The sequence below is a fragment of the Segniliparus rugosus ATCC BAA-974 genome, from assembly GCF_000185725.2.
GTDB classification, from domain to species: Bacteria; Actinomycetota; Actinomycetes; order Mycobacteriales; family Mycobacteriaceae; genus Segniliparus; species Segniliparus rugosus.
This window is the reverse complement of the sequence record NZ_KI391954.1, coordinates 1-56973: the sequence shown is the minus strand read 5'-3', so window position 1 is coordinate 56973 and position 56973 is coordinate 1. Positions and strand designations below refer to the sequence as shown.

The following is a 56973-nucleotide window of genomic DNA, read 5'->3' as shown; positions in this document are numbered from 1 at the left end:
CCGTGCCCTGCCATGCCGCTTCGAGGAAAGAAAGGACGGAAACGAATTCCGCGCTCATCTCTTCGAGCTCTTGGCCCATTTCCAGCCAGGCCATGCTCGCCGCCATCATCGGCATGCTTTTCACATAGCTGCCGTCGAACAAAGCCCGCAGCCATTCCGGCAACGCGCCGGTCGCGTCCATGAGCATTTACGTCACCTCCTCGCTTTCCGATACCCGAATTCCACCATTGCGCTTAGACGCCGAAGGTCGCCGCGTTGCCAGCGTCCTGCGCGGTGTACTGCATGGCGTGCTCGTTCAGGGCGATGATCAGTCGCTGCAGCTCCAAGATGGACTGCTCGGCCATCATGAGGAAGTTGTCCGAGTTGAACATGTGCTGGGCGGAGGCGAAGATAGAGACATCCTCGAAACCTGCGGGAGCGATGTCCTGCAGCGGCCCCGACGCGGCGGCGACCATAGCCTGGAGCTTCATGCTGAGGCCCTCAAGGGTGGCGGCTGCGGCGGTAATCGCCTCGGGTTCGACGTTCACGAACATAAGTTAGGTGCCTTTCCAATGGTTGCGGCGGTCCGCGCCTGGTTTGGCGCAAAAAGCCTGTTGTTGCCTAGCGCTTTCGCGGTGACACCATTGTCGCTCGCTCTGTGTCCAACTGTCAGCACAGGTCTCGTTCGAGCGATCTCTCGCCCTCACTCGACCAGGTCTCGTTGCTCACGAGCGTCTTTATGCTGATCGCCGCTCCGATCGGCCTTCGGCCTCGCTTCCTGGCGTTCTGCTTACTTAGACGCACCCACTGCCTCGTAGGTTCCCTATCGCTCAAAAAATTTTGAACTTTTTCGAGCCCCTCGGTTCGCTCGCCCTTCCCTGGCTTGAACTGGGAATACTCACTGAAGAGCACCCCCATGAACTGTACAGTTGTTCTCGAGCCGAAGCGAACCCCGGCCACAGAGATGATCTTACCATTTTTGGTCAGCCGTGCACGGATTCGCCTTCGCCCTCGTGCGGAGCGCCGAGCACCGACGGGGCGACCTGCGGGATGTCCCCGAGCTGGCTCTGGCCCAGGACCGAGCCCTTGAGGTAGTCCGGAACTTTGGAGCCGCTCTTGCTCTCGCCCGCGCCGTGATGCTGGGGCATCATACCCATGCCGCCACCGCCGCCCATGCCCGCAGGCCGAGTGCTGAGCGAAGAGCTGCCAGCGCTCGACGCTCCGCCGCCGATGCCGCCAGGGCCGCCGCCAGAACTGGAGCCGCCCCCCATATTGGCGCTCCCGCCGGCGGCGGAGAGCGCGCGCTCGTGGCCTCCGCCGCCACCGCCGCCGATGCCGCCAAGCCCACCGCCGCCGAGCCCGCCGATATTCGCGGTCGAGTCGATGGTGCCGTCCAGCTTGCCGCCGTCCTTGAGGCTGTCATCCAGCCCCTCCGCGGCGGGATTGCCCGCGCCGCCTTTGCCCGCCGCCTGCATCAGCCCCTGCATCGCCTGCATACCGCCCTGCATCATCTGCTGCGGCATCTGCATCAGCCCTTGGAGCATCTGCGGAGCCTGCTGCAGCATCTGCATCGGCATCTGCATCATGCTCTGCAACGGCCCCATGAGCTTGCTGATGTCCGGCGGCTGCTTCGGCATAGCCTTCTCCGAAGCTTTCCCCGCGAGCTCGGACATCTCACCGGCGTGTTGCGTTGCGTTTGCGACAGCCTTGCCTGTCGCTCCGTTGACCTTCGCCACACCAGCGCTGATCTGGGCTGGGTTCATGCTTTGCGTGCCTTGCTGGGCTTGCTGGTTTCCCTCCTGGCCCTCCTGCATAGCGTCTTCCTGCTTCTTGGCCGCCTGCTCGCCCTTCTCTCCAGCCTCTTTCGCGGTGCTGAGCAGCTCCCCCATGTCCTGACTGTTCGATTCAGCGGTGTCGCCCATTTGCCCCATATGCCCCATGGCGGAGTCGGAAGCGGAGCCTTGCCAGCCGCCGCTGCCGCCGCCCCCCTGGGTCTGCCCCATGAGCGATTGCATCTGCTGCGGCATCTGCTGCATCATCTGCTGCAGCGGCTGCATCATCTGCTGCGGCATCTGCATCATCTGCTGCGGAGCTTGGCCGAAGAGCTGTCCGAGCTGCATGAGCGGCTGCAAGAGGCCCATCGGGTCGAAGTTCGACGCCGGGGGAGCTCCGACCGCGTTGTTGATGTCTGAGACCGGGGCGTCGGCGTCCTTCTTGTCGTCCTTGCCGTCGCCCAGTTCCAGCGAGTCGTCTTTCTTGTCCTTCTTATGGTCGTCGTCATGCAGGCCGCTCATGACGTCCCCGACCTTCTCAGCCGGCTCGGGAGCCTTTGCCCCAAGGTCTCCGGTCGCCCCGAGGTCCACCGAATTCGAGGCGGCCTCGGTGCTCTGCTGATCCGCTCCGATCACATCCGGGATGGCGGCAGACGTAGGGGCGGGGGACGCATTCGCGCCCGTGTCGTCCCAGAGGTTGTAGTCCTCGCCTCCGAGCAGGTCGTCTGGCCCGGAGCCAATGACCCCACCGTCGAAGAAAGGAGAGTTCGCGTTCGCCATCGGGTCAAGCCTCAGATCAAGCTCTTGAAGCCGTCCGAGCTGCTGCTCTCGGTGTCGGAGTACGCCTGCGAGGAAGCTTGAACGGCGGCGCTGTGCGCCTCCATGCAGGCGATCAGCTCAGCCGTGCTCGCCATGTGGTTCGTCGTTGCCGCCATGTACGCGGCGACGAAAGGCGCGCCGATCGGGCCGAGGCCGGCCATCATCGGAGCTTGGAACATGCTCGGGTCGAACGCGCTCGCGCCGGCGAGCTGCGCGGCCATCGCCTGCGTCTGCGCCGCGTGCTGGAGCATGGCATCCGCGCTCGAACTCATTTTTCCTGACATGAGGAATACCCCCTTCGTGCTCGTCGGCCCGATCCCTCATTCCCGTTCGAGAAAAGATCGGCCGAAGTCGTTGCTGCCGTCAGCCTTGACAATCTCTATTATGACTCACGCTGGCCAGACGACCGGCTGAGCAACACTGTATACGGTTCCCTTCTGACGCGCAACCAATACCGAGAAGAATTTTTATGGTCGGCCGCTCAGCCTCGTGCGGCACTTGTGACATGCTACGATCCCCCGAAAGGAGCATGGAATCCGACGCTCGCCGACTTGCGGAGCGACAGGATCGCGCCTGGGCGTAGTCCGATGAGGGAGAAGCAGCATGAACGCATCGCGGACGGACGGGCCGCTTGCCCGGCCCCCGCCGAGGGCGGGGCCGTTCTCATCGACCTCACCGAGAGCGTGGTGCGGTCCGTCCACGGCGGAGCCGTGGTCGAGTGGCCGACGACGATCGGCTATCTCGACCCGCAGAGCACCGATCCGAACCAGATCGTCGCGGGCGAGCCGATCATGCGTGCGCTCGGGACGAATCCGCTCGCAGGTGTGCGATTGCTCCCGACGCTCGTCGACGTGTCCCATGTTCTGCTCAACAACCGCCCGCACGCGGTCGGCGACTTGCTGACGAGGCTGCTAGCTCCCGCCCTCCCGGCCAAAGCCGCCGCAGACGACCCCGAAATCGTGGTCGCCCACCCGAGCACGTGGGGCCGCCCGCGTGCCGAAGTGCTCCGGATGGCCGCCGCCAAGCTCGGGGCGCGGTGCTCGGTGCTCCCCCGCGCCCTGGCGCTCGCCCAAGCCCTGGCCGCCCCTGCCGCGCGCGTGGTCGCAGTCATCGAAGCGCAGGCGAGCTCGGTCGACATCTCGCTGCTCACGAGCAGCGACGGAGCTTGGACGCAAGTGGAGAGCCGCCGCCTCTGCCCTCAGTTGGGGATCTCCTTGTCGGAGATGGGAGGCGACGTCGCGGGCGAACTCTCCGACATGCTCCAAGAGAAGATCGGCAAGAACGACTGCTCGAAAACTCTGGACCGGCTTATCGTCGACGCGCCGCCCCGGCTCGCGGAGGCTATCGTCGCGCAGATTCATCAGAACGACCCCGGCTTCGACCGAATCGTCGCCGCGCCGCGCGACGGAGCCCTGCGCGGGCTTGCCGGTCCCGCCGCACGCCAGGCAGAAGCGCCCGAGCCAAAGACCGTCTCGCAGCAGTCGCCCATCGCGTCGAAGCCGACCGCCGCGCAGCCCTCGTCTCCCCCGCTGCCTCTTCCCGGCATGCCCGCCGCGACGGCTCGGGGCGACGCGGCCGCCCCATCGCATCCGCAGCCCCACTCCCCGCAAGGCGTTCCCCCGTACCAACCCGAGCGGCAGGCTCCGCAGACCGCGCAGCCGCGGTACGGCAGGGCCCCGTATATTCCGCAGCAGCTCGCCTCCGCCGAACAGCGGAGCCCGGAACCTGACCTTCCGCAGGCCGGAGCGGCCTCGTTGGCTTCAGCGGCGTTCAGCTCGTCGATTGAAGCCTCGTTCCCCGAGCCCAAGAGATCGCCCTCCCCTGCTGTCTTGATCGGTATTGCGATGACGCTGGTGGTCGTTCTCGGAGGCGGCGCGATTGCCTGGTTCGCGACGAGGAGCGACGGTGTCGCCGCTCCACCCGCGCACATCACGACCGACCCCGGAGCCACGACGAAGCAAGTGGAAGTGCAAGACCCCGATTCGAACGGCGCGGTGCTGTTTCATTTCCAGTTGCCTGCGCACTGGGAGCAGACGAATTCCAGCGCTTGCCCGTCGTCGAAGCCAGGATCTTCCGAAGGGCATTCCTTCCGGTCCGCCCCGCATTTCTTCCACGATCCGAACGATTCCTGCACAGAGATCGCCGTCAGCTACGAAGGCATCGACGCACAAGCCACCCTGCAATCTGTGGGCGAAAGCTTCCGTCAGCAGATGGACGAGAGTTCTGGCCACTTCACGAATCTGCAATTCGGGGTCCAGCATGGCGCGAATTCGTTCAACTCGTACGACCAGCCAGACCGCAACGCGAGCTGGTTCCTCTACGTGGCCCCGCACAAGGACAGCAAATTGCTGATCTCGATCGGCTGCCGCAACAACGCCCGAGGCGCAGCGTGCGAGAAGGCGCTCCAGACCCTCAAGGCCATGCCGTAAGACATCACGTGCCGCTCAATCGAGTAATCGCTGATTCTCGGGGAGCCTGCTGGGCTTCTCCCGTTTGCGAGAGGACGAGCCCAGGGCGCGGCGAGCTGACGAGGGGACGCCCCCGCGAGTTCTGCGAGCGGGGAAGAACCTCAATACTGAGAGCGCTGTTGGCGGGACATCGCCATGGGGAAATCGTCGGCGATCAGAGCCGCGAGCTCGACAAAGGACCGGCGCGTGCTCCGGTGCAGCTGGTCGAGCTCGATTTCGGCCCCCTCGGAGAGGTGGTCGTCGAACGGAATGATCTGCACCGCGCGGCAACGCACCAAGAAGTGCTGGCGAAGCTGGTTGAGATCCAACGTCGGGGACCCCGGCCGCGACGAGCTCACGACGACAACCGTGCGCGCGACGAGCTGGTCGTACCCATGGTGCAGCAGCCAGTCCAACGTCGCCCCGGCGCTCCGCGCTCCGTCGAGAGCTGGCGAGGTGACCAGCACGAGGGCATGGGCGAGGTCCAAAACGCCTTTCATCGCCGAATGCATCAAACCCGTGCCGCAGTCGGTCAAGATGACGTTGTAGAAGCGCTGCAGGATCTTGATCACGCCGCGGTAATCCCGCTCGCTGAACGCCTCGGAAATCGCCGGGTCCCGCTCGCTCGCCAGCACCTCCAACCGGCTGGACGACTGCGAAGTGTGCGCCCTGACGTCGGAGTACCGGTAGATCGAAGTGTCGACCAACAGGTCGCGCACTGTCGAGTTGCTCTGCCGAGGAATACGCGAGCCCAAGGTGCCGAGGTCGGGGTTCGCGTCGACGGCGATGACGCGGTCGCCTCGGAGCGAGGCGAACGTGGAGCCGAGCCCCACCGTGGTGGTCGTCTTGCCGACTCCGCCCTTCAACGACAAGATCGCGATCCGGTAGTCGCCCTGGATCGGCTGGTTGATCCGGTTGACCAACGTGCGGTACTGCAGATCGTCGCGCGGGCCCTGCCTGCCGAATGCGTCCCGAAGCCGTCGCCCGATCCCAGGCCCCCGGTTTCCCGGCGAGCTGATCAGGTTGAGATTGTCGACAGAGGGCGACATCGGGTCGAAGTCGTCATGCTGCCACACGCCGGTGTTGAACTCCGGGCCGAAACCCCCGCTCTGGTCGAAGCCCTGGAACTCGCCGCCCCTCGGAGCTTCCGGCTGCTGGTCCCAACCGCCTTGCTGGCTGGGGTCGTAGCCTTGCTGCTGGTCCCAACCGCCCTGGTGGACAGGGTCGTGTCCCTGCTGGTGGTAGGCCTGATTCGGGTCGTACGCCTGCTGCTGGTCCCAACCGCCCTGCTGCGGATACCCCTGGCTCGGATCGTACCCCTGCTGAGGGTACGCATGGCTCGGGTCTTGGGCTGGCTGCGGCTGTCCGGGGAACGCGTAGGGCGACGGCTGCGGAACCTGCCCCGTGCGGCCCTGCTGCCCGGCCGCGTCCTGGTCCCACGCGGGCTGGTGCCCTCCGTGGGCCGCGCGCGGATCCTGCTGCCCTTGCGGTTGCGCCGACCACGCCCCAGGCGCTCCGGGCCAGCCCTGCGGACCTTGAGCCTGATGTTCAACGCCCTGCCCCGGCTGTTCTTGATTCGGATCCGGCCACGCGGGTTGCCCCGCTTGCGGCCAAGCAGACTGACCAGGGTCCGGCCACGCGGCTTGCCCGTCTTGCGGCCAAGCCGAAGCACCAGGCCACTGCTGACCGCCTTGGTCCGGTTTGCTCTCAGTCAACTGCAAGCCCCCAAACGCTTCTCGAGTGCACGAGGAGAGATGCTACGCCGCACGACCAAATCGCGCTTGGCAGCGCATGCCGCTTCGCAAGGCGATCCGTCCGGAACGGCGAGCTAGCCGGAGTTCCCGCGAGAAGCATTCCGTTTCCATCCTCTATATACGTCCTCAACCGTCCGCCCCTGGGGGCGGCGGTGCCTTCCCCGCCGCAGTCGGACCGGGCGAGGGACAAGCCGTGCCTCATCTTACCCGCCCCGCGCAGCGCGACTGCGGCAGGAGCGCGGTTCCTGGAGGAATGATCGCTCCCCGGCGCTTCACCCGGAGGGCCGACCGCGCTACTCCAAGGCGCGGACCTGCCCCGGCAAGCGCCAGCGCCCCGCAAAAGAGCTCTTTCACTTGGTGTTATGCTCACGTGAGTAAGAAAGTTTACCGCGACGACGCGAAGCCTCAGCGCACAACACGAAGAGGGACGTGAACACTATCGTCAGACAACGAGGAAGGAGGGCGTGTTGTCCTTAGCTTCATCATTGAACGGGTCCATCTCGGTCAAATCCTCGGTGTCCGGGCTGCCGCTTGCCGTGCACATCGAGACCAGCGAAGTGCGCAGGCTCAGTCCGGAAGCTTTGGCCCAGGAGATCATGCGTTTGAACCATCTCGCCACTCGGCGCGCGCAACACCAGTATCGTACGATTCTCGAAGCGGATAAATCGAGCGTTTGGTCCAAGCGCGACCTGGACGAACTCGGCTATCCGACGAAAGAGCAGCTCGCCCGCGAGGAAGCGATCCTCAGCTTCGACGAGGAGGAGGTGCCGGAGACGTGGCTGAGAAAAGTATGACCGAACCGCAGCAGCGGTCCGCCTCGCCCCCGCCGAGGAAGCTGGCGACGCCGGAAGATTTCATGCCGCAGTTCGGCGTCGACGTCAAAGAGGTGATCCGCCTCGCGAAGGCTCGCCTTGAGAAGATGTACGCGACCGAGGAAGCCCTGAAAAAGATCCGCGTGCGGCATACCTCCGAAGACGAGGCGTGCACCGTGGAGGTGGACGGGATGGGCAAGCTCCTTTCCCTCTCGCTGAACCATCGGATCTCCAACTTGTCCGGGCCCGAAGTCGGGGCGCTTGTCGCGAAGACCTGCGCCGACGCGGCACGTTCCGCGCTGATCCAGTTCAACGACATCGTGGACGAGTTCAACGACACCATCCACGACGACGCGAACTTCTCCCGCGAGAAGTATCCGGACGTTTATTAGAGCCTCTGGCCTTCATTCTGGCGGCGGGACCAACGGTGCTCTCGTGTCGCGGGTGCGCAGGTTCCTCGCGGCCCACTCCGATTCCGGCGGGTAGTCCACTCCGGTGAGGCAAAGCCCGTGCCCTGGCGCGACAGCGATCTCGCTGGAGCGCGACGGAGCCGTGAGCAGAGCTGCGGCCCAGCCGGGCTCGCGCCTTCCTTCGGCCACGGCGGTCACCGCTCCGATCAAAGAGCGGCACATCGACCAGCAGAACGCGTCAGCGCTGATCCTCGCGGTGAGCAGCGGTCCATCCTCGGTCCAGTCGAACCGCTGAAGTTCTCGAATCGTTGTGGACCCTGGGCGGGGGCGGCAGAACGCGGCGAAGTCGTGCAATCCCACAAGGGCGGCCGAGGCGGCGTTCAACAAGCCGAGGTCGAGCGGCCTCCCCCACGGCACGACCTCTCGCGCCCGCAACGGGTCCGCGCCGTGCGGGGCCCTGGTGATCTGATAACGATAATGCCTGCGCAGCGCCGAGAACCTCGCGTCGAACTGCTTCGACACCTCGCGCGCGGCCAGCACCCGCACATCCGAGGGGAGCATTCTGGCGAGTTTGCGCACGAGCTTGTCCGGCGGCAGTCGGCCCGACACGAGTTCGGCGCTCACATCCACATGGGCGACTTGCCCAGTGGCATGGACTCCGGAGTCGGTCCTGCCAGCCACTGTGAGCTGGGCGGGAGCCTGGAACAGCCTGCCCAAGGCCGCTTCGATCGTCCCCGCGACTGTGCGCCTGCCCGGCTGGCGCGCCCATCCGGAGAACTCGGTCCCGTCGTACGCGATGTCCAGGCGCAACCGGACAGTGTTGGGATCGGCGCTGTCAACAGAAAAATCCCGTTGCCCGCCGCGAACGGCGTGCAACGGGACTTCTCGTGGGAAACTCCCCAGGTCAGTCAGCCTGCTCTGCTTCGGCAGCTGCGGCCTCGACGACCGGCTCCTCAGTCTTCGGCTCCTCAGCCTTCACGGCCTTCGGCTCCTCGGCCTTCGCCTTCGAGGCGGAAACGCGACGAGCCCGGTCGGCCTCGTCCGTCGCCGTCTTCTCGCGAAGCAGCTCGATCACGGCCATCGGGGCGTTGTCGCCCTTGCGCGGCTCGGTCTTCACGATCCGCGTGTAGCCGCCGTCCCGGTCGCTGTAGAACGGGCCGATCTCCGCGAAGAGCTGATGAACAACGCTCTTGTCGCGAATGACCTTGAGCACCTCGCGACGGTCGGCCAGCGTGCCCGCCTTCGCTTTGGTGACAAGCTTCTCGGCGTACGGGCGCAACCGCCGCGCCCGAGCCTCGGTCGTCTTGATCCGACCGTGCTCGAAGAGCGAGGTGGCGAGATTCGCCAAGATAGATTTCTCGTGTGAGGCGGACCCGCCAAGGCGCGGGCCGCGAGCTGGTTTTGGCATGGTGTGCCGTCCTTTACAGGGTAGCCGTCTTACAGGTCTTCTGTCTCGGCGAAGTCTTCTCCGTCGAGATCGTCGGTGTCTTCCTCATCTTCCCCGTCCCACGCCGTGTCCTCATCGAAGTCGATGTTGGAGGGGTCGAAGTTCGCGGGGCTGTCCTTCAGCGCGAGCCCGAGGGTGTAGAGCTTGAGCTTGACCTCGTCGATGGACTTCTGGCCGAAGTTGCGGATGTCCAAGAGGTCGGACTCGGAGCGGGCCACAAGCTCGCCGATCGTGTGCACGCCCTCACGCTTCAAGCAGTTGTAGGAGCGCACAGTCAGGTGCAGGTCCTCGATCGGCAGGGCGAGCGAGGCGATGTTGTTCGTGGAAGCGGCCACCGCGCCAATCTCGATGCCCTCTGCGGCGAGGTTCAGCTCCCTGGCGAGGCCGAAAAGCTCCACCAAGGTCTTGCCCGCAGAAGCGACGGCGTCGCGCGGGGTGATCGAGCTCTTGCTCTCCACGTCCAGGATCAGCCGGTCGAAGTCGGTGCGCTGCTCGACGCGGGTGGCCTCCACCTGGTAGGTCACCTTGAGCACCGGAGAGTAGATCGAGTCCACCGGAATCCGGCCGATCTCCGCGCCAGAGTCCTTGTTCTGCACAGCCGGCACGTAGCCTCGGCCGCGCTCGACGACGAGCTCCATCTCCAGCTTGCCCTTGTCGTTCAGCGTGGCGATGTGGGTGTCGGGCTTGGTGATCGTGACGCCGGAGGGCGCGACGATGTCGGCCGCAGTCACCGGGCCGGGGCCCTGCTTGCGCAGGTACAGCGTCGCGGGCTCGTCCTCGACGGAAGAGACTTCAAGGCCCTTCACGTTCAAGACGATCTCGGTGACGTCCTCTTTCACACCGGCGATGGTGGTGAACTCGTGCAGCACGCCGTCAATCCGGATGCTGGTCACCGCCGCGCCGGGGATCGACGACAGCAGAGTCCGCCGCAGCGAGTTGCCGAGCGTGTAGCCGAAGCCGGGCTCGAGCGGCTCGATGACGAACCGGGAGCGGTATTCGCTCACCACTTCCTCGGTGAGCACGGGGCGCTGAGAAATCAGCATAGGAAATTTCCTCCTTCATGACGCCCGCTATATGACGCCAAGTGGGGTCGCATGTGGACAGTACTGTCTGTGGATTACTTCGAGTAGAACTCGACGATGAGCTGCTCCTGCAGCGGCACGTCGATCTGCTCGCGGACGGGCTCTGCGTGCACGAAGATCCGCAGGGTGTCCGGGACGACCTGCAACCAGCCCGGGACCGGACGGTCGCCGAAGAGCTCGCGGGCGATCTCGAAGGGGTCCGCGTGGGTGGACTGCTCGCGCACGTCGATGATGTCGTACTGGCTCACCCGGTAGCTGGGCACGTCCACCCGCTTCTGGTTGACCAGGAAGTGCCCGTGGGTGACGAGCTGGCGGGCGTGGCGGCGCGTGCGGGCGAGGCCGGCGCGGTAGATCACGTTGTCCAGGCGGGTCTCGAGGATGCGCAGCAGGTTCTCACCGGTCTTGCCGGTGCGGCGGTGCGCCTCTTCGTAGTAGTTCCGGAACTGGCGCTCCATGACGCCGTAGGTGAACCGCGCCTTCTGCTTCTCCTGCAGCTGGGTGAGGTATTCGCTCTCCTTGACGCGGGAGCGGCCGTGCTGGCCGGGCGGGTAGGAGCGGCGCTCGAACGCCTTGTCTCCGCCGACCAGGTCCACGCGCAGGCGGCGCGAACGGCGAGTGATGGGTCCTGTGTAACGAGCCATGTTTCTTTCCCTTTCCCCTAGACCCGGCGACGCTTCGGCGGACGGCAGCCGTTGTGGGGCTGCGGGGTGACGTCGGAGATGTTGCCGACCTCGAGGCCTGCGGCCTGGAGGGAACGGATCGCGGTCTCACGGCCGGAGCCGGGGCCCTTGACGAAGACGTCGACCTTCTTCAGGCCGTGCTCCTGAGCCTTGCGCGCCGCGTTCTCGGCGGCCAGCTGCGCGGCGAAGGGGGTGGACTTGCGGGAGCCCTTGAACCCGACGTGACCGGACGAAGCCCACGCGATGACGTTGCCCTCGGGGTCGGTGATCGAGACGATCGTGTTGTTGAACGTGGACTTGATGTGTGCGGCTCCGTTCGGGACATTCTTCTTTTCCCGACGACGGACCTTCTTCACGCCTGCGGCGCGGTTCTTCGGTGGCATGGTTTACCTGGCCTTCTTCTTGCCGGCGATGGTCTTCTTGGGGCCCTTGCGGGTACGGGCGTTCGTCTTGGTGCGCTGGCCGCGGACCGGGAGCCCGCGCCGGTGGCGCAGCCCCTGGTAGCAACCGATCTCGACCTTGCGGCGGATGTCCGCCTGCACCTCGCGGCGCAGGTCGCCTTCCACTTTCAGGGAGTTCTCGATGTACTCGCGGAGCACCGCGACGTCGCCGTCGGTCAGATCCTTCGTCCGAAGGTCGGGCGAGAGGCCGGTCGCGGCCAAGATCTCTTTCGACTTGGTGCGGCCAATGCCGTAGATGTAGGTGAGCGCGATCTCCAGGCGCTTATCGCGCGGGAGGTCGACTCCTGCCAAACGAGCCATTCGGCTCTGTCCTTTCACTCGTCGGAGGTCTGCTCCTCGCCCGTCCCCGCAGGCGGTGCGGGGCCCCGGCCTCCGAGCCGGGGGCGACCTCAGCCGAGGCTGAGGAGGCGCGAGAAGTTTTCTGTGCTTTTCGGGTCGCTTTGGCTGCGGCAGGGCACTGCCGTCCCGCGCTCCCATGCGGTCGGTCCACGCCGCATGCGGTGTTTGCGTGTCTCTTGATCGCTTCGGCCTTCGGCCCGCGATCCTAGCCCTGACGCTGCTTGTGGCGCAGGTTCTCGCAGATCACCATGACCCGGCCATGCCGCCGGATCACTTTGCACTTGTCGCAGATCCGCTTGACGCTCGGTTGCACCTTCACGTTTGGATCTCCTGTTTTCTTGCCATTACTTGTACCGGTACACAATCCGCCCTCGGGACAGGTCGTACGGGGAAAGCTCGACGACGACCCGGTCCTCCGGCAGAATGCGGATGTAGTGCTGCCGCATCTTGCCACTGATATGGGCGAGGACTTTGTGACCATTGTCCAGCTCAACGCGAAATGTCGCGTTGGGCAATGGTTCGACCACTCGTCCTTCAACCTCGATGGCGCCGTCTTTTTTAGCCATGACCTCCACGATCCGTGCCGTTTGTGGATTACCCTGGACGGCGAGGACGAGCCAATCGCGTGACGAAACAGTGATAGCCTCAAAAGAGAAACCGCGCGCAACACCGACTGGCACGCCTTGCGCGCCGTTGGTCTATGCTACGCGGCACCAGTTGAACTTGCAAATTTCGAGGTCAGACCCTCACTTGCCGAAGAGCCCGAAGACCGCGCCCTGCGGGTCGCGCAGCACGGCGACCCTCCTGGCCTCCCCGACTGCCACAGGTTCGACCAGCGTCTCGGCCCCGCGACCGACGGCCGCCGCCGCCGTCGCGTCCAGTTCCGCCACCTCGAAGTACGGCTTCCAGCCGCCCTCGCCGCGCGCGATCCCGCCGAAATGCTCGCCGCCGAGGCCCACATGGGCGTAATGCGGGTCCCGGTCCACCGACCAACCGAGCGCGTCGGCGTAGAACCCGATCACGCGGTCCGGATCGGGCGTGGACAGCTCGGCCCATCCCATCGAGCCCGGCCGCCCCCACACGCCGAACCCCGGAAAAGCGTCGGGCTGCCAGAGCGTGAACGTCGCGCCGAGCGGGTCCGCCACAAAAACGAAAGTCCCGAGGTCGAAAACCCGCTGCGGGCCAAGCAGCGTTCTCCCGCCCAGCTCCGCGACGGCCTTCGCGGAAGCCGCCGCGTCGTCCGTGGCGAAAGAGACCACCCACTGGGGCTGCTGCCCGGCGACATAGGCGGGGCCGATTGCCGACACGGTCTTGCCTCCGAGCGTGAGCGGCGTGTACCCGCCCGAGGCGTGCTCAGGGTCCGGGGCCGGCTCCCAGCCGAACAGCCCGGCATAGAACTCGATCGAAGCAGCGGGATCAGTGGTATGCAGCTCCACAAAAACTGGCCGGGACACGCCGAATAGTATAGGCCGACGTGAGCACTTTGGAAATGCTGCTGCGTGTTGTGACCGGCGTCGGGCTCGGCACTCTGATCGGCATCGAGCGCCAATACCGGTCTCGGCGCGCGGGGCTGCGCACGAACGCCTTGGTCGCAGTCGGATCGACGCTTTTCGTGCTGCTCTCGGCTCACGGCTTCTCCGGAGGGGCCGCCGACCCGACCCGGGTCGCGGCGCAGATCGTTTCCGGCATCGGCTTCCTCGGCGGCGGCGTCATCCTGCGCGACGGCTTCTCCGTGCGCGGTTTGAACACGGCGGCGACGCTCTGGTGCACGGCGGCGGTGGGCGCGCTCGCCGGAGCGGGCCTGTACTCCACCGCCGTCGTCGGGACAGCGGCGGTCGTCGCCGTCAACATCCTCCTGCGCTTGCTCGGGCTGCAGATCGACCGCTTCCCCGCCTCCGAGCGGACCGATCCGGAAGACCGCGCCGTGATCTACGAGGTCGTCGCCACCGTCAAGCCCAAGGCCGCCATCCGGGTCCGGGCGCAGCTGCTCCAGGCTCTCGGCCGCTCCGATTTCCAGCTTATCGCGATGACCAGCACCGACACCGACCAAGACGGCCTCGTCGAGGTGCGCGCGGAATTCTCCGCCGAGCACAGGGAGGACCGCCAGCTCGAACTCGTGACCGGCCCGCTCAGCCTCGAGCCGTCCGTCGGAAGCGTGCGATGGGGAGTGCGCGCAGAAGGCGAATGATAAAGATTTGATTATATCTTGGATTCTTTTTATGAATTAAGTTATGTGTTCTCTAAATATAATTTCTCTATAATTGGAGAACCAGCGCGCTAATGTATATTCAGCAAGATGGCCGATGTCAGCGTGGACATACAGCGCTCGCGAGCGCAGCCGAAGCGTCCGCTTCGGCGACCCAATCGTAAGCACGAGCCTATCCTGCGCCCTCAGGATTGGGCCTATCTCCTGATCGCGGTCCTCTGGATCGCTGCGGCCACGTACGTGCTCACCTCGAAGGACGTGGCGCTCCCAGCCGGGAATAAAGAGCCGAAGCAGCCTCCGCTCGCCAGCTTGAGCCTCTCCTCGAACGCCAAGAACGTCACCTACGAAGTGCTCGCGCAGCCGGGGCAAGAAGTGACGGTGTCCTATTTGGACGAGAAAACTCAGACTCAGCTTTTCGTCGGCCCAGCGCCCTGGCGGAGCATCGTGACCACTCGTGACATCGGCTTCGCGGCAGGCGTGACCGCGCTCACCAAAAGCGGCCCCCTGAGCTGCCGGATCAGCGTCGACGGCCAGGTCGTCGACGAGAAGTCCGGCAGCGGCGACCATCCGTCGGTCAGCTGCAACTTAGTGGGATTCCAAAAACTTCCCATCTGAAAACTTCCCTGTCTGAAACTGAAAAACCCAAGCCGGAAAGCCCTACATGACACCAGACGGCCGTATCTCCTCGCTTGTCGCGAAGTTCGCCTTGCCCATCGTCGCCCTCTGGCTCCTCGCAGCGGCCGTCCTCAACCTCGTCGCCCCGCCGTTCTCGAGTCTGATCAAGGAGCACGACCGGCCGCTTTTCCCGACCAACACCGAGTCCGGGGCCGCGCTCGCCCGCATCGGCAAGGCATTCGGCGAGTCGATCACGAACAACCAGGCCGTCCTCATCGTGGAGAAGGACAAGCCGATGGGCGACGCGGACCGGAAATACCGGCTCGATCTGCTCCACCTGCTGACGGCGGACAAGCAGCATGTGGAGTCGGTCTTCGACATGTGGTCCGACCCGCAGCTGGCGGCGGCGGTGGAAAGCCCGGACAAAGAGCTCGCTTATCTCCAGATGAACCTTGCGGGCGACATCGGCTCCCCAAAAGGGTACGACGCGGTCGAAGCCGTGCAGTCGATCGTCGACTCGACCCCCAAACCTCCGGGGTCCGCGTCTATATCGCGGGGATGGGCCAAGGCGCGGTCGATCAGATCAACGCCGTCCTCGCCGACTCGTCCTGGCTCGCGGTGGTGTCCGCCGTGCTCATCGCGATCCTGCTCCTCCTGATCTACCGGTCGCCATCGGTCACCCTCCTCTCCCTCATCACTCTCGGGCTCGTCATCGCCGTGGCCATTCCCGCCGTGAACCTGCTGGTGAAGGCCACGCTCCTGCCGACCTCGCTGTTCACGAACGCGATCATGGGGGCCCTTCTGATCGGAGCGGCCACCGATTACTCGATCTTCTTCATCGGCCGCTACCAAGAGGGCAGACGCGCCGGAAAGAGCGTCGAGCGCGCGTACCGCGCCGCGTATCGAGGAGTCGCCCCAGTCATCCTCGCCTCCGGCCTCACCGTGAGCGGCGGGATGGCGTGTATGGGCTTCGCGCAGCTCGACGTCCTCAAATCCTTGGGCCTGCCGTGCGCCTTCGGCCTCGCCATCGCGACGCTGTACTCGGTCACCGCAACTCCCGCGATGCTGCTCATCGGGGCCAAACGGTTCGGCCTGTTCGATCCGGGCAAGCACGGCGAGACCACCTCGATCTGGCGGCGCGTCGGAGTCCGGGTCGCCCGCTGGCCGAAGCCGGTCTGCGCGGCCGCCTGCGGGACGCTGGCGGTGTTCATGCTGGCGATCCCCACGGCAGAGTTCAACTACGACGAGATCGCTTTCATCCCGAAGAAGCTGCAGAGCGTGGAAGGCATGCAAGCGATGCAGAGCCATTTCCCCTCGACTCAGCTCTACCCCGACACCGTGCTCATCCAGTCCACGCACGACCTGCGCAATTCCTCGGACATCGGACTGCTCGACCAGGTCGCGCAACGGGTCAGCCAGATGCCCGACGTCACCGCCGTCCAGTGGCTGACCCGGCCGACGGGGGTCCCGCTCACGCAGACCTCGCTGGGCTACGGCATCGGCTACGCCGGTGCGATGCTCTCGCAGAACGCCGCGCTCATCAAAGACCGAGTCGCCCAGCTGCACACGCTCACCGACAATTTGAACGCGATCATCGACACTATCGACGGGCTCCAGGGCAAGCTTGACGCGGCGGGACGGCAAACCGGCGGGTTGAAGAGTTCGTCCTCGCAGCTCACAACCAATTTCAACAAGCTCAACAGCCAACTGCACGCGCTGCGCAAGCTGCTGCAGCCCGCGATCGACACAACGGCGGCCAACGACCTCAAACAGTGCCTCGGCGATCAAGAATGCCTCGGGGCGGCGAAGGCCGCGCGCGGAGCCATCGCCGGTTTCGCCACCGCGGACCAGCTCTCCAAGAGCCTGAAACAGCTGCAGAGCCTGGTGTCCTCGGTCGGCGAGGGCATCGCGAGCTCCTCCGCTTCGATTCCGGTGCTCACCGGCTCGCTCAGCCAATTGCGCGACACGGTGGCCGCGGTCAACGCCGCCGTGGAGCCCCTCGTCGCCCAGCTGGGCATCGTCGCCTACCTCATGCAGGACATCGGCAAATCTTCGGCGGGCAACGGCTCCTTCTTCTACTTCCCCGCCGCGCTTTTGGGCGACCCGAGGATCAAACCCTACGTGAACGTCATGTTCTCGCCGGACGGCAAGAGCACCCGCATGATCGTCATGGGCAAGAGCTCGAGTTACAGCTCCGTCGGCATGGCCCGCGCAGGACAGCTCGGACCGACCGCGACGGCGGCGCTGAAGGGCACCCCGCTCGAGGGGAGCGTGGTCAGCGTGAGCGGGGCCGCCGCGATGGTCGCCGACACGCACACGATCCTCGAGCATGACGAGAAGGTCCTGCTCGTCGCGGCGCTGACCGTGATCTTCACTGTCGTGCTGTTCCTGCTGCGCAGCGTGGTCGCGGCGAGCATCGTCATCGTCTCCGTGGCGATCTCGTTCCTTTCGACGCTGGGCGTGAGCGTGCTGGTCTGGCAACACCTGCTCGGCCTCCAGCTGCACTGGTCGATCCCTGCCGCAGTCTTCGCGGTGCTCGTCGCGGTCGGGGCGGACTACAACCTGCTCGTCGTCTCCCGCTTCAAAGAGGAGATGGGGGCCGGGGTCAGAACCGGCGTCATCCGATCGGTCGCGGGCACCGGCGGCGTGGTCACCACGGCGGGCATGGTGTTCGCGATGACGACGTTCAGCCTTCTGGGCTCGAGCCTGCTCCACCTCGCCCAGCTCGGTTTCACCATCGGCATAGGCCTGGTCATCGACACCTTTGTGGTGCGCACGTTCATCGTGCCGACGCTCGCGGTCATGCTCGGCGAGAAGTTCTGGTGGCCGATGCGCCTGAAGGACCTCCCGGCCTAACGCTTGCTACCGCTAGCAAAAGTGCTAGCATAACGTCGTGCTCGACGTGACAGATGACACATCAGGTGGCCGAGATGCGCAATTCGAGAGATCGAAGCCGCTGAAAACGGCGCTCGTGTTCCTCGTCAAACGACACGGCTGGATCTACCTCCTCATCCTCGCCCTATGGTGCGGCGCGACGGGGTACGTGCTGACCAGGGACCAGGTCGCGCTGCCGGAGACAGGGCGGAAACCGCAACGGCCCCCGCATGCCGCGCTCACCCTCTCGCCCCCGCCGAAGAGCATTTCCTACGAGGTGACCAGCTCGACCCCGAGCCCGATCACCATCACCTACCTGGACGGGGAAGGCCAAACACAGCGGTTCACCGGCTCAGCTCCGTGGCGCGCGCAGATCACCTCCCGCGACATCGCATCCGCCGCAGGGGTGACGGCGCTGTCCGACGGCGGCACCCTGACCTGCCGAATCGTCGTTGACGGCTCCGTCGCCGACGAGAAGACCCAGACCGGGAGCACTCCCTCGGTCATCTGCATCCTCAACGCCCTGCAACCGTCGACCAGAGTCCAGTAAGAGGAGGCCGCCCGACATGCCGCACGACTACAGGACCAACGACTCGAATTCCAGCGGCTCGAAATTTTCCGGATTCGCCGCGCTCGTCGCCCGGTTCGCCTTGCCGGTCGTCGGACTCTGGGTGTTCGCCGCGGTTGCGTTGAACTTGATCGCGCCACCGATCGAGCAGATGATCATCGAGCACGGCAGTCCCCTCTTCCCCGTGCACACGGCTTCCGGGGAAGCGCTCAAGCGGATGGGGCGGGCGTTCGGCGAATCCTCCTCGAACAACCAGTCGGTGTTCATCCTCGAGAAGAACGCCCCGTTCGGCGAGGCCGACCAGCAGTACCGGGTGGAGCTTGTGCGGCGGCTCAAAGCCGACAAAGCGCATGTGGAGTCGGTCTTCGACACGTGGTCGGACCCTCAGCTGGCCGCCGCGACCGAGAGCCCCGACAAACAGTTGGCGTTCCTGCAGCTCAACCTCGCCGGGAACATCGGCAGCCCGAAAGCCGTCGAGTCGGTGCAGGCCGTGCAGTCGATCGTCGACTCGATCCCCAAACCCGCCGGAGTCTCCGTCTACAACGCCGGGATGAGCCAGGGCGCGGTCGAGGAGATCGATGCTGTCATGCAGGACTCCATCCGCCTCGCCATCGCTTCCGCCGTGCTGATCGGCGCGCTTTTGCTCTTCGTCTACCGGTCGATCTGGGTGGCGGTCCTCCCCTTGTTCACCGTCGGCCTCGCGGTCGCCGTCGCCGACCCGCTGGTCAACCTGCTCGTGCAGGCAGGTCTGCTGCCGACCTCCTTGTTCACCAACGCGCTCATGGGCGCGCTCATGATGGGCGCCTGCACCGATTACTCGATCTTTTTCATCGGCCGCTACCAAGAGGGCAGACGCGCAGGACAGAGCATCGACGAGGCGTACCGATCCGCGTACCAAGGCGTGGCCCCCGTCGTCTTCGCTTCCGGCCTCACCGTGGCGGGCGGGCTTGCCTGCATGGACTTCGCGCAGCTCGACCTGCTCAAGACCATGGGGACTCCTTGTGCCATCGGCCTGATCTGCTCCGCCGCGTCGGCGTTGACCATCACCCCGGTCGTCCTCTTCGTCGGCGCGAAGCGGTTCGGGCTCTTCGAGCCGAAACGACGCGTCCGTTCGGCCACCGTGTGGCGGCGCGTCGGTGTGTGCATCGCCCGCTGGCCCAAACCCATCTTCATCGCGTCCTCGGTGGTGCTGGCCCTGTGCATGCTCGCCATTCCGACCGCCGAGCTCAACTTCGACGAGCTGGCCTACATCCCGCACAACATGCAAAGCGCCAAAGGGCTGAGCGCCGTGCAGCGGCATTTCCCCGAACACCAGCTGTACCCGGACATCGTGCTTATCGAGGCCGACCACGATCTGCGCAATTCCGCCGACATCGGCACCATCGAGCAAACCGCCCAGCAGTTGGCCAAGCTGCCCGACGTCAACGCGGTCCAGTGGCTCACCCGGCCGCTCGGAGCCCCCCTCGACCAAGCCTCGCTGACCTTCGGAGCGGGCTACGCGGGCAAAATGCTCTCGCAGAACCTCCTTGTGATCAAGGAGCGGGCCCGACAGATGCGCCAGCTCACCGATAATCTCGGCGCGACGATCGAGCTGATCGACCAGTTGAAAGCCGAACTCTCGGGCGCCCAGCAGCAGGCGGGCGCGTTGAACGCGCAGTCGGAGCGAACCTCGGCCACGCTCAAGAAGCTCGACAAACAGATCCACGACTTGCGCGCGCTCGCCGAGCCAGTGCGCGCCTCGCTGGCCGAGCAGACGGACTGCGCCAAAAACCTGGCCTGCTCCGGGGCCAACGCCACGTTGAACGGCCTCGCAGATCTCGGCCAGTTGAGCTCGGGACTGCGGCAGATCACCGCCCTGTCCGCTTCTCTCCAAAACGGCATGACCACGTCCACGAGCTCGATCCCGCTCATCGAGGGGTCTTTGGTGCAGCTGCGCGATATGGCGAATTCGATCAATATGGCCATTGAGCCCATGGTGAGCCAGCTCGACATGGGGGTGAGCCTCATGCAGGACCTCGGCAGAAGCTCGGCAGGCACGGGGACGTATTTCTACTTCCCCGCCCAACTTCTGTCCGATCCTCGGCTCAAGCCATACGTCGGCCTCATGTTCTCCCCGGACGGGAAGACCACCCGGCTGATCGTCATGGGCAAAAGCTCCAGCTTCGGCGCGCAGGGGATGCTCCGGCCCGCGCGGCTGGGCGAGGCGACGGACGCCGCGCTGAAAGGCACGCCGCTGGAGGGGAGCGTCGTCACCGTCAGCGGCAGCGCCGCGACTATCGCCGACACGCACGCGATCCTCGACCGGGACAAGAAGATCATCCTGGTCGCCGCGCTCACGCTCATCTTCAGCATCGTCTTGCTCCTCTTGCGCAGCGTGGTCGCCGCCGGAGTCGTCATCGCGTCGGTGGTCGTCTCCTACTTGTCCACGTACGGGTTGAGCCTGTTCGTCTGGCAGCATCTGATCGGCCTCCAGCTGCACTGGGCGGTCCCGCTGGCCGTCTTCGCCGTGCTGATCTCGGTCGGGGCCGACTACAATCTGCTTGTCGCCTCGCGTTTCAAAGAGGAGATGGGCGCGGGGGTGAAAACCGGCGTCATCCGGTCGATCACGGGCACCGGCGGCGTGGTCACCACGGCGGGCATGGTGTTCGCGGTGACGATGTTCAGCATGCTCGGCGCGAGTCTCGTGCACCTCGCGCAGATGGGCTTCACCATCGGCATGGGCCTGGTCATCGACACCTTCGTCGTCCGAACGTTCACCGTGCCGACGCTCGCGGTCATGCTGGGCGAGAAATTCTGGTGGCCGATGCGTTTGAAGGACCTCTGAACCCGGAAACACGCCCCTGGCCCCGACACGAGATCTCCGCACGCGCGTCCTCGTTTGCGCTGGTATGGTCGTGCCATGACTGTGCCTCGGACCTCCTCGCTCGCCCCGCTGCTCAGCCTCGGCCTGATAAGCCTCGTCGTCTCCGGGCTCGGCCCGAACGCCGCAGCGGACCCGCAGGCTCCGTACTGCGAGACCCTGTCCGCCGCGTTGCCGGGGATCGACGCGACGTACCAAGAGCTCAAAAAGACCGCCGACGCCGCCGCCGCGGCGGCCGACGCTCCTGCTGAGGAAGAAGACGACGAGGGCGCGCCGGAGGGATCTCCCGCGAAGGCGCAGCAGCAAGCCGACCTCGACCCGGACAGCCTGCTGCAGAAAGAGATCGAGCTGGCCGACCGCTTGGCGGGCTCGCTCAACGACTTGGCGCACCAGACCCAGGAGGCCGGGCTCAAGCGCATCGCCAAGGAGGCCTTCGACACGGCGGGGTCGTTCGCCGCGTCGCTGCGCGAGCAGCAAGACGAGGACACCCCCGCCCCCGCCCCGCGCGCGCGGCCGAACGAGGAAGCACCCGACCCGGCCGCGGCCCCCAACGTCGGCATGCTCGCGGGCCTGGTGCACCAGAACCCGACGGGGAACGCCGGCGACGACTGGTACGCCAACTTCAGCTATAACGCGAACAAGCTGCGCAATGAGATGAACGCGCTCGACCACCTCTGCCAGGAGGTCGATGTGAGCCAACCGGACGGCGCGGTCGCCGCGGGCAACCGCCGCGCGGGCGGCTAACCGGGCGCCCGTTCTGTTCGGCGTGCGCCGGGATTCGGCGCAGGACGGGGAGGGCTGCTACGGGAGCGCCTGGACCTTTTGGTACGTCTCGAGGAACATCTTCTGCATGATGGGCAGATAATTCTGTTTGCCAGGGAATTGCTTGCAATCGGCGACCACGATGATGCCTCGCACGAAGGCGATGTACGTGTACTCGTCTGACATGGTGTAGACCTGGTCCGGTATCGGCACGCCGCTGACATGCCAGACGATCGAGGGCGAGGACATCTTGATCCCGACGCCTTGCGCCTGGGCGAGCGCGGGATCCTGTTGCCGTTCGACGACGACTCCGTCGGTCAGGCTGATCGAGATGCCGCCCGAGTCCCAGTGCTCGACCAAGTCGAACCGTCCGCATTTGTCGATCCAGGACTCCAGTTCAGCCCCTCGGTCGGCGTTCGACCATTTCAGGAGCTTGACCGCGATGCCGAGGTCGCTGGGCACGCTGACGAATTGCGACCCCTGGGTTTCGGTGTTGTATTTCTCCTCCGAGACCAGCGTCTGGACGTTCATGGCATCTAAGGGGTAGTACGCGCACTCGGGCGTCGAATACGTGATGTTGTCCGAGACGACTTTCCCTGTGAACTCGTCCTCGGCGGTGGGCACGAGCGGATACGGCTCCCAGCTCTTCTTCACCGGCCGCAGATCCCCTGGAAACGCGTCCTCTTCCGGCAGCACGACACGCAGGTCGTGCCAAGACCGCTCGGCGAGGGGCGGCAATGGCGGCGGCGGCAGTTGCCGAGGGGGCGGCACGGCATGCGTCTGCGGCCACAGCGCCCAAGCGAGGAGCGCGACGACCACGGCGATCGCGCCCAGCCCGAGGCCGATCCATCGCCTGCGCTTGCGCGCGGCGGACGAGGGGTCGTGCGTCAGCACATACTGGTTCGCCGTCGCGAAGGGCTGTGTGGTCATTGCTTCGGCCTATCCCTGTCGTGTTGCCGCACCCGTTCCCATTGGAGCATCTGGCCGAGGCGGTCGAGGGGCGAACCGTCGCCGAGCAAGATCTCGCCGTCGCCGGCGAGGTCGGGGTCGGCCTGCCCCTGGCCGTCATTGTCCCCAGGACCTCCTGGTGGCGGAGGCTGTCCGCCCGGCGGGGGCGAGCCGTCCGAGGGCGGGGGCGGCGAGCCGTCCGACGACGACTGGTCGTCCGGCGGCGGAGGCTGGTCGTCGGGCGGGGGCGGCTGGTCGTCCGGCGGCGGGGGCGGGAGGTTTCTCCCCTCCTTGATGCACTGCCCCTCCTCGACGTCGGTCGCCGCGTTGGCGCACGCCTCGGTGAGTTTGTCGTCGCCGACGAACTCGACCCCGCCGGGGCCTGCGCCGACGGGGTACGTGAACTTCGGATCCCGCCAGTACAGTTTGCCGTGCTGGACGATCTTCGTCTTCGTGTCCAACCGGTCCTTGGTTTGCTGCAACCAGTCTCGCAACGGTGTGTTCGGCGTTTTCGCGTTCTGGAAACAGCCGTCAGGGGCGTTCGCCGCATAGTCGAGCGCTTGCTGGTACAGCTGCTTCCCCAGCTGGAAATGCCCCTGCGCCACTTGCTGGTCTCCTCGCAGCTCCCGGACGCCGACGAGGTCGGTTCTGATCCCGCAGGACTCGTCCTGCGGGGCTCCTGCGAGCGCCACGACCAGCTCGTGGTCGGCCCGCTCCAGCTGAGGGTCGCCCGGAGCAGCCAGCAGCTGGCTCGCCCGGAAGAAATGCGCTCGCCACGAGTTGACGATGTTGACCGTTTCGAGCCTGCTCACGTCCTCTTGCAGCTCCGGGTCTTTGCGGCTCGTGAAGTCCTGCACGCCCTTGTCCCCGTAGTGCACGACACTCCACATCTTCAACGACAGCAGCAGCAAGAGCGCCAGTATCGGCGCTGGCCACACCAGAAGGCGCTGGCGCAGCCGCTTGCGGCTCGGCCCCCAGGTCGCGAAGCCGAAAAAGCTCTGCGCCGCGCGGCGGCACCCATGGCCGAACGAGACGACGTAGTGGGCGAGGTCCAGGCGCGCCTTGGTCATGCTGTCCCCTCTCGCACGGCCTTGGCCACCCATGCCATCCGCTTGCGGTCCCGGACGAATCGATAGGATTCGGCCAGGCCCGCCACCGAGGCGAGCAAGAGCAGCGCCCAGTAGAGCGGGAAGCCCGTTGCGCTCGCCTGCGCGTCAGGTCGAGGCTTGGCGGGGCCGGTGATCGCGGCGACGACTGCCGATGCGTTCTCCCCCAGCTGACGGTGCGCGTACGGCACGGCGAGATCGTCGGCCAGACGCAGCATCGAGCCCTCGTCGTATTTGATCACGAGCGGAGCCGGACCGCCTTGGCCCGAGGAGGACATTCCGACCGGGTGCTGTCCCTGGCCGGCGTTGGTCAGCAGCTCTCCCCCCGCCGGAGTGCCGTAGCCGAGCACCACCCCTCCGTCGAACAACCCCGCCACGTCGCCGAACGACGTCTGCGGGCGCTGGACGCCGTCGTGCTCGCCGCAACCGAAATACACCACGACGTTCGCCCGCTCCGGATACGCGGTCCGCTGGTAGTCGAGCATGGGCCGCAACAGCGGCGCGGCGGCTCCTCGGTCGACGTCGAAAAGCGCCCTCGCATCGGCGATGTCGCCGTCGGGCGAGACGGAGCCGAGATCATAGGCGGGCAGCCCGTGCAACGTGGAGCCGAGGGTGTAGCGGTCTGCGGAAAGCGGCCATTCGACCTCGGCGGAACGGCCCCAGTCCACAACGCTGAACCGGGCTTCGGGAAACTTTTCGAGCAGAGCCGCCGAGTCCGCCCGGATCGCGGTGAGCCGCGACTGGCGCGCAGTCCCCTCGCCGGGGCCCTGGTCCCGTGCCAGCGTCGAGATCGAGCGGTCGACGACGAGATAGACGTTGAGATTCGCCCCGGTGGGGTCGATGCGCTTGGTCTGGTTGGCCGTCGCCGTCACGACGTCCTCCCCGTCCGCCACCGGTCCCGCTGCCGCGAGGACGACAGCGAGCAATGCGGCGGTGACCGAAGCCCACCGCCCCCACCGTCGCAGCTGCGCGCTTCGGGCGGAGCCGCGCGCCTGTCGGAGCATCCGCCACATCGTGGCCGAGCGGGCGATCACGATCAGCGCCGCAGCGGCCACGAGAAGCCACTCCGGAAGAAAAGGGCTCAGCGTCATGCGCCCGCCCTGATGTACAGGCCCGCGAGGCTGAGGGCTAGCACCAACATGATCGCCATCGGCGGAGCCTCCTTACGGGAGCCGTCCAAGGTCGAGGTGATCATGCCGCGCCAGCCGACCCCGTCCCACGCGCTCTGCAGGCAGCGCTGCGCGTCGGCGCTCACCTGATCCGCAGGTCTGGCCGGAGCGGCGGCTCCTTGGGCGGAGGGGGCGAAGAACCGACAGGCGACCCCGCCGGATTCCCGCCACACCGCTTTGAACGCGCTGTCGTGCGCGTCGTCCAGCGGGTTGTCCCCGACGCGTCCGGGGCCGAGCGCTTGCGGGTCGTTCGGGTCGTTGTCCGTCCAGAACACAAGGCTCACCTTGGCATTGGCCGATTTGGCGAGGTCGAGGAGGTCTTTCTCCTCGAAGAGCGGCTTGATGTCGCTCATCGCCATCCTGTGGTTTCGGATCGCCTCGCTGTATTTCTTGTGGTCCAAGTACGGGTACTTGGGGTCTTGCATCCGGTCTTCTTTGTCAAAGACGATCAGCGAGCGAGGCGGGTCCCCCGGCTTCGACTTTGGAAATCCGCTGAGGCAGAACCCGAGACGGTCCGTGTCGTACACCGCGCCCCGCATCCGCTCTCCGCTCTTCGGGTCGTTGACCGAGTAATCTTTGAACGTCACGCTGTTGCGCGAGTCGCTGCCGGTGAACCGCGCCGCGTCCGACGCGAAGCGCGCCCGGTCCGGGTCGTCGCCCTTTTTTCCTTGAAGCTCGCCGATGTTCTTGCCGTAGTCCGCGAATCTGCCGATGCTCTCGGTCAGATATGTCTTGTCGCCGGTCAATGGGATAGGCCGTTGCATTTTCGCGCTCACGCCGAGTTGTTCCCTGGTCAAATCGGCGACCTTGCCCCGAAGGAATTGGTAAAGGCTCGCGTACAAGCTGTTCCGGTTCCGCGCGGCGGGGTCCGAGTCGTTCGGGTCGAAGAAACCGGAGGTGCAGATGATCACGTCCCCCTCTTGCACCTTCGTCGTCTTCGTCTGCGGGGGGAAATACGGGCGCGCGACCCCGAACACAGCGGCCCCGGAGAACAGCAGCACGACCACCACGAGCGCCAGCACCAGAGCGCGGTGCGCGCGCCGGGCGCGCTGATATTTGGGCAGACGGGTGAGGCGGTACGAACGGCTCACCCGAGGGAGGCTCGCGGGAGCCCCCCGGAACGGCAACAGCCAGGCGAGCACGACCGTCGCGGCCAGCGCGAGCAGTCCGACGACCAAGACGAGCGGCCATGTCAATTCCATGACGTGATGACCTCCCGCACCGCGACCACGGCGCTACGGAAATCCGCGTTCCCCTCTGCGGAGAACTGCCCGTGCGCGACGAACGCGAGCGCCCGCGTCGCGGGCCTGAGCTCGCCGGCCTCGATGTCCGATAGCCCCATGACCTGCGTCCACTGCCCGGTCTGGAAATGCAGATAGGTGCGCAACGTCCGGGCGAGCCGGTGATGCGCCTCCCGCGAGGAGAGCTGGCCGGAGAGAAAGCCCTGCTCGACCCGGTCGACAGTCTTGGCGAATCGTTTGCGCAGCACCGTCTTCGTGATGTCGCGGAGCACCGGGATTTTGCGCAAGGTCGCCACCGGCAGCGTCCACACGACAGCGCCGGCGCACCAGAGGACGACAAGCAGGGCGAGCAGGACGGCCATGGCCAGCCACCACGTCGAGTACCCCGTCGGGGTCGCGACGAACGGCACTCCGGCCAGCACGCGCTCATGCGCCATGGTGGTTGCTCCTGCGGATCATGGCGGTCAGCTCGCGGACGATGTCCGCCGTCCCGGAAATCCGAGCCCACGCGACCGGCACGGTCTGCATCTTCGCCTCGAAATCCGCCCGCCGCCGCTGCTCTTCCCGTTCGAACTCCGCGAACACGCTCCTCGGGATCGCCGACCAGGGCAGCAGCAGCTCGCCGGTGGCGACGTCGACGGCCCCCTCTTGCCCGGCGAGCGCGGGGAGCAACGGCTCGTCTTGGACGATGGTCCAGAACACCTTGTGCTTCGAGGCGAGGAGCTTGAGCTCGGCCAACAGCTCCTCGCCCATGTCCGGCTCGTCCGAGACCACGAAGACGACCAGCCGCTGGCGGTTGTGGTGCCGGACCTGCCGCAGCTGGGTGACCAGGTTGGAGCTGCCGCCGTGCTCGGCTCTATGGTCGAGCACGGTTTTCAGGAGCATCTCCAAATGGTTCTCGCCTCGGCGGCGGGTGACGAGGTTCGCCCCTCGCGAGTCGCCGTAGGTGAGGCCGATCTCGTCGCCTTGCTCCGCCGAGTTCAAGCCGACCACCCCGAGCACGTTCAGCACGACGTCCTTCTTCAGCTCCCCCGAGGGGGTCCGCCCGAGCATCTCGCGGCCCACGTCCGCCACGAGCTGCACCCGGTGCTGGCGCTGCGCGATATAGCGCTTCACCAAAAGGCCACCCGACCGCGCCGAAGCCTTCCAGTCCACATCTCTGATGTCGTCGCCCTGCACGTATTGCCGCAGATCGTCGTACTCCTGGCTGCGCCCGTGCGACATCGACAGGTGCGCGCCCTCCAGAAGGCCCTCCGAGCGCCGCTTCGCGCTGCCGACCTTCGCCCGCCCGAGCACCCGGCTCCTGATGTGGTCGAGTATCTGCCCCATGAGTTCCTCGTCGTGTTCTCTCGGACCGACCGCTACGGAACCCGCACGGAGGCGAGGATCGCGTCCACGATCATCTCCGGGGTCACCTTCTGCGCGGTGGCCTCGAAGCCAAGGCTGATCCGATGCCGCAACACCCGATGCGCCACGCCCCGCACGTCTTCCGGCGTGACATGCGTGCGCCGGGACAAAAGCGCGTGCGCCCGCGCCGCCTTGCAGAACGCGATCGTGCCCCGAGGGCTCGCACCGTACTCGATCAATCCGGCCAGGTTCGGCGGCAGATACTGTTGCGGATGGCGGGTCACATGGATGATCCGGGTGATGTACTGGCTCACCGAGCGATCCAGATAAATACTGTTGACCACGGCCTGGATCCACCGGATGTCGTCCAGGCTCGCGACCGGGGCCGTCACATTGCCGTCGCTCAGAATGCCCGACTCCAGACGGGCGAGGATCTCGTCCTCCTCCTCCGGAGTCGGATACTGCAGGACCTCTTTGAGCATGAAGCGGTCCATCTGCGCCTCGGGCAGCGGGTAGGTGCCCTCCTGGTCCACCGGGTTCTGGGTGGCCAGGACGAGGAACGGCTCGGGGATCTTGTAGACCTTGCCCGCGATGGTGCTCTGGCGCTCCTCCATCGCCTCGAGCATCGCCGACTGGGTCTTCGCCGACGAGCGGTTCACCTCGTCGAGCAGCACGATGTTCGCGTGCACCGGGCCCAAGACCGTGTAGAACTGGCCTTTCGAGCCGTCGTAGAGCTGTGTGCCGATGATGTCGGAGGGCAACAGGTCCGGCGTGCACTGGATGCGCTGGAAATGCGCCTGCACCGCCTGCGCCAGCGTCTTGGCCGCCGTCGTCTTCGCCAGACCCGGCACGCTCTCCAAAAGGACGTGGCCGCCGGAGAACAGACCGATCAACAACGTCTGCTGCAGACTCGCCTGCCCCACCACCTTCCGCGAGAATGCTTGCGCGATAGCGCCCACCACCCGCAACGAATTCTCCAAGTCCGCAGGACTGGCCTGGGGACGCGGCGGCTGCTGTCCGGAAGGCGGAACCGGGGGACGCTGAACCGGGGCTGGCCCCTGCGCGGGCATCGTCATCGTGTGGTCACACTGCCTTTCTCATCCTGCTGCGCTCAGGCGCTCCGCCCGATGTCCACGACGGACATAGAGGGCCGAGATCGAGAAAACGGTAACCCGCCGCCTGAAAATCCCTGCATATCCCACACCACGAACATCAGACTGAGCGAAAGTTTAACAGGCGGGCTATCTCGATGCGGGGTTGCGCGGCCATCCCTTGCTCAGCGACCGTTGAAGCATTTGCCGAGGAAAGCGAGCTCGTCGGGGACCAGCGCTTTCAAGAAAGAGTCGTCTTCCGCGCTCCCGCTCTGGATCCCGCCTTGCACCTGGGCGGGGGCGAGCTGGCTGATCAGCAAGCGCGCCCCGTCCACGTAGGAGCCCGAACTGCCGCTGTCGATCCGAAGCGGAATCTTCCGCAAAGTGTCCGCGTAGTTGGACACGGCGTTCTTCTGGTAATCGTCCGAGCCGTCGAACGAGCCCGAAAGGGGCGGATTGCGCACGCCGAGCGCGGGGCTCACCGCGACGATCCCCGCCACAGATCCGGGGTGCGCCTGCTCGTAGAGCGCGCCGAGCCGCAACGCCCCGTAGCCGCCCATGACCCAGCCCCAGAACGCGACTTTCGAGATGTCCAACCCCTTCGTAGCCAGAAGCGGGAGGAACTCTTCGAGCACCATTTTCCCCGAGTCGACCGTTTTCCCTTGCACGGACCTCGGATGGTAGAAGGAGTCCGAATTGTTCGAAGCCTGCGCGTCGACCGAGCAGAGCGCGAACGGCGTCACGCCGGCGGCGACCGCGCTGGAGAGCGCTTCCGAGAGCTGCAGGTCCCGGAACGGCGACGCGTGGTTGTCGCCCTGGCGATGCAGCAAAATCACCGGATGCAGGACGGAGTGCACGCCGGCCGGGCGTTGGATGCTCCACCTGGTGTCCACGCCGCCGCGCGCGGCGGAGGAGAAATGCCCTTCCTCCGACTCCGGGTAATGCTGCTGCGGCGCGACGGAGGTCCCCGACGCGCCTGATCCGCCTGAGGCGGGCCTCGGCCCATCGGAAGAGAACAGCGCGGCTCCCGCCCCCGCCGCCACAACGGCGCCCGCGCCACCGACCAGCAGCGCGCGCCTGCTCAGCGACGGGACATGGGCCTGTTCGACGGAAGTCACACATGTCAGCGTAAAGGATCGGGCGTCAGATGCGCGAAACCCGTCGCCGATAACGTGTCACGCCGCCGCGGTAGATTGCTGGTACAAGCTCTATAACTTTGTTGTCAACCACGATCCAGGAGCGCCGCCCGCCCATGTCTACGCCCCCGCCCGCCGACCTGCCCGATGCTCCGTCCGCCTCTGCCACGCGGTACCTCGTGACCGGGGGGACCGGTTTCATCGGCCGCAACGTCATCGCACGGCTGCTGGAACGCGACCCTGGAGCCGTGGTCCACGCTCTGGTCCGACACGAGTCCGTGCAAAAACTCGACAAGCTCAAAGCCGCCTTGCCAGGCGGGGACCGCGTCTTCGCGCTGGTCGGCGACATCACCGAGCCTGGTTTCGGCCTGGACGTCTCTCCCGCCGGCGCAGCTCTTCCCCGTGTGGACCATCTCGTGCACCTCGCCGCGAGCTACGACATGGCCGCACCGGAGCCGGTCAACCGCGCGACGAACGTCGAAGGCACCCGCAACGCGATCGCGGTGGCCCGCCAGCTCGGAGCCGCGCTGCACCACGTCTCGTCCACCGCTGTGGCCGGGGATCGCCGAGGCGAGTTCACCGAAGAAGACTTCGACCTCGGCCAAGGCTTCTTCAACTCGTACCAAGAGACGAAATTCGAAGCGGAGCGGCTGGTCCGCGAGGCCGTCGACCTCACCTGGCGGGTGTACCGGCCGTCCGCCGTGCTCGGCGACTCGCGCACCGGGGCGATCGACAAAATCGACGGCCCGTACTACTTCTTCCCGATGCTCGCCCGGCTCGCGAAACTGCCCAAGCTCCTGCCGCTCTTGATCCCCGACGTGGGCCCGCAGAACTACGTCCCGGTGGATTTCGTCGCAGACGGGATCGTGGCGCTGATCCATTCCTCCACCGCGCCGGGGGCCTCCGGACAGCGCGTCTTCCACCTCGTGAGCCCGAAGATGCAGCCGTTCGCCGAGCTCTACCGGGCGCTCGCCCCGGCGATCGGCGGGCCGAGGCGGGCCTTCTCCATCCCCAAGCCGTTGGTCGACCCGTTCTTGGCGCTGCTGCGCAGCAAGGCGTTGAGCACGGCTCGCGACCTGTGGTTCCGGGGCAACCACATCCCGCCGGACGTCTTCGACCTCATGGGGATTCCGACGACCTTCGCCGCCGCCGAGACCGAGGCCGCCCTCGCCCCGGACGGGGTGCGCTGCCCCGCCCTCGCCAGCTACGGCCCGAAGATCTGGGACTACTGGCACGACAACCTCGATCCGTACCGCTTCGACCGGCCGCATCCGGACGGACCGCTCGTCGGCAAAGTCGTGCTCGTCACCGGGGCCTCTTCTGGCATCGGACGCGCCACCGCGATCAAATCCGCCGAGAAAGGCGCGGTCGTCCTGCTCGTCGCCCGCAGCGGAGAAGACTTGGACGTGGTCGCCGAGGAGATCCGCGCCAAGGGCGGGACCGCGCACCCGTACGTCTGCGACATCACCGACCCCGACGCGGCCGACCTCCTGGTCAAGACCGTGCTCGCCGACCACGACCACGTGGACATCCTGGTGAACAACGCGGGGCGGTCGATCCGGCGCACCGCCGACAAGACGCTGGGGCGCTTCCACGACCTCGAACGCACCATCGCGATCAACTACTACGGCGCGGCGCGGCTCATCCTGGCCCTCCTGCCGAGGATGCGCGCCCGCCGCTGCGGGCACATCGTGAACGTCACGACGGTCGGCGTGCAGTCGCGCATCAGCAGGTTCTCCGCGTATATCGCCTCGAAGACCGCGTTGGAGGGCTTCAGCGACTGCGTCGCCGCCGAAGTCTTCTCGGACAACATCACGTTCACCAACATCCGGATGCCGCTCATCCGCACCCCGATGATCGCCCCGACCGAGGACTACCAGACCGTTCGGGCCGCGACTCCGGAGAAAGCGGCGGCCATGGTCCTGCGCGGCATGGTCGAGCGGCCCGCCCAGATCGACACCCCGATGGGCACCGGCGCGGAGCTTTTCCGGATCTTCTTCCCGAAGCTCAACGCATGGCTGCTGCACCAGCACTTCCTGAGCGAAGAGGAGTCGCTGGCCGCCGCCGGGCAACTGTCCGGGGACGAGATCGAGCTCCAAGAGCGGCGCGCGCCCTCGGCGATCCCGCACAACGCGAACCCCGTCATGAACAGAATCCGCCGAGGGGCGCGCAAGCTGCGCCTGAACCACTACGGCAGACGCGTCGCGAACCTCCTCCTCCCCGTCCACTGGTGAGCGGCGCGAGTAGCCTGTCCGTATGACGCTCGACGTCCGCCGCGCGGGCGACCGGCTTCGCACCAGGCTCGACTGGCTCGACAGTCGGCACAGCTTCTCGTTCGGCGACCATTACGACCCGGACAACACCCACTTCGGCGTGCTCTTGGTGAACAACGACGACACTGTGCGCCCGAGGAGAGGCTTCGCGACGCATCCGCACCAGAACATGGAGATCGTCACCTGGGTCCTCGACGGCGCGCTGGAGCACCGGGACTCGGCGGGCCACACGGGGAGGATCGTCCCCGGTCTCGCCCAGCGGATGACGGCGGGGCGAGGCATCCTGCATTCCGAGAAGAACGGCGGCGCGCCCGGCGAGGACCACGACGTGCGTTTCGTGCAGATGTGGGTCCCGCCCGACGAGACCGGCCTCGACCCCGGCTACGAGCAGGCCGAGATGGGGGGCTCCGAGCTGGACGGACGGTTCGCGGTGGTCGCCTCTGGGATGGCGAAACATCGCGACGAGGCCGCCGTGCGGATCGCGAGCTCGCACGCCGCCCTGCATGTGGCCAGGCTGAGCGCTGGCGAGGCCGTGACGCTGCCGGACGCGCCGTTCGCGCATCTTTTCGTCGCGAAGGGCGCGGTGGCGCTGGAGGCTTCGGAGGCGCTCGGCCAAGGCGACGCCGCGCGGCTGACGGCGGCAGGCCCCCTGCGCGTCGTCGCGACGGCGGAGGCCGAGATCCTGGTGTGGGAGATGGACGCGACGTTGCGGGGCTTGCGCTAAGCCGAGCGGGGCACTCGCGGGTGTTACGCTGGCGAGAACGGTTCGGGGAGGGAGTCTCGTGGGAAAAGTCATCGCAAGCGTCGTCGCCTGGCTCTGCTTCGGCGCACTCGTGGCTCCGGGCCAAGCCTGGGCCGACGACGACGGCCCAGGCTCCGATTCTTTCTACCGCATCGCGCAGTGCCCGCTCGACCAGTTGCCCATACAGCTCTCCCCTTCCCAGATCCAAGGCGTGCGCCCCGACCAGATACCCGGCCTGTCGTTGTCATTGCGCGAGGCCGACGGTTGGCCGGAGCTTGCCGCCAATGAATACGGCACGCCGCAACAAGACCTGCCCACAGGCGAAGGCTCCTTCGCCTCGGTCTCCCTGCTGGTCTACACCGCGAAAGACCCGAGGACGCTGCGCGACGCGTTCGACGACGACCATCGCCATGCGTCGACGGACGCGGCGGCGGGGACGACCGAGGCTCTCGTCTCCGACGACCCCGACGATTATCAAGCCTATCCGTCTTGGTTCGTCAGAAAACGGGCCGAACAACGAGCCGGCGACATTCTCTGTTCCGCGACCGAACACACGGTTCGCGAAGCGCTGGTCGAGCACGACGGGAAGACATACCTCGTGCAGATCTGTGGCCGGTACAGCTGGGACTACCCCCTGTCCGCCGAGGACGAGCCCGATCCCGAGATCGCGGACAAAGTCGCCGACCAGGTCGAGAGCGGGTTGATGATCGAGGCGCGGCGTTGAATTCGCCGCCAACAGACCAGATCCGCCGATCAGCCTCCCCTGGTACCCTGGCCACATGCAACCGGGAGAGCTTCGCCGATGACAGACACCTCGAACAGGTTCGGCAACCCGTTCTCGCCCATGCACGGAATGTGGTACCTGCTCCTCTTCGTGGTGGCAGCGGTCCTTGCGGGTTACATCGGCGCGCAAATCCTGCGCAAACGGCGCTACGAGCAGTTCGCGAACACCGAGCTGCTGGACAAAATCGCTCCGAGGCGCCCGAAGCTGGTCCGCTACATCCCCTCGGCGGTGCTGGTGGCGGGGCTCTTGTTCCTCACGGTCGCGCTCGCGGGCCCCACGGCGGTGTCCCAGGTCGCGAAGAACCAGGCGACGGTCATCCTGCTGCTGGACATCTCGGAGTCCATGCGCGCCACCGACGTGAAGCCCAGCAGGGTCGAAGCCGCCCGCGCCGCCGCGATCAAGTTCGTGGACGGCATGGCCCCGACCGTGCAGCTGGGCGTGGTGACGTTCGCGGGGAACGCGCAGCCGCTCGTGCGGCCCTCCACCGACCACGAGACCGCGAAGAAGGTCATCGACCAGATGATCCGCCCAGACAAGCTGGAGAAGCAGACCGCGACCGGCGAAGGCATCTACACCGCGCTGCAACAGATCGAGACCATCGCGGGCGCGCTTGGCGGCAAGAACCACGCCCCGCCCGCGCGGATCGTGCTGGTCTCCGACGGCAAGGAGACCGTGCCCGACGACCTCAACGCCCCGCGCGGCGCCTACGCCGCCGCCCGCACCGCGAAAGAGAAGCACGTCCCCGTCTGCACCGTCGCCTTCGGCACCAAAGCGGGGAAGATCACCCTCGACAACCAGGTGGACGAGGTGCCGGTGGACCTGGAGTCGCTCAAAAAGATCTCCGACCTCTCCAACAGCCCTGGCAACAGCTGCCGGTTCTTCCCCGCGGAATCGCAAGGCGAGTTGGCCCAGATCTACCAGTCGCTCAACGAGGACATCGGTTATGAGAACGTCCGCTCCGAGTCCAGCAGGGTCTGGGCGTTGTGCGGCACCGTCCTCGTCGCGGGGGCTGCGGGCGCGAGCTTCCTTTTCAACCGTTCCTTGCCATAACAAGAAACTCCCCGTGGCGTGGCGGTTTGCCTCGACGCAGTCCGGCACGTTAGGTTTTCTCGCATGACAGATGCTGCCCCCAGTCGTTCAGTCCTGGTCACCGGAGGGAACCGAGGCATCGGCCTCGCCATCGCCAAACGCCTGCGGGCGGACGGGCACCGGGTCGCGGTCACTTACCGCGAGTCCGGGCCGCCGGAGGAGCTCGGCCTGTTCGGCGTGCGGTGCGACGTGACGAGCACGGAATCGATCGACCAGGCGTTCACGCAGGTCGAGGAGCACCAGGGCCCGGTCGAGGTGCTGGTCTCCAACGCGGGCATCGTCGCCAACATGCTCATCATCAAACTTTCTGACGAGCAGTTCGAAAAAGTCCTCAACGCCAACCTGATGGGCGCGTACCGGGTCGCCAAGCGCGCCTCCCGCGGCATGATCAAGAACAAGTGGGGACGGCTCATCTTCATCGGCTCCCTCGTCGGCCTCTCCGGCGCGCAGGGCCAGACGAACTACGCCGCGTCAAAGGCGGGGCTCGTCGGCCTCGCCCGCTCGCTCACCTGGGAGCTGGGCTCGCGCAGCATCACCTCCAACGTCATCGCGCCGGGCTTCATCGACACCGACATGACCAACGGCTTGGACCCGAAGGTCCTCGAGGTGGTCATGCCCCGCATCCCGATGGCCAGGATCGGCCAGCCCGAGGAAGTCGCGGGCGTGGCGAGCTTCCTCGCCGGGCCCGACTCCTCGTTCGTCACCGGCACCGTCATCCCGGTCGACGGCGGCCAGGGCATGGGCCACTGATCACTCCCTGACAGAGAGAAAAGGAACACCCAATGGGACTTCTCGACGGCAAGACCATCCTGGTCTCCGGCATCATCCATGACTCCTCCATCGCCTTCTCCATCGCGAAGAAGGCTCAGGAGGAAGGGGCCAAGCTCGTGCTGACCGGCTTCGGCCGCCTGCGCCTCGTCGAGGCCATCGCCAAGCGCCTGCCCGAGCCCGCGCCGCTCATCGAGCTGGACGTGCAGAACCGGGAGCACTTGGACAGCCTCGCCGACAAGGTCCGCGAGCACGCCCCGGACGGGATCCACGGCGCGGTGCACTCCATCGCCTTCGCGCCTCGGCCCACCTTCGAGAGCTTCATGGGAGCCACCTGGGCCGACGTCGGCCCGGCCCTTGAGATCTCCGCGTACTCCTACGCTGCACTCGCCCAGGCGCTCCTGCCGGTGCTGGGCGAGGGGTCGTCCCTCGTCGGCCTCGACTTCGACTGCTCGCGGGCGGTGCCGTTCTACAACTGGATGGGCGTGGCGAAGCGCGCTCTGGAGTCGGTGAACGAGTACGTCGCGTACAACGTCGGCCATCAGAAGAAGATCCGCTCGAACCTGGTCTGCGCGGGCCCGATCTCGACCATCGCGATGAAGGCCATCGGCAGTGCCGAGGAGAACCTCGGCAAGGGCGTGAAGGACCTTAACGAGGGCTGGAACAACCGCGCCCCCATCGGCTGGGACGTCGAGGACCGCACCCCGGTCGCCAAGACCGCCGTCGCGCTGCTCTCGGACTGGCTGCCCGGCACCACCGGCTCGATCATCTACGTCGACGGCGGCGTCCACTCGGTCGCAGGCTGAGCTGTCGCCGATGACCGACGCGCCGCCACCGGACGCGCTCCTCTTCCTCTCCTTCGGCGGGCCGGAGGGGCCGGATGAGGTGATGCCGTTCTTGCGGCGCGTGACCGAGGGCCGCAACGTGCCGGACGAGCGATTGGCCGAGGTCGCCGAGCACTACTACCACTTCGGCGGGGTCTCCCCGATCAACAGGCTCAATCGCGAGATCATCGCGAACGTGGAGCAAGAGCTCGCCGCCGAGGCCTGGGATCTGCCGGTGTACTTCGGCAACCGCAACTGGCATCCCTTCGTCGAGGACACGGTCGCGCGGATGGCTCGGGACGGAGTGCGGCGCGCGTTGGTGTTCGCGACCTCGGCCTGGGGCGGCTACTCGGGAGACGAGCAGTACCGCGAGGACATCGCGCGGGCCCGCGCTTCGGTCGGCGGCGCGGCTCCCCTGCTGGAAAAGCTCCCCCAGTTCTGGGACCATCCCCTGTTCGTCGAGGCGTTCGCCGACGCGGTGCGCGCGGCGCGGCGGACGCTGCCCGACTCCGCGCGCCTCGTGTTCACCGCGCATTCGGTGCCGCTGGCAAGCGGCGGCCGCGAGCTCTACGAGCAACAAGTGCGCGAGGCCGCCGCGCTCGTCGCGCGGGCGGTCGGCGAGCGCACGCACGACGTGGTCTGGCAATCGCGCTCAGGGCCGCCGTCTGTCCCTTGGCTGGAGCCGGACGTCTGCGACCATATCGAGTCTCTGGCGGCGCAAGGGGTCTGCGATATCGCGCTGTGCCCGATCGGCTTCGTCTCGGACCACATCGAGGTGGTCTGGGATCTCGACAATGAGGCGAAAGCACTGGCCGAATCGCTCGGCGTGCGGCTCGCGCGGGCGAAGACCCCCGGACCCGACCCCCGCTTCGCCAAGATGGTCGTGGAGCTTGCTCGCGCGGCAGCGGGCTAGCGCACGTCCCGTCCGCCGGGGCGACCCGCAGCGCTCGGCTGAAAACTGCCAGACCGCGTCGGCGCGCTCGCGCGCGTGACGGGCCGCCCGCAACCGGAATCGCCCGGCTCGGGGCGGTGTCCGCCGACTGCTCGGAGCTGTGAAGGCGCGGCCTCAGACCGGCCTGAGCCCAAGGTGCTCGCGCAGCGTCGTGCCCTCGTAGGCAGTGCGGTACACGCCGCGCTCCTGCAGGGCCGGCACCAGCCAGTCCACGATCTCGTCCAGCCCTCCCGGCACGATGTAGGGCGAGATGTTGAACCCGTGGCAGGCCCCGGAGCGGACGAAATGCGCCATCCGGTCGGCGACCTGCGCCGCGGTGCCGACAAAGCCGGTCCGCCGCTGCGTGGCGGTCTCCACGATCAGCTCGCGGATGGAGAGGCCGCCCTTCTCCTCGGCGAGAGCCCGCCATCCTGCCGCCACTGCGAGCGGATCCCTGCCGCCTTGCCCCGAGCCCATAGTCTGGGAGGTCTCCGCGATGACCGGGTCCTCCGAAGGCAGCGGGCCGTCGGGGTCGAGGTGCGAGAGGTCCTTGCCCCATACCTGCGACACCATCGCGAGCGCGGTCTGCCCCGTCACCTGGCCTCGGGTCACCCAGTCGAATTTCTCCGCGACTTCGCTCTCCCGCTCGGCGAGCACCACCTGCGTGGCCGGAAGGATCCTGATGTCCTCCTCGGGCCTGCCGAAGGACCGCAGCCGGCCCCGGATGTCGTCGGCGAAGGCGAGCGCGTCCGCGTGGTCCGAGCCGTGCGCGGAGAAGATCACATCGGCTTCCGCCGCGGCGAAGTCCCGGCCCGCCGAAGAGTCCCCCGCCTGGAAGATCACCGGCCTTCCTTGCGGGCTCGGCGGCAGCGACGGGACGAGCCGCACGTCGAACTGCGAGCTGCGGAATTCGACCTCCTTGCCGCCGTCCTCGGTCCAGCCGGACCAGATCTGCTTGGCGAGCTGGACGAACTGCCGGGCGCGGTCGTAGCGGAACTGGTGGTCGAGATAACCGCCCCGGCGGAAGTTCTCGCCGGTCCACGCGTTGTCCGTGGTGACGGCGTTCCACCCCGCCCTGCCGTCGGAGAGCAGGTCGAGCCCGGAGAGCCTGCGCGCGAGGTCGGCGGGCTCGTTGTACGTGCAGTTCTGCGTGGCGACCAGCCCGACGCGGGAGGTGATTGCCGCGAGCGCGGCCAGCTCGGTGATCGCGTCCGGCCGGCCCGCGATATCCAATTCGTGGATCTGGCCGCGCTGCTCGCGCAACCGCAGGCCTTCGCCGAGGAAGAAAGCGTCGAAGAGGCCGCGCTCGGCGGTCTGCGCGATTTCGCGGAAAGTCGCGAAGTCGATCTGTGAGCCGGAGTCCTTGTCGGACCAGATCGTCGTGTGGTTCACCCCTTGGACGAACACTCCGAAATGCACCTTCGCGTGCGGATAGCGGTGCTCGGTCACGCGATCTCCTGCCACTCGCGCGGATTCTTTGCCGCTGGGCGCGACAGCCCCAATGTCTCGCGCAACGTCTGCCCCGGTCTCGGACCTGAGACGACGCCCGCCTCCAGCAGCTTCGGCGTCACGGCCCTGCCGAACGCGGGCAAGTCCTCGCCGAGCGACCTCGGCCGCAGGAGCACGCCGTCGACCTGTCCTGACAGCTCTGTGATCCGCTCCGCCAACGCGGCGGCCCCGACAGGTCCGGCCAGGTCGAAGTCCAACGCCACAACGGTCAGGGCGCCTTCGACGGGCTCCGGCTGCCGCGTGATCACCACGTCGGCCAAAGAGGCCGGCAGCTCACCCGACCTCGCGAAGACCGGGATCTGGCCTTGTGGGCTGCGCGGCGTGATCGAAGGCCCTTTCACAGAGAAGCGCTCCCCGACGAAATCGATGTGGCGGACTTTCCGCCGGTCGAGGAAGCGCCCGGTCGCCACGTCGCGGATCACCGCGTCGTCCTCCCACGAGTCCCAGAGCGATCGGGCCGCGCGCACGCTGTCGCGCTGCTCGACGGCGAGGCTCTCGCCGTCCGCCTGAGGCCAGCCCAGCGCTGAGGGATGCTCCGCCCCCGGCGTGCGCGAGGGCAGCCATCCCGCCCGCCCGTAAGAGGCGAAATCCACCGCTTGCAGCTGCACTGCCGTGTGGAACGGCTCGTTATACGTGGTGGAAACCTCGGCGACCAAGCCGAGCGAGGTCGTCAACGCCGCCGCGTACGCGGCCTGGCCAACCGCGTCGATCCGCCCGTGCGCGCCGGGCGCGTCGCGGAACACCGCGTAACCGAACCTCGCGTTCTGCGCCTGACGGACGACGTCTTTGACTTGCTTGCCGGAGAGCACTCGCTCCTGGTCGATCTCTATGCCGAGAGTGAAGGTCACTTCAGCACCAACAACGTATCTGAGATCGGTTATTCCTTTCCGGTCACCTCGATCCGTTCCCCCGCCGCCCGGAGCCTCGCGGCGGGGCTGATATAGCATGAAGGCATGCGCCGGTTCTCGTTCCTCCTCGCGGCGGCGGCTGGTGTGACCGTGTTCGGCGCGTGTCCGACCGCGTCGGCCGAGCCGTGCCTGCACGGGATCTACATCGACCCGACCGATTTCAAGGCCTACGCGTGCCCATGGGGCGGCGGCACCCTCCACACCGCGCACGGCGACGTCTACGTGGACGCGGGCGGCATCGTCGTGCCCGATTCCGCGTTCGCGTACGGGCCCCCCGACGACGGCAACGGCGGCGGTGACGACGACGGGGCCGACGACGGCGCGGCCGGGGCCGACGACGGCGGCGATTAACTCGTCCCGCGCCGCGTTTTCGCAGGAAGAAGAGCGGAGTTCCGCCTAGACGGCTCCAGTCCCGTGCGGCATAATATGCGACATGTCCGCTCTTTCGCGCCGCGCGCGCTCTTCTCGCTTGGGTCTCGCCTTGCTCCTCGCCTGCGCTGGCGGGCTGACGCAGGGCGAGGTCGCGGCGGCAGACCCGAACGACGATTGGTCGGACGGCTACTTCCACTCCACGGATCAGTATCCGATACCAAAGCTCATGCTGCTCACGACCTGCACCCCCGATCAGATGCTCGCCGTCGTGAAGAAGACCGACCCCCGTGAGTTCGCCCGGTGGATGACGGAGTTCAAAGTCCACAGCCCCGAGGTCCAACAGGGAGCGATCATCTGGGCCAAGGCGTTTTTCTCGATGGAGCCGGGGGTCAGAGGGCCGCGCAGGGATGTCTCCGAGCGTATCGCCGGCACCTTCGGCGATCTCACCGACCTCGCGTTCGCGGACCACGCGAAGATCTTCTTCAGCAACCACGGCATCGCCAGAAGGATGACGGAGCAGTGCAAGGAGTACCCGAAAGAGGATCCTTCGACCTGGGATTGGTGAGCCGAGACCGCTCCGCTCAGGAGCGGCAAGAGGAAAGGCCCCCTCCGAGGAGGGGGCCTTTCCTCTTGCCGCGCTAGCTCACAGCCTCGGGAGCCGTGCCGCGCAGCGGCCGCGCCCGGACGTTCTGCGGCCACCAGAACCAGCGTCCGAGGAACGCCGCGATGGCCGGGGTCATAAAGGCTCGCACGACGAACGAGTCGAACAGGATGCCGAGGCAGATCGCTGTTCCGAGCTGGCCGATGGTCAACAGATCGCTGACGATCAACGCCCCCATGGTGAAGGCGAACACGAGGCCGGCGGAAGTCTCCATGCTCCCGGTCGCTCCCATCGCCCTGATGATCCCCGTGTTCAGCCCGGCATGCATTTCCTCCCGAAGCCGGGAGACGAAGAGCAGGTTGTAGTCGGCTCCGACCGCCAGCATGATGATGATCGACACCACCGGCACCGACCAGTGCAGCGGTATATTCAAGATGTCCTGCCAGATGAGCACAGACAGCCCGAAGGAGGCCCCGAGCGAGAGGGCCACCGTTCCGACGATGACGATCGCCGCGACCAGGCTCCGCATCAGAATGAGCATGATGACCAAGATCAGGCTCAACGAGGACACGATGGCGATCATCAAGTCGTACTTCGTGCCGTCCCGCATGTCTTTCACCATGCTCGCCGAGCCGGAGATGAAGAGCTTCGACCCTTCCAGAGGCGTGCCTTTGACGGCGTCGTGCGCCGTGGACAGGATGAGGGGCACGCGGGCCATCCCCTCTGCCGACATCGGATCCCCGTCGTGCGTGATATAGAAACGGGCGGCTTTTCCATCCGGGGAGAGGAAGTTCTCGAGCGCTTTCTTGAAATCCGAGTTCTCGAAGGTCTCCGGCCCGATGTAGAAGGAGTCGTCGTTATGGGCGGTGTCGAACGCCTTCCCCATCACGCCCGCGTGCTCCAACGAGAGCTCTCGCTGTCGCAGCTGCCCGAACTGCGTGCTGTACTGGGCCTGGGTGAGCAGCCGCTGCGTTTTCATCATCGCGATCATCGGCGGCGTCATCTCGAGCATCTGCTTCGTGAGCACGTCCATCTGCTTCGTCTTTTCGAAGGAGACCTCGAACTGGTCGATCGAGGTGGACAAGCCGTCCATCGCGTCCATGGAGTTGCGCAGCGCCCAACACCACGACCAGTCGTAACAGTCGCTCCCGATCCAGTGGAAGATGTTCCGCGTCATCCGCAAGTAGTCCTCCATGACGGACATCTTGTCTTCCATGTCCTTCATCGTCACCAACGTGTCGGGCATGTCTTTGGTGGCCATCTCGTGGGAGATGGCGGCCATCTTCTTCTGGATCTCGTACATGGCCTCCATGTTCGCGATCTGGAAGTCCATCATGCCGAGCATTTTCTTCGAGTCCGCCAAGCGCGCCTTCTGGTAGTCGAGGCTCTCGACCGACGTCGTGTTCTGCATGTCCATGCCGTACGGCATGGAGGTGTGCGCCATCGGCGTGGTCCCGCCGGGCCGAGTGATGCCCTGCGTGCGCGCGATGCCCGAGAGGTGGTACACCGACTTGGCGATCTTCTCAAGCACGAGCATGTCGGCGGGGTTGCGCATGTCGTGGTTCGTCTCGACCATGAGCGTCTCGGGGCTCATCCGGCTGATGGAGAAATGCTTGTCTGCGATTTTGTAGGCCGTGTTGGCCGGGGTGTTCTGCGGCAGGTAGCTGCGGTCGTCGTAGCTGGGCCGGTAGTTGGCCAGCGCGAGGAGGCCGACCAGAGCGATCGAGCACGACGCGACCAGGACCGGAATCGGCCAACGGACCACGACGGTGCCGATCCGCCGCCATCCCCTGGTGTTGGCCTGCCCCTTGGGCTCGAACGCTCCGAAACGGCTGCCAGCCGCGACCACGGCGGGCCCGACTGTCAGGGAGACCGCGATGGCGACGAGCACCGCGACCGCGCTGGGAACGGCGATTGTTTTGAACACAGGGAGGCGCGCGAAGTTGAGGCAGTAGAGCGAGCCCGCGACGGTCAGGCCCGAGCCGAGGATCACATGGGCGACGCTTCGGATCATCGTGTAGTAGGAGCGCTCTCGGTCTTCTCCCGCTCTGCGCGCCGTCTGATACCGCCCGATGAGGAAGATCGCGTAATCCGTTCCGACCGCGACGGTGAGCGCCGTGACCATCGCCGTCGCGGTGGCCGAAAGCCCGATCAGACCATAGTGCCCAAGACATGCGACCGCGCCCTGGGCCGCCTTGAAGGTGAACCCGACCATGACGAACAGCAGCCCGAGGACGACCAACGACCGGTACGTGACGATCAGAATGAGGACAAGCACCACGGCAGTGGCGATATTGACATTCTTGGCGCTCGCGTTCGCGGATTCCTGCCCCTCTTGGGCGAGCGCGGCTCCCCCGGTGAGGAAGCCTCGCACCCCGTCAGGATGCGGGGTGTTCTCCAAGACGTGCCGCACCGCCTCGACCGACTCGTTCGCAAGCGCCTCGCCCTGGTTCCCCGCGAGCACCACCTGGACGTACGTGGCTTTGTTGTCGTCGCTTTGCACGCCCTCCGCCATCAGCGGATCGCTCCAGAAGTCTCGGATGTTCTGGACGTGCTTCGTGTCTTTGCGCAACTCGCGCAGCACATCGTCGTAATACTTGTGCGCGGCGTCGCCGAGCTGGAACGGTTTGTCGGACTCGATGAGGATCATGACCGCGCTGTCCGAGGTGGACTCGTGGAACGTCTTGCCAATGTGATTCGCCGCGATCAGCGCCGGGGCTTGGCTTGCCGACAAGGAGACCGCGCGCTCTTTGCCCACCTCCTCAAGAGACGGAGCCGCGATGTTCGCAGCGACGATCAGCGCGGCCCAGAACAACAGGACCAACGGCCAAAGGGCGCGCATCAACCGCGCGTACAAAGACCTCTCGGCGTGTGCGCCACTCATGCGGACCGCACCTCACAATAAGTCTGCGCGAAAGGCATGCGCGTCACGTACTCGTCTTTCAGCTCGTCGTTGATCGTGATCCGGCAGCCGAGATAGTCGCTGTCCCCCTGCGCCATGACGTTCAGCGCGGACGTGAGCTCGTTCATCGTGAATTCGATCGACCACGGCAGCGTGCTCACGCGGACGTTCTGGGCGTTGGCGTTCTCGTCTATGTAGTTGATGCTGGCCGTCGTGCCCGCCGGGCCGAAAATCTCATATCGAAGGTGTTTGGGGTGCAGGTTCCTCGGCTCCTCTAACGGCGGTCCCCCGTTGGCGTACTTGTTGTCCGATCCGAACACTCCGTGGAGCCGCATGTCCACAGTCCCGGCGACCACGAGGACGAGCGCGATGACCGCAGGGATCCACAATTTTCGCATCAGCAAGCCGACAAGCCCCTGCTTCCTCGTTCCCGACACTCGGCTCCAATCCTCATACTCCCGGTATCAGCTACGCATAACCTTACTTCACCGCGCCCGGCGTCCAGACCTGCTCTCAGCAGTTCCCGCGCAGCACGGCCAAAGTAGTAAAGAGCTGGACATCGGAAGAATACTTCATCGCTCAACGGCGCCCGACACGATTGCGAACGCGCGGCCGAGCGCCTCGATCACCTGGTCCACCTCGCTCTGCGGGCGGTCGAGGAGGAAGAGTCTCATGCGCAGCCTGCCCGCGTACGTCATCACGCCGTAGTTGCGCTCGCTCCCGGAGGTCCGTCCGGACCGGGGGATCAACCCCGGGATCGGGTCCGCTTCCATGTGCGCGTCCAGCGTCGTGAGCCGCAGCCCCTCCGGCGCGGGCAACGTCGGCATGACCCCGACGTTGCTGATCGAGATCCTGCACAATTCGGACCCGTCTTCCAGCCGCATGCGCTGCAACGTCCCCAGCAGTTCCGGCAACAGCCGGACGGACACCGGCACCATGCCGTGCTCCGTGTCGGAGTTCACCTGTTTGAGGACGTGCTCGGCCCAGACGGTCGGATCGTCGTCGCGCCGCGCGGCGAACAGGGCGATGCTCGCCCCGGCGAAATTCGTCACCGAAGCCGGATTCCCGATCGGCGGGACGGTCCGGCCCCGTGCGTCCACGGCGGTGCGCAGCACGACGAAACGCCGCGCGCTGCTCTCGTCCAGCAGGAATTCGGCGAGCACCGCCGCGGCGCACACCACGGCGTGCACAGTCACGCCCGCGCGCTTCGCCGCGTCTTTCACCGCACGGGTCTGCTCCTCGCTCAGATGCAAGCTCGACGAGACGAGCCGAGGGGAGCCGGAATCCTCCGCGTTCGAGTCCTCGACGGCAGGAGCCGGTGGCTGCTTCGGCTCTGCGGGGTTGCTGAGGATCTGCTCCGCGACCTGCTCCCCGTAGCTGCGCCGGAAATACTCCGACGGATCAAGCGCTGGCACGCCGTACTCTTCGAGCACGAGCTCGGGGGACGAGGGCAGGCCGTGGAACGAGCCGCCTTCGAATCCGCTGCCCAGCGACAGACCGGTGTAGTAGGCGAAGAGCTCGAAGCCGTACTGCATGACCAGCCGGGCGTCCGCGCCCGCGTGGTGGCCGATGAACACTATCTTGAACCGGTCCCCGTCGGAGATCACCCGAACGCCCGCGACCTTCCCATCGGGAAGCGAGCCTTGCTCCGGGCTGATCGGCGCGTCGACGTCCCCCTTCTCGAAAGTGAAGACCGGCTCCGCGTTACCCGCTGGCAGCACGAACTCGAATCCCTGGTCGCCGAGGACGACTTGCGCCCCGAGGAACGGGTACTTCGCCGTCAGCGCCGCCAACGCCTGCCGCATGATTTCCTCGTCGAGCGCCCCCTCGCCGCTGAGGACTCCGGAGAAGTAGTAACGCAGAGCGGCCCATCCGAGCTCGGACCGAGACAGTGGGCGGCGAGCGTCCAACTGGTGGTCCGACTCCATCGCGGTCTTGTTCAATGTTCCTTCGCTCTCTGTGTTGGAATACTGTTCCGGATCAGTCCTCGGCAGAGCCGAGGATCCGATCTGCCGCCGAGCGCAAAGCGCGAACCAGCGGAAGCTCGTGGTCGGGGGCGGAACCGGCTTCGCGGACCTTGAACGCCAGCGACAGGCGGCCGCCGTACGTCAATGCCATGAACCAGTAGTTGTGCTTGGTCGCCACGCCCAGCTCCGGACGGCCGAAGTCCTGCGCGGCGAGATTCGCGCTGACCCCCTGGAAGTCTTCGATCACAAGGCCGGGCGGGTTCGGGTAGTCGAAGACCACGCCGACGTTGCTGATCCCGACGAGGAACTTCGAGGCGGGGCCCGCTTCGGGCGGCGGGGCGGCGAGTTCGCCGAGCAGCCGGGGAAGGTGCAGGCACGACTGCTGGATCACCCCGTCGCGCAGCTCTCGGACCAGCCGGTCGACGACTTGGCCGCCGAGCTCGAGCGGGTCGCTCGTCGCCGTCGCCGTCACGACGGCTCCGCCCGTGCCGAGCATCACGGTGCCCTCGGTGGCCGGAGCGGGCGGGTCGAGCCGGTCTCGGATCGCCACGACGGAGAGCACCGGGACGACGAGTTCCTCCGGCCTGCCGAGGAATTCGTGCATCGCGTCGATGACAACAGCTGTGACCACGGCGGAGACCGAGAAGCCCCGCGCTTTGCCGACGGCGCGCAATCGGGCCGTCTCCTCCGCGCTGAACGTCAGTCGGACCTGCCGGGGGCGCTCGTCGCTCTGGACCTCCGTCACCGGGAAGACCGGGGCCGAGCGCAGCGCTTCCTCGAAACCGGAGACCTCGTTGGTCGGACGCACGCCTCGGCGGGTGAGCACCGTTTCGCAGGATTCCAGCATCGGCTGCGGCTCGACCGCGATGGGCTCTCCGGTGAGCACGATTGCCGAGTACTGCTCAAGCAGCCTCGGGATCAGCACCGTCGTGATCGCGTGCCCGTCGTACGCGCCATGGTAGACGCAGAGGCTCAGGCAGAACCGCTCCGGCTCCCCCGCCTCGGCGGCGAGGTCGATGGCGGCGAGCTCGACCGCTGGGTCCACAACGGCTTCGCGGCCCGACGGGGGTTGCGCCGGACTCGCCTCGCGGACGCGCACCACGCCTGGGGCCGGATGCGAGGGGACGACCAATTCGTAGCCTCCGACGGCGGGCTCCATGAAGCCCGCCAACGTCGGATGCTCGGCACGAAGCGCGTCGAACGCACGTCTCAACGCGTCGGCTTCGACCTTCCCGGTCCCGTAGACGGAGCCGACCATCGTCGTGCAGTTGCCTCGATACGCCGTCTCGCTCGGCGTCATCACGCGGCTCGACCGCGACACGGTCTGTGTCATACACTAATTACCCCACAATTGTGACCAATCTGCAACCTTAGAACGGCGTGATGTCGATGACGCGCAGAGGTCAAATTGCTGCTTGCGCTTAGGGAATTAGTTCCAGTCCCCCAGACCGTCGCCCCTGCTCAGGATGCCGCCCTTGGTGTTTTTCACGATCACCGGATCGCCTCGGTGCGAGTTCTCCATGAACCACTTGGCGTTCTCCGTGCTCACGTTGAGGCATCCGTGGCTCACGTCGGCCTTGCCCTGCGAAGCCACCGACCACGGGGCCGCGTGCAGGTAGATGCCGTTCCAAGACATCCTGGAGGCGTATTGGACGTTCACCTTGTAGCCGAGCGCGGCGGTGGTCGGGATGCCGAACGTCGAGGAGTCCATGACGACCGTCGGCAAACGCTCCTGCAAGTAGTACGTCCCGTTCGGGGTCGGGAATTTGTCCATGCCCATGGACACCGGCATGGTCTTGACCACTTTGCCGTTGAGGGTCACCGTCACCTGGTGCGTCGCGTCGTCCGCCACCGTCACGAAGGCGTCGCCGATGCTGTAGTGCGTGTGCGTGGGACCTGCCTGCACGTCGACCACGGTGCCGGGGGTCCAGAACTGGGTCGGGCGCCAGCGGAGCTGCTTGTCGCCGAACCAGTAGAAGACGCCCTGCTGGGGCGGATTCGTGGTGATCGTGACAGACTCCTGCACTTTCCCCTGGTCGGCTGCGGCGACCGGCTTCGAGAAGTTGATCAAGACCGGCTGCGCGATGCCGACGACCTCGCCGTCCGTCGGGGAGAGGTTCGGAGCCCCGTACACGCGCTGCTCGAACTGCGCGGCGGTCTCTGGCGGCCGCTCCGGCTCGTCCCCGTCGTCTCCCGGCTCGGCGAAGGCGGAGCCAGGGGCGATCACAGGGAGCAGAACAGCGAAAAGCACAGCTGAGCGTCGTGGCAGGCGGATACGCATGCGTACGATCATACCCGAGCAGGCGGCGAAGCAGGGGGTTTCAGCACGTCCTGTGCGTCACTGCCAGAAGCCGAAAAGCAGGCCGCCCTCGCCGAGGGCAGCGACGACAGTGGGCCGGCTCGCGTCGCGAGCCGGCCCACTGTCGTCGCTCGTTTAGCTCGAAGCCCGCGCGAGCAGCGAGGCGGGGGGCGTGAAACGCTCCCCGTACGCCGCAGCCAGCTCCTGCGCCCGCGCGACGAAGCCGGCGACGCCGCCCTCGTAGCCCTCGATGTACTGCGACACGCCGCCGGTCCACGCCGGGAAGCCGATGCCGAAGATCGAGCCGATGTTCGCGTCCGGGATCGAGGTGAGCACGCCCTCGTCGAAGCACTTGACCGTCTCAAGCGCCTCGGCGAACAGGTACCGCTCCTGGATGTCCTTGAGCGGGATCGTCGCGCTGCCCGAGTTGAACGCCTCGCGCAGGCCGGACCACAGGGATCCGCGCTTGCCCTCGGCGTCGTAGTCGTAGAACCCGGCTCCGGAGGAACGGCCCTTGCGGCCGTGCTCCTCGACGAGCTTGGCGACGATCTCGATCATCTTCTCGTCGTGGGCCGCGAAGGAGCCGCCAGCGGCCTCGATGCCCGCTTTGGTCTCCTTCGCGATCTTCAGCGGCAGGGTCAGCGTCAGCTCGTCGAGCAGCTGCAACGGACCGACCGGGTAACCCGCCTGCAGGCCGGCCTGCTCCAGGGCGACGGGCTCGACGCCCTCCGCCAGGGCGAGCAGCGCCTCGGTGGTGAAGGTGCCGATCACCCGGCTGGTGAAGAAGCCTCGGGAGTCGTTGACCACGATCGGGGTCTTCTTGATCGCGAGGGTGTAGTCGAAGACCTTCGCGAGGGCCGCGTCCGAGGTGTTCTTGCCCCGGATGATCTCGACCAGCGGCATCTTGTCCACCGGGGAGAAGAAGTGGATCCCGATGAAGTCCTCTTGGCGCTTGACGCCCTCGGCGAGGATCGTGATCGGCAGGGTCGAAGTGTTCGAGCCGAGCAGCGCGTCCGGAGTCACCACGTCCTGGATCTCCTGGAACACCTTGTGCTTGAGCTCGACGCTCTCGAAGACCGCCTCGATGACGAAATCGACGCCCGCGAAGTCGGCGGGGTCGGCGGTCGGCGTGATCCGGGCGAGGAGCGCGTCGGACTTCTCCTGGGTGGTCTTGCCTCGGGAGAGCGCCTTCGCCTCGAGCTTCTCGGAGTACGCCTTGCCCTTCTGCGCGGCCTCGATGGTCACATCCTTGAGCACGACGTCGATCCCGGCCTTGGCCGTCACGTACGCGATCCCGGCTCCCATCATCCCGGCCCCGAGCACGCCGACCTTGGTCGGAGTGCTCTTCGGCTGGCCCTGCGGGCGGCTGCCGCCCGCGTTGATGTGCTGCAAGTCGAAGAAGAACGCCTTGGTCATGTTCTTCGCGACCTGGCCGACGGCCAAGGAGACGAAGTAACGGGTCTCGATCAGGAAGGCGTTGTCGACGTCCACTTGGGCGCCTTCGATGGCGGCCGCGACGATCGCGCGCGGCGCGGGCATCGGGGCCCCATGGGTCTGCTTGCGCAGGTTCGCCGGGATCGCGGGGGCGAACTGGGCGAACGACGGGGTCGACGGGCTGCCGCCGGGGATCTTGTAGCCCTGCTGGTCCCACGGCTGCACGCCGCCCTCGGGGTTCGCCTTGATCCACGCCTTCGCGGCGGGGACGAGCTCCTCGACCGTGGAGACCAGCTCGTGCACGAGGCCGAGATCCTTTGCCTTGGCCGGGTTCAGCCTCGGGCCCTGGAGCAGGACGCCCATCAGCGCGCTCTGGATGCCGAGCAGACGCACCGTCCGCACGACGCCGCCCGCGCCGGGGAGCAGGCCCAAGCTCACCTCGGGCAGGCCCAGCTGCACGCCCTTCACGTCGGCGACGATCCGGCGGTGGGTGGCGAGGGTGATCTCCAGGCCGCCGCCGAGCGCCGCGCCGTTGATCGCGGAGACCACCGGCTTGCCCAGCTTCTCGAGCCGCCGCAAGGAGGCCTTGATGTTGTTGGTCTCCTCGGTGAGCCTCGGGGCGTCCGTAGGCGTCACCTTGATCAGGTCGTTGAGGTCGCCGCCGGCGAAGAAGGTCTTCTTCGCGGAGGCGATCACCACGCCCGTGATGTTCTCGACCTCGGCCTCCAGGCGCTCCACGGCGGCCCGGAGGGACGCGATGAAGTCCTGGTTCATGGTGTTCGCGCTCTGGTTCGGGTCGTCGAGCGTCAGCGTGACGATCCCGTCGGAGTCCTGCTCCCAGCGAATGGTGTTGGTGTAGTCAGACATTGTTTTAGGCTCCTACTTTCAGACGCGCTCGACGATGGTCGCGACGCCCATGCCGCCGCCGATGCACAGGGTGACAAGGCCGTACCGGGCCTGACGGCGCTCCAGTTCGTCCACAACGGTGCCGAGGATCATCGCGCCGGTCGCGCCGAGCGGATGGCCCATCGCGATGGCCCCGCCGTTGACGTTGACCTTCTCCGGGTCGATGTTCAGATCCTTGATCCACTTGAGGACCACGGAGGCGAACGCCTCGTTGAGCTCCCAGACGTCGATGTCGTCGACGGTGAGCCCGGCCTTCTCCAACACCTTCTTCGTGGCCGGAGTCGGGCCGGTGAGCATGATCGTGGGCTCGGAGCCGACCTGCGCGGTGGCGACGATCCGGGCGCGGGGGGTCAGACCGGCCCGCTTGCCCGCGGCCTCGCTGCCGACCAGGACGATCCCGGCTCCGTCGACGATGCCCGAGGAGTTCCCGCCGGTGTGGACGTGGTCGATGCGCTCGACGTTGTAGTACTTCTGCAGCGCCACCGCGTCGAAGCCGCCCTGCTCGCCGATCGTGGTGAAGGCGGGCTTGAGCTTGCCGAGGCCCTCGACGGTGGTGCCGGGACGGCGGTGCTCGTCGTGGTCGAGGATGGTCACGCCGTTGATGTCCTTCACCGGCACGACGGACTTGGCGAAGTAACCTCCGGTCCACGCGCGGTCCGCCTTGTCCTGCGAGGAGACCGCGAACTGGTCGACGTCCTCGCGGGTGAAGCCCTCGATCGTGGCGATCAGGTCAGCGCCGATGCCCTGCGGGGCGATGTAGAGGTCGTAGCTCGTCGCGGGGTCCGAGAACAGCGCGCCGCCGTCCGAGCCCATCGGCACGCGGGACATGGACTCCACGCCGCCGCCGATGACCAGCTGGTCCCAGCCGGAGGCGACCCGCGCGGCGGCGAGGTTCACCGCCTCGAGGCCGGACGCGCAGAAGCGGTTGATCTGCGTCCCCGGGACGTTCTCGCCGAGGCCCGAGGCCAGCGCGGCGGTGCGGGAGATGACCGCGCCCTGGTCGCCGATCGGGGAGACGACGCCGAGGATCACGTCGTCGATCGTCTTAGAATCCAGCCCGCCGTGGCGGGCTTTGAGCTCCCGCAACAGCCCCACGACAAGGTCGAGCGGCTTCACGCTGTGCAGCGCGCCGCCCTTTTGCTTGCCTCTCGGGGTGCGGAGAGCTTCGTAGATGTACGCCTGCTCGGGCATAACAGCCTTCTTTCCTAATGTGAACTGTGTCGGTCACAATGCTAGCCTCGGTTCACCGGTCCCGCTATATCCGCTGATCGGTGCTACCAGACATGCCGAAAAGTAGGCTAACATGGGTTCACTTATGCCGAACACCGCCCCGCGAAGCGCCACCCGACCCCCGGGGCGCAAGACGCAGTTGCTCCGACTCGCGTCGGAGCTTTTCGCGGCGAAGGGCTACCCGAATGTCAGCGTCGCGCAGATCGCCTCGGCGGCCGGAGTCACCGCTCCCTCGATCTACCGGCACTTTCTCGACAAACAGGCCATCCTCGGCGAGGCAGTGCTCGACGCGATCCGCAGCCTCGAAGAGGTGACGACGCCGGAGCTGACGTTCGACGAGTTCGTCATCGAGATGACCTCCGTCACAGTCGGGCGCCCGGACCTCGCCGTGCTCTGGCGCTGGGGCGTGCTGCACCTCGGCCCCGAGTGGCGGGCGACGATCCGGGAACGGTCCCGAGCGCTCTTGGACCGTTGGACCACCAGCATCCGCATGCTGCGCCCCGAACTCGGCCCCGACGAGGCGCGCATGCTGGCCCGCGCGATGGCCTCGGCGGTCTCCAGCGCCATCGTCCGCCCCGGCAGGCTCTCCTCGACCAAGCACGCGAGCGCCCTCGCCGGCGTGGTGCGCCGGACCGTCTCCGCCCAACTGCCGCCGCCGGTCCGCCGAGACGGCCCGCTCGCGCCGGTCCACGTCGAAGAGCTTCCCGTGGGCGGCAGACGGGAGCAGCTGCTCGGCGCGGCCTCGGAGCTCTTCCTCGCCCGAGGGTTCGCCTCCGTCGGCGTGGACGAACTCGGAGCCGCCGTCGGCATCAGCGGCCCCAGCGTCTACCGGCACTTCCCGGACAAGCAGGCCGTGCTCGCCGCCGTCTGCCTGCGCGGAGTGCGCAGGCTCGTCGGCCAGGTCGAGGCCGAGTTCGCCCTGCTCAAGAACGGCGGCCCCGCCGAGCGGCTCACAGCGTTGATCCGGGCGCACACCTCGGCCCTCTTGAGCTCGCCGGACCTGGTCGTGGCAGGGAGCATCGGCACCGTCGAACTCGCCGGACCGGCGGGGCAAGAGGCACGGGACTTCTTGCGCGCGCATGTCACGTGTTGGACCACCGCCCTTTTGCAGCTGGACGAGATGGCGGCGCTTCCAGCGAATGGGGAAGCCTCCCCCGTCCGGGGGGCAACGGGCGGGGGGCTGTCCCCCGCCGAGGCGAAAGTGATCGTCTACGCCGCGCTCACCCTCGCAAACGACCTCGCCCGGACCAAAGCCACCCGCGACCGGCCCAACCTCGAAGCCGAGATGACGGCGCTGATGACCTGCGCGGTCGGGCTGCAGCAGCGTCCGCCGGGATAAGCGCCCTCGTGCCGACAGCACGCGCTGAGCGCGGCAAGCGCCTTTGTTTGCGAAGACCTCGCCGAGAACCAGCGAAGCCGTGGCTCCGACCGGCCCCGTCAGCCTGCGGCGCTCAGCGCCTCTAGCCGCGCTGGCACGTGCTTGTGCCACGGAGTGCCCGCAATGGGGTCCCGGTCTTCGATGCTGGTCAGCTCATTCGGCCCCACGCCGGCGGCTCCCTCGCGCAGCACGCCCGGATGCGTGGTGCCCATGCCGTTCGGCAGGGCCACGTTGCCGGGCAGCATGATGTCGCCGACCTCGACGGTCACGACCACAGATCCGCCTTTCGTGGTGAGCAGCGCGGGGTCGCCGTCGCTGAGCCCGAGGGCCGCCGCGTCCACCTTGCTGATCTGCAACGCGCCGTCGCCTCCCCGGCGTCGCCAGACGGGGTCGCGGATGATGGTGTTCGCGGTGTAGGAGCGCCGATGGCCCGCGATCAGCACAAGCGGGAATTCGGCGCTCGTCCATGACCGCCGTTGCGGGTCTTGGAGCGTGGCGACCTCCTGGAGCAGCGGCTCGATCACCATTCTGATTTTCTTGCCCGGCGTCGTCACGTAGTTCCACGAGTCGCCCCAGTCGTCCTGGGTGAACACCACACCCGTCTCGGTGCTCAACAACTTCTCGTACAGCTTGGTCGCAGGCTCCAGCCCTTTGCCGGTGAATCCCGCACGGGCGAGGCTCTTCCCGTTCATGAACATGGCGGCGATGCACGCGAACCACATGATGGCTGCGGGGCGCAGGCTCTCGTCCATGTCCTGGCCGATCGTCTCATGCACGATCGTGGTGAGCATCGCCACGCGGGACGGTTTGGCCGCGACCGCCGCCGCGAGGGCGGCCAGATAGCTGTTGGGGCCGTTCTTCCATGCTCGGCGCAGCCGCTCTAGAGCCGGCTCGTCCAAGATCCCGAAACGCTGGGAGAGCCGGGCGAAGATCTCCGCCTCCGTCAGCGTGCCCTGTAGCGGGTCGAGCACCGGCTTGCGCAGGTGGAAGACGTTCTGCGGGAATTCGAAGTTGAAGAACGTCGCTTCGGCCTTCTCGAACTGGCTCGAGGCGGGGAGCACGTAGTCCGCCAGCTGGGCCGTCTCCGTGAACGCGACGTCGACCACCACCGAGAGCTCCAACGCCCGCATCGCGGCCCGCCAGCGCGCGGACTCCGCCAACGAGTGCGCCGGGTTGCCGCTCACGACGAACAGCGCTCGGAACCGGTCCGGATGGTCGGTGAGGATCTCCTCCGTGAGCGAGTTGCAGGGGATCTGCCCGCTGATAATACGAGCGCCGGTGACCGGCGACGAGCCGTCGGGCAGCTTCGGGATCAGCCTGAGTCCCTTCGGGACGAGGCCGATCCCCAAGTCGAGCGCCGCCTTGGCGGCCCGCTCGAACCTCGGCGCGAAACGCGGGGAGGCGAGCGCCGCCGAGACGGCCCGGTCCGCGAGCTTGCCGAACGGCTTCGTCGCCCCCGTCGCGACTTTCACGGCACGGTACGCCCACATCGGCACCGGGTACGGCAACGGGGCCGAATTCTTCTTACGCCGCCACCACTTCCCGTTCGACGGCACGCCGAGCGGGATCATGAACGAGTGCAACTGCTGGCAGCCTTTGCGGGCGAAATTGCCGGTGAGGATCCACAGCATCTTGTCGAGATAGGAGACGAGCGTGCTGTGCGCCGACTGCTGCACGCCGAGGTCTTCGTAGAATGACGCGCTCTCCGCGGCGGCGATGACCCGCGCTGTGCGGCGCACCAGCTCCTCCGGGACGCCGCTGATTTCGGCGAACTCCGCGACCGGGGTGTCGCGGAAAGCCTTAAGCACCCGTTCGCTGCCTGTCGTGTGCTTGGCGAGGAAGTCGTGGTCGACCAAGTCCTCCTGGACAAGGACGCCCACCATCGCCGCGAGCAGCCACGCGTCACGGCCAGGCTTCACCCGCAAGTGGATGTCGGCGATCTCGGCGCTCTCGGACAGGCGGGGGTCGACGACGATGAGCGTGCGTTCGGGGTCGCGGGCCGCCTCCCGCAGCACCGGCCTCGCCTTCGGGAAACTATGCGTCTGCCACGGGTTCTTCCCTAGGAAGAACAGCACCTGCGCGTGCTCGAAATTGCCCTTCGTGTGTGTTCCGTACATCTGGGTGTCCACCCAGACCTCGCCGGCCTTCTCCTGCGCGAGGGCGGTGGACGCGAACGGGGACTCCATGTAGCCCATGACCGAGGCGACGCCCGCGAGCCCCATATGGTCGCCCTGGCCGCTGGCGTAGGCCAGCAGCTTGCCGGGACCGTGGCGCTCCTTGATCTCGGCGAGCTTCGCCGCGATCTCGTCGAGCGCCTGGTCCCAGCCGATCGGGACGTATTCCCCCTCCGGAGTGCGCTTGAGCGGGGAGGTCAGCCGCGCCGCGTCGTTTTGGTAATAGTCCAGGCGCATGGCTTTCTCGCAGGTGTATCCCTGCGATCCCGGATGCTCCTTATCGCCCCGGATGGTGGCGAACCGACGGCCGTCGAGGTCGATCTTGATCCCGCAGTTGCACTCGCACAGGATGCAGGCGGAGGTTTTCGTCGTCAGCGGAATGGTGCGGCGGGAACGGGTGACAGTTGCGCCTTGCGGCGTTGAGCTGCTGTTCGCGATGTCCATGACCCACCATAACACATAGTATATGATTTACGCCATATAGTTTTTAGAACATTATCGGGCGCATCCTCCAGGCAGAAGAAGCTGCGGCGCGAAAACTCCGACGGGCAGGAGGCGCAGCTCGCGGGAACGGCAAGAGGGGCGTCCTGCGACGGCTGTTGTCGCAGGACGCCCCTCTCGGCGCTCTCACCAGGTCACTGGCTCGCAGAGGTCTCGACCGGGGCCGGATCCAACTCCAAGACCGCCATGGCCACGGCGATATCGCCGTCGTGGCTGAGCGAGACATGGACCCGGACTTCCCCGAGATGCCCGGCGAGCACCGAGCCGAGGCGAACCGAAGGGCGGCCCCAGGCGTCGGTGACCACCTCGACCTCGCGCGGCGAGAGGTTCGGCTCCTTCGGCGAACGGCCGAACCTGCTCACCGACCATGCCTTCACCACCGCCTCTTTCACCGCCCACCGGCCCGCGTAATGACGGGCCGGGTCCTGGCGGCGGTCCACGTCGTTGCGCTCCCCCGGCGTGAAGTTGCGCAACATGACCGTGCCCGGCTGGGCCAGCTGCTCCGCGAACGCGGACACGACGACCACGTCCACGCCGATCCCGAGGATCGCCACGCCGCTACGCTTCGTAGTGGCCGGACGGAGCCAACCGGTAGGCGGGATCGAGGAGCAGCTTCGACTCCGAAGCGTTCTCAGCCTCGTAGCCTTCGCCCTCGAGGCGCCGGTCTGTCGGTCGGGCGTAGGCTGCCTCGCCGCCGCACATGGCCTCTTGCAGGCGCCGCTGGCCGGCGACGCGCCTTGCCCTGGCCCGCTCGGCGTACGCCTGCCGCTGTCCTTCGTCGGATAGCGCGGCGAGGAACGCGGCGGGGTGCACGACGAGGATCATGCCGGAGACGTGGCCGAAGCCGAGGGAGGTGACCACGCCGGCTTTGAGGGGGAAGCTCCCGTCGAAGGCGAGGGGCTCTTTGAGCCAGACCAGGTGCTCGTGCTCGGCCATGGCGTCGTCCACGCAGTCCAGGCTGCGGTTGGCCGGGATCTGCCCGGAGGCGAGGACTTGGCAGAGGCCGATGGTCTGGAACGCCGCCGCGCCGCCTTTGGAGTGCCCGGTGAGGCTCTTCTGCGAGATCACGAAGAGCGGGGCCCTCTGGCTTCGGCCGATCGCCGCCGCGAGTTTCTCGTGCAGGTTGGCCTCGTTCGGGTCGTTGGCGAGGGTGGAGGTGTCGTGTTTGGACACCACCGCGACGTCGTCCGCGGCGAGCCCGAACTTCGCGAGCGCACGGGCGAACTGCGAGTCCCGCCCGCCCAGGCCCGCCGCGAGGGCGCCGACGCCGGGGGCGGGGATGGAGGTGTGCACGCCGTCGCCGAAGGACTGCGCGTAGCCGACCACGCCCAGGACCGGCAGGCCCAGCTGGGCCGCGACGTCGCCCCTGGCGAGCAGGATCGTCCCGCCGCCCTGGGAGTCCACGAACCCCGCCCGCCGCCGGTCGCCGGGCCGCGAAGCCCGCTTGGGGCTCACG

Annotated in this window: 52 protein-coding genes and 1 pseudogene (1 of these 53 only partly in view); 19 read left to right on the top strand and 34 right to left on the bottom strand. The window is 66.7% G+C overall.

Features of this window, described 5'->3' with window-relative positions; all coding sequences use genetic code 11:
* The 4 genes from HMPREF9336_RS10195 to HMPREF9336_RS10180 all read right to left on the bottom strand — a co-directional run.
* Window positions 1-187 carry the beginning of a PPE domain-containing protein gene (locus HMPREF9336_RS10195; RefSeq protein ID WP_007466675.1) on the bottom strand. 1286 nt of this gene lie to the left of the window's left edge, so 187 of the gene's 1473 nt are visible here — the first part of the coding sequence; it begins with the start codon at window positions 185-187; the stop codon falls past the left edge of the window.
* 46 nt (window positions 188-233) lie between these two features.
* Entirely contained in the window at window positions 234-533 is a 300-nt protein-coding gene (locus HMPREF9336_RS10190; RefSeq protein ID WP_007466672.1) for a PE family protein, read from the bottom strand.
* Between the two features lie 429 nt (window positions 534-962).
* Window positions 963-2531 carry a hypothetical protein gene (locus tag HMPREF9336_RS10185; RefSeq protein ID WP_007466670.1) on the bottom strand — a complete coding sequence of 523 codons (1569 nt, stop codon included), beginning with the start codon at window positions 2529-2531 and terminating at the stop codon, window positions 963-965.
* Window positions 2532-2542: 11 nt separating this feature from the next.
* Window positions 2543-2842, bottom strand: a complete 300-nt coding sequence (locus HMPREF9336_RS10180; protein WP_244431654.1) for a hypothetical protein — start codon at window positions 2840-2842, stop codon at window positions 2543-2545.
* A gap of 315 nt (window positions 2843-3157) precedes the next feature.
* Here HMPREF9336_RS10180 and HMPREF9336_RS10175 point away from each other — a divergent pair, with 315 nt between their 5' ends.
* The gene (locus HMPREF9336_RS10175; RefSeq protein ID WP_021030470.1) at window positions 3158-4999 is read left to right on the top strand and encodes a hypothetical protein; all 1842 of its coding nucleotides are present in this window, start codon (window positions 3158-3160) and stop codon (window positions 4997-4999) included.
* 140 nt (window positions 5000-5139) lie between these two features.
* Here the strand turns inward: HMPREF9336_RS10175 and HMPREF9336_RS10170 are convergent, their stop codons facing one another.
* Window positions 5140-6732: a nucleotide-binding protein gene (locus HMPREF9336_RS10170; RefSeq protein ID WP_244431653.1), complete on the bottom strand. Its 1593-nt coding sequence runs from the start codon at window positions 6730-6732 to the stop codon at window positions 5140-5142.
* A gap of 503 nt (window positions 6733-7235) precedes the next feature.
* On the opposite strand from HMPREF9336_RS10170, the gene HMPREF9336_RS10165 reads away from it, so the two are divergent.
* Both HMPREF9336_RS10165 and HMPREF9336_RS10160 read left to right on the top strand, forming a co-directional pair.
* The gene (locus HMPREF9336_RS10165; RefSeq protein ID WP_007466660.1) at window positions 7236-7565 is read left to right on the top strand and encodes a hypothetical protein; all 330 of its coding nucleotides are present in this window, start codon (window positions 7236-7238) and stop codon (window positions 7563-7565) included.
* Window positions 7547-7975: a YbaB/EbfC family nucleoid-associated protein gene (locus tag HMPREF9336_RS10160; RefSeq protein ID WP_021030467.1), complete on the top strand. Its 429-nt coding sequence runs from the start codon at window positions 7547-7549 to the stop codon at window positions 7973-7975. The genes HMPREF9336_RS10165 and HMPREF9336_RS10160 overlap by 19 nt, the downstream gene beginning before the upstream one ends.
* A 12-nt stretch (window positions 7976-7987) precedes the next feature.
* Here HMPREF9336_RS10160 and truA read toward each other — a convergent pair whose 3' ends face one another.
* The 9 genes from truA to HMPREF9336_RS10115 form a co-directional block, all read right to left on the bottom strand.
* Complete coding sequence (truA, locus tag HMPREF9336_RS10155; RefSeq protein WP_007466657.1) at window positions 7988-8869, bottom strand: tRNA pseudouridine(38-40) synthase TruA; 882 nt, start codon at window positions 8867-8869, stop codon at window positions 7988-7990.
* Window positions 8870-8897: 28 nt separating this feature from the next.
* Window positions 8898-9401 carry a 50S ribosomal protein L17 gene (rplQ, locus tag HMPREF9336_RS10150; protein WP_007466655.1) on the bottom strand — a complete coding sequence of 168 codons (504 nt, stop codon included), beginning with the start codon at window positions 9399-9401 and terminating at the stop codon, window positions 8898-8900.
* 29 nt (window positions 9402-9430) lie between these two features.
* Window positions 9431-10483, bottom strand: a complete 1053-nt coding sequence (locus HMPREF9336_RS10145; RefSeq protein WP_007466652.1) for a DNA-directed RNA polymerase subunit alpha — start codon at window positions 10481-10483, stop codon at window positions 9431-9433.
* Between the two features lie 74 nt (window positions 10484-10557).
* Entirely contained in the window at window positions 10558-11163 is a 606-nt protein-coding gene (rpsD, locus tag HMPREF9336_RS10140) for a 30S ribosomal protein S4 (protein WP_007466650.1), read from the bottom strand.
* 17 nt (window positions 11164-11180) lie between these two features.
* Window positions 11181-11585 carry a 30S ribosomal protein S11 gene (gene rpsK / locus HMPREF9336_RS10135; RefSeq protein ID WP_007466648.1) on the bottom strand — a complete coding sequence of 135 codons (405 nt, stop codon included), beginning with the start codon at window positions 11583-11585 and terminating at the stop codon, window positions 11181-11183.
* A 3-nt stretch (window positions 11586-11588) separates the two neighbouring features.
* The gene (rpsM, locus tag HMPREF9336_RS10130) at window positions 11589-11963 is read right to left on the bottom strand and encodes a 30S ribosomal protein S13 (RefSeq protein ID WP_007466647.1); all 375 of its coding nucleotides are present in this window, start codon (window positions 11961-11963) and stop codon (window positions 11589-11591) included.
* A 244-nt stretch (window positions 11964-12207) separates the two neighbouring features.
* Entirely contained in the window at window positions 12208-12321 is a 114-nt protein-coding gene (rpmJ, locus tag HMPREF9336_RS10125) for a 50S ribosomal protein L36 (RefSeq protein WP_007466645.1), read from the bottom strand.
* 25 nt (window positions 12322-12346) lie between these two features.
* Window positions 12347-12568, bottom strand: a complete 222-nt coding sequence (infA, locus tag HMPREF9336_RS10120; protein ID WP_013139397.1) for a translation initiation factor IF-1 — start codon at window positions 12566-12568, stop codon at window positions 12347-12349.
* A gap of 180 nt (window positions 12569-12748) precedes the next feature.
* Window positions 12749-13456, bottom strand: coding sequence for a VOC family protein (locus HMPREF9336_RS10115; RefSeq protein ID WP_007466637.1), 708 nt, complete (start codon window positions 13454-13456; stop codon window positions 12749-12751).
* 20 nt (window positions 13457-13476) lie between these two features.
* On the opposite strand from HMPREF9336_RS10115, the gene HMPREF9336_RS10110 reads away from it, so the two are divergent.
* From HMPREF9336_RS10110 to HMPREF9336_RS10085, 6 genes and pseudogenes are all read left to right on the top strand, one after another.
* Window positions 13477-14190, top strand: coding sequence for an MgtC/SapB family protein (locus HMPREF9336_RS10110; RefSeq protein ID WP_007466635.1), 714 nt, complete (start codon window positions 13477-13479; stop codon window positions 14188-14190).
* 108 nt (window positions 14191-14298) lie between these two features.
* A complete protein-coding gene (locus HMPREF9336_RS10105; protein ID WP_007466633.1) occupies window positions 14299-14823 on the top strand; it encodes an MmpS family transport accessory protein in 525 nt (174 codons plus the stop codon).
* Window positions 14824-14869: 46 nt separating this feature from the next.
* A pseudogene (locus HMPREF9336_RS10100) lies at window positions 14870-17679 on the top strand (MMPL/RND family transporter).
* A gap of 37 nt (window positions 17680-17716) precedes the next feature.
* Window positions 17717-18247: an MmpS family transport accessory protein gene (locus HMPREF9336_RS10095; RefSeq protein WP_021030462.1), complete on the top strand. Its 531-nt coding sequence runs from the start codon at window positions 17717-17719 to the stop codon at window positions 18245-18247.
* A 16-nt stretch (window positions 18248-18263) separates the two neighbouring features.
* Window positions 18264-21089 carry an MMPL/RND family transporter gene (locus HMPREF9336_RS10090; protein ID WP_007466627.1) on the top strand — a complete coding sequence of 942 codons (2826 nt, stop codon included), beginning with the start codon at window positions 18264-18266 and terminating at the stop codon, window positions 21087-21089.
* 75 nt (window positions 21090-21164) lie between these two features.
* Complete coding sequence (locus HMPREF9336_RS10085) at window positions 21165-21869, top strand: hypothetical protein (RefSeq protein WP_007466625.1); 705 nt, start codon at window positions 21165-21167, stop codon at window positions 21867-21869.
* A gap of 57 nt (window positions 21870-21926) precedes the next feature.
* Here HMPREF9336_RS10085 and HMPREF9336_RS10080 read toward each other — a convergent pair whose 3' ends face one another.
* From HMPREF9336_RS10080 to HMPREF9336_RS10045, 8 genes are all read right to left on the bottom strand, one after another.
* The gene (locus HMPREF9336_RS10080) at window positions 21927-22817 is read right to left on the bottom strand and encodes a hypothetical protein (RefSeq protein WP_007466623.1); all 891 of its coding nucleotides are present in this window, start codon (window positions 22815-22817) and stop codon (window positions 21927-21929) included.
* On the bottom strand, window positions 22814-23905 hold the full coding sequence (locus HMPREF9336_RS18805) for a hypothetical protein (RefSeq protein WP_021030461.1): 1092 nt from the start codon (window positions 23903-23905) through the stop codon (window positions 22814-22816). The genes HMPREF9336_RS10080 and HMPREF9336_RS18805 overlap by 4 nt, the downstream gene beginning before the upstream one ends.
* The gene (locus HMPREF9336_RS10070; RefSeq protein ID WP_007466619.1) at window positions 23902-25032 is read right to left on the bottom strand and encodes a vWA domain-containing protein; all 1131 of its coding nucleotides are present in this window, start codon (window positions 25030-25032) and stop codon (window positions 23902-23904) included. The genes HMPREF9336_RS18805 and HMPREF9336_RS10070 overlap by 4 nt, the downstream gene beginning before the upstream one ends.
* Window positions 25029-26312, bottom strand: coding sequence for a hypothetical protein (locus HMPREF9336_RS10065; RefSeq protein ID WP_007466617.1), 1284 nt, complete (start codon window positions 26310-26312; stop codon window positions 25029-25031). The genes HMPREF9336_RS10070 and HMPREF9336_RS10065 overlap by 4 nt, the downstream gene beginning before the upstream one ends.
* A complete protein-coding gene (locus tag HMPREF9336_RS10060) occupies window positions 26303-26788 on the bottom strand; it encodes a hypothetical protein (RefSeq protein WP_007466615.1) in 486 nt (161 codons plus the stop codon). The genes HMPREF9336_RS10065 and HMPREF9336_RS10060 overlap by 10 nt, the downstream gene beginning before the upstream one ends.
* Window positions 26778-27680: a DUF58 domain-containing protein gene (locus HMPREF9336_RS10055; protein WP_007466614.1), complete on the bottom strand. Its 903-nt coding sequence runs from the start codon at window positions 27678-27680 to the stop codon at window positions 26778-26780. Before HMPREF9336_RS10055 ends, HMPREF9336_RS10060 begins: the two co-directional genes overlap by 11 nt.
* Window positions 27681-27712: 32 nt before the next feature.
* Complete coding sequence (locus tag HMPREF9336_RS10050) at window positions 27713-28660, bottom strand: AAA family ATPase (RefSeq protein WP_007466611.1); 948 nt, start codon at window positions 28658-28660, stop codon at window positions 27713-27715.
* A 314-nt stretch (window positions 28661-28974) separates the two neighbouring features.
* Window positions 28975-29907 carry an alpha/beta hydrolase gene (locus tag HMPREF9336_RS10045; RefSeq protein ID WP_007466610.1) on the bottom strand — a complete coding sequence of 311 codons (933 nt, stop codon included), beginning with the start codon at window positions 29905-29907 and terminating at the stop codon, window positions 28975-28977.
* Window positions 29908-30041: 134 nt separating this feature from the next.
* Here HMPREF9336_RS10045 and HMPREF9336_RS10040 point away from each other — a divergent pair, with 134 nt between their 5' ends.
* The 7 genes from HMPREF9336_RS10040 to HMPREF9336_RS10010 all read left to right on the top strand — a co-directional run bounded on the left by HMPREF9336_RS10040 (window position 30042) and on the right by HMPREF9336_RS10010 (window position 37318).
* A complete protein-coding gene (locus tag HMPREF9336_RS10040) occupies window positions 30042-32159 on the top strand; it encodes an SDR family oxidoreductase (protein WP_007466608.1) in 2118 nt (705 codons plus the stop codon).
* A 22-nt stretch (window positions 32160-32181) separates the two neighbouring features.
* On the top strand, window positions 32182-32922 hold the full coding sequence (locus tag HMPREF9336_RS10035) for a pirin family protein (protein WP_007466607.1): 741 nt from the start codon (window positions 32182-32184) through the stop codon (window positions 32920-32922).
* Window positions 32923-32980: 58 nt separating this feature from the next.
* On the top strand, window positions 32981-33664 hold the full coding sequence (locus HMPREF9336_RS10030; protein ID WP_007466606.1) for a hypothetical protein: 684 nt from the start codon (window positions 32981-32983) through the stop codon (window positions 33662-33664).
* Window positions 33665-33742: 78 nt separating this feature from the next.
* Entirely contained in the window at window positions 33743-34774 is a 1032-nt protein-coding gene (locus HMPREF9336_RS10025; protein ID WP_007466598.1) for a VWA domain-containing protein, read from the top strand.
* A gap of 63 nt (window positions 34775-34837) precedes the next feature.
* On the top strand, window positions 34838-35563 hold the full coding sequence (fabG, locus tag HMPREF9336_RS10020; protein WP_007466596.1) for a 3-oxoacyl-ACP reductase FabG: 726 nt from the start codon (window positions 34838-34840) through the stop codon (window positions 35561-35563).
* 32 nt (window positions 35564-35595) lie between these two features.
* Window positions 35596-36387 carry an NADH-dependent enoyl-ACP reductase InhA gene (gene inhA, locus HMPREF9336_RS10015; protein WP_007466595.1) on the top strand — a complete coding sequence of 264 codons (792 nt, stop codon included), beginning with the start codon at window positions 35596-35598 and terminating at the stop codon, window positions 36385-36387.
* A 10-nt stretch (window positions 36388-36397) separates the two neighbouring features.
* Entirely contained in the window at window positions 36398-37318 is a 921-nt protein-coding gene (locus HMPREF9336_RS10010) for a ferrochelatase (protein ID WP_007466585.1), read from the top strand.
* A gap of 153 nt (window positions 37319-37471) precedes the next feature.
* Here HMPREF9336_RS10010 and HMPREF9336_RS10005 read toward each other — a convergent pair whose 3' ends face one another.
* Complete coding sequence (locus tag HMPREF9336_RS10005; protein WP_021030459.1) at window positions 37472-38785, bottom strand: NtaA/DmoA family FMN-dependent monooxygenase; 1314 nt, start codon at window positions 38783-38785, stop codon at window positions 37472-37474.
* Window positions 38782-39693, bottom strand: a complete 912-nt coding sequence (locus HMPREF9336_RS10000; RefSeq protein WP_021030458.1) for an LLM class flavin-dependent oxidoreductase — start codon at window positions 39691-39693, stop codon at window positions 38782-38784. The genes HMPREF9336_RS10005 and HMPREF9336_RS10000 overlap by 4 nt, the downstream gene beginning before the upstream one ends.
* Before the next feature lie 105 nt (window positions 39694-39798).
* Between HMPREF9336_RS10000 and HMPREF9336_RS09995 the strand changes: the two genes are divergently transcribed.
* Entirely contained in the window at window positions 39799-40104 is a 306-nt protein-coding gene (locus HMPREF9336_RS09995) for a hypothetical protein (RefSeq protein ID WP_007466580.1), read from the top strand.
* 82 nt (window positions 40105-40186) lie between these two features.
* Window positions 40187-40690 (top strand): DUF5078 domain-containing protein, encoded by a 504-nt coding sequence (locus HMPREF9336_RS09990; RefSeq protein WP_007466578.1) that lies wholly within the window; start codon window positions 40187-40189, stop codon window positions 40688-40690.
* 73 nt (window positions 40691-40763) lie between these two features.
* Here HMPREF9336_RS09990 and HMPREF9336_RS09985 read toward each other — a convergent pair whose 3' ends face one another.
* From HMPREF9336_RS09985 to HMPREF9336_RS09955, 7 genes are all read right to left on the bottom strand, one after another.
* Window positions 40764-43610 carry an MMPL/RND family transporter gene (locus HMPREF9336_RS09985; protein WP_007466577.1) on the bottom strand — a complete coding sequence of 949 codons (2847 nt, stop codon included), beginning with the start codon at window positions 43608-43610 and terminating at the stop codon, window positions 40764-40766.
* Window positions 43607-44026, bottom strand: coding sequence for an MmpS family transport accessory protein (locus tag HMPREF9336_RS09980; protein WP_007466575.1), 420 nt, complete (start codon window positions 44024-44026; stop codon window positions 43607-43609). Before HMPREF9336_RS09980 ends, HMPREF9336_RS09985 begins: the two co-directional genes overlap by 4 nt.
* A 174-nt stretch (window positions 44027-44200) precedes the next feature.
* Window positions 44201-45556, bottom strand: coding sequence for a phthiocerol/phthiodiolone dimycocerosyl transferase family protein (locus tag HMPREF9336_RS09975; RefSeq protein ID WP_021030456.1), 1356 nt, complete (start codon window positions 45554-45556; stop codon window positions 44201-44203).
* A 52-nt stretch (window positions 45557-45608) separates the two neighbouring features.
* Window positions 45609-46928 carry a phthiocerol/phthiodiolone dimycocerosyl transferase family protein gene (locus tag HMPREF9336_RS09970; protein ID WP_084206668.1) on the bottom strand — a complete coding sequence of 440 codons (1320 nt, stop codon included), beginning with the start codon at window positions 46926-46928 and terminating at the stop codon, window positions 45609-45611.
* A 96-nt stretch (window positions 46929-47024) separates the two neighbouring features.
* Window positions 47025-47846 carry a L,D-transpeptidase gene (locus HMPREF9336_RS09965; protein ID WP_051357329.1) on the bottom strand — a complete coding sequence of 274 codons (822 nt, stop codon included), beginning with the start codon at window positions 47844-47846 and terminating at the stop codon, window positions 47025-47027.
* Between the two features lie 183 nt (window positions 47847-48029).
* Window positions 48030-50195, bottom strand: a complete 2166-nt coding sequence (locus tag HMPREF9336_RS09960; protein ID WP_007466567.1) for a 3-hydroxyacyl-CoA dehydrogenase NAD-binding domain-containing protein — start codon at window positions 50193-50195, stop codon at window positions 48030-48032.
* 18 nt (window positions 50196-50213) lie between these two features.
* Entirely contained in the window at window positions 50214-51425 is a 1212-nt protein-coding gene (locus HMPREF9336_RS09955; protein ID WP_021030454.1) for an acetyl-CoA C-acetyltransferase, read from the bottom strand.
* Window positions 51426-51537: 112 nt separating this feature from the next.
* Between HMPREF9336_RS09955 and HMPREF9336_RS09950 the strand changes: the two genes are divergently transcribed.
* Complete coding sequence (locus tag HMPREF9336_RS09950; RefSeq protein ID WP_021030453.1) at window positions 51538-52803, top strand: TetR/AcrR family transcriptional regulator; 1266 nt, start codon at window positions 51538-51540, stop codon at window positions 52801-52803.
* 98 nt (window positions 52804-52901) lie between these two features.
* On the opposite strand, the gene HMPREF9336_RS09945 is transcribed toward HMPREF9336_RS09950, so the two are convergent.
* The 3 genes from HMPREF9336_RS09945 to HMPREF9336_RS09935 all read right to left on the bottom strand — a co-directional run.
* A complete protein-coding gene (locus tag HMPREF9336_RS09945) occupies window positions 52902-55460 on the bottom strand; it encodes a molybdopterin-dependent oxidoreductase (RefSeq protein WP_007466564.1) in 2559 nt (852 codons plus the stop codon).
* Between the two features lie 191 nt (window positions 55461-55651).
* On the bottom strand, window positions 55652-56071 hold the full coding sequence (acpS, locus tag HMPREF9336_RS09940; RefSeq protein WP_007466562.1) for a holo-ACP synthase AcpS: 420 nt from the start codon (window positions 56069-56071) through the stop codon (window positions 55652-55654).
* 4 nt (window positions 56072-56075) lie between these two features.
* Window positions 56076-56973, bottom strand: an 898-nt coding sequence (locus tag HMPREF9336_RS09935; protein ID WP_040585489.1) for a beta-ketoacyl synthase, incomplete at its 5' end; no start/stop codon positions are given.

What these genes read in the sequence shown, in the direction of transcription:
- infA (WP_013139397.1), bottom strand. Translation starts at nt 12,568, where the DNA reads ATGGCTAAAAAAGACGGCGCCATCGAGGTTGAAGGACGAGTGGTCGAA.
- HMPREF9336_RS09980 (WP_007466575.1), bottom strand. Translation starts at nt 44,026, where the DNA reads ATGCGAAAATTGTGGATCCCTGCGGTCATCGCGCTCGTCCTCGTGGTC.
- HMPREF9336_RS10035 (WP_007466607.1), top strand. Translation starts at nt 32,182, where the DNA reads ATGACGCTCGACGTCCGCCGCGCGGGCGACCGGCTTCGCACCAGGCTC.
- HMPREF9336_RS09970 (WP_084206668.1), bottom strand. Translation starts at nt 46,928, where the DNA reads ATGACACAGACCGTGTCGCGGTCGAGCCGCGTGATGACGCCGAGCGAG.
- HMPREF9336_RS10085 (WP_007466625.1), top strand. Translation starts at nt 21,165, where the DNA reads ATGACTGTGCCTCGGACCTCCTCGCTCGCCCCGCTGCTCAGCCTCGGC.
- HMPREF9336_RS09995 (WP_007466580.1), top strand. Translation starts at nt 39,799, where the DNA reads ATGCGCCGGTTCTCGTTCCTCCTCGCGGCGGCGGCTGGTGTGACCGTG.
- HMPREF9336_RS09975 (WP_021030456.1), bottom strand. Translation starts at nt 45,556, where the DNA reads ATGGAGTCGGACCACCAGTTGGACGCTCGCCGCCCACTGTCTCGGTCC.
- rplQ (WP_007466655.1), bottom strand. Translation starts at nt 9,401, where the DNA reads ATGCCAAAACCAGCTCGCGGCCCGCGCCTTGGCGGGTCCGCCTCACAC.
- HMPREF9336_RS10010 (WP_007466585.1), top strand. Translation starts at nt 36,398, where the DNA reads ATGACCGACGCGCCGCCACCGGACGCGCTCCTCTTCCTCTCCTTCGGC.
- fabG (WP_007466596.1), top strand. Translation starts at nt 34,838, where the DNA reads ATGACAGATGCTGCCCCCAGTCGTTCAGTCCTGGTCACCGGAGGGAAC.
- HMPREF9336_RS10180 (WP_244431654.1), bottom strand. Translation starts at nt 2,842, where the DNA reads ATGAGTTCGAGCGCGGATGCCATGCTCCAGCACGCGGCGCAGACGCAG.
- HMPREF9336_RS10105 (WP_007466633.1), top strand. Translation starts at nt 14,299, where the DNA reads ATGGCCGATGTCAGCGTGGACATACAGCGCTCGCGAGCGCAGCCGAAG.
- HMPREF9336_RS09960 (WP_007466567.1), bottom strand. Translation starts at nt 50,195, where the DNA reads ATGTCTGACTACACCAACACCATTCGCTGGGAGCAGGACTCCGACGGG.
- HMPREF9336_RS10190 (WP_007466672.1), bottom strand. Translation starts at nt 533, where the DNA reads ATGTTCGTGAACGTCGAACCCGAGGCGATTACCGCCGCAGCCGCCACC.
- rpsK (WP_007466648.1), bottom strand. Translation starts at nt 11,585, where the DNA reads ATGCCACCGAAGAACCGCGCCGCAGGCGTGAAGAAGGTCCGTCGTCGG.
- HMPREF9336_RS18805 (WP_021030461.1), bottom strand. Translation starts at nt 23,905, where the DNA reads ATGACCAAGGCGCGCCTGGACCTCGCCCACTACGTCGTCTCGTTCGGC.
- HMPREF9336_RS10065 (WP_007466617.1), bottom strand. Translation starts at nt 26,312, where the DNA reads ATGGAATTGACATGGCCGCTCGTCTTGGTCGTCGGACTGCTCGCGCTG.
- rpsD (WP_007466650.1), bottom strand. Translation starts at nt 11,163, where the DNA reads ATGGCTCGTTACACAGGACCCATCACTCGCCGTTCGCGCCGCCTGCGC.
- rpsM (WP_007466647.1), bottom strand. Translation starts at nt 11,963, where the DNA reads ATGGCTCGTTTGGCAGGAGTCGACCTCCCGCGCGATAAGCGCCTGGAG.
- HMPREF9336_RS09945 (WP_007466564.1), bottom strand. Translation starts at nt 55,460, where the DNA reads ATGGACATCGCGAACAGCAGCTCAACGCCGCAAGGCGCAACTGTCACC.
- HMPREF9336_RS09990 (WP_007466578.1), top strand. Translation starts at nt 40,187, where the DNA reads ATGTCCGCTCTTTCGCGCCGCGCGCGCTCTTCTCGCTTGGGTCTCGCC.
- HMPREF9336_RS10025 (WP_007466598.1), top strand. Translation starts at nt 33,743, where the DNA reads ATGACAGACACCTCGAACAGGTTCGGCAACCCGTTCTCGCCCATGCAC.
- HMPREF9336_RS10070 (WP_007466619.1), bottom strand. Translation starts at nt 25,032, where the DNA reads ATGACGCTGAGCCCTTTTCTTCCGGAGTGGCTTCTCGTGGCCGCTGCG.
- HMPREF9336_RS10175 (WP_021030470.1), top strand. Translation starts at nt 3,158, where the DNA reads ATGAGGGAGAAGCAGCATGAACGCATCGCGGACGGACGGGCCGCTTGC.
- HMPREF9336_RS09955 (WP_021030454.1), bottom strand. Translation starts at nt 51,425, where the DNA reads ATGCCCGAGCAGGCGTACATCTACGAAGCTCTCCGCACCCCGAGAGGC.
- HMPREF9336_RS10185 (WP_007466670.1), bottom strand. Translation starts at nt 2,531, where the DNA reads ATGGCGAACGCGAACTCTCCTTTCTTCGACGGTGGGGTCATTGGCTCC.
- HMPREF9336_RS10055 (WP_007466614.1), bottom strand. Translation starts at nt 27,680, where the DNA reads ATGGGGCAGATACTCGACCACATCAGGAGCCGGGTGCTCGGGCGGGCG.
- HMPREF9336_RS10040 (WP_007466608.1), top strand. Translation starts at nt 30,042, where the DNA reads ATGTCTACGCCCCCGCCCGCCGACCTGCCCGATGCTCCGTCCGCCTCT.
- inhA (WP_007466595.1), top strand. Translation starts at nt 35,596, where the DNA reads ATGGGACTTCTCGACGGCAAGACCATCCTGGTCTCCGGCATCATCCAT.
- HMPREF9336_RS10080 (WP_007466623.1), bottom strand. Translation starts at nt 22,817, where the DNA reads ATGACCACACAGCCCTTCGCGACGGCGAACCAGTATGTGCTGACGCAC.
- HMPREF9336_RS10090 (WP_007466627.1), top strand. Translation starts at nt 18,264, where the DNA reads ATGCCGCACGACTACAGGACCAACGACTCGAATTCCAGCGGCTCGAAA.
- HMPREF9336_RS09985 (WP_007466577.1), bottom strand. Translation starts at nt 43,610, where the DNA reads ATGAGTGGCGCACACGCCGAGAGGTCTTTGTACGCGCGGTTGATGCGC.
- HMPREF9336_RS10145 (WP_007466652.1), bottom strand. Translation starts at nt 10,483, where the DNA reads ATGCTGATTTCTCAGCGCCCCGTGCTCACCGAGGAAGTGGTGAGCGAA.
- HMPREF9336_RS10060 (WP_007466615.1), bottom strand. Translation starts at nt 26,788, where the DNA reads ATGGCGCATGAGCGCGTGCTGGCCGGAGTGCCGTTCGTCGCGACCCCG.
- HMPREF9336_RS09950 (WP_021030453.1), top strand. Translation starts at nt 51,538, where the DNA reads ATGGGTTCACTTATGCCGAACACCGCCCCGCGAAGCGCCACCCGACCC.